The organism is Nitrosospira sp. NRS527, assembly GCF_018406445.1.
In the GTDB taxonomy this organism is placed as follows: domain Bacteria; phylum Pseudomonadota; class Gammaproteobacteria; order Burkholderiales; family Nitrosomonadaceae; genus Nitrosospira; species Nitrosospira briensis.
In genome coordinates, this window is sequence record NZ_AP024515.1 from 1 (window position 1) to 57671 (window position 57671).

At 52.8% G+C, this 57671-nt stretch carries 55 protein-coding genes, 1 tRNA gene and 1 pseudogene (1 of these 57 running past the window's edge); 36 read left to right on the forward strand and 21 right to left on the reverse strand.

Features of this window, described 5'->3' with window-relative positions; translation table 11 throughout:
• From dnaA to ribD, 6 genes are all read left to right on the forward strand, one after another.
• A complete protein-coding gene (gene dnaA / locus KJS40_RS00005; RefSeq protein ID WP_213538557.1) occupies positions 1 to 1428 on the forward strand; it encodes a chromosomal replication initiator protein DnaA in 1428 nt (475 codons plus the stop codon).
• Between the two features lie 202 nt (positions 1429 to 1630).
• The gene (gene dnaN / locus KJS40_RS00010) at positions 1631 to 2740 is read left to right on the forward strand and encodes a DNA polymerase III subunit beta (protein WP_213538558.1); all 1110 of its coding nucleotides are present in this window, start codon (positions 1631 to 1633) and stop codon (positions 2738 to 2740) included.
• A 134-nt stretch (positions 2741 to 2874) separates the two neighbouring features.
• Positions 2875 to 5301 carry a DNA topoisomerase (ATP-hydrolyzing) subunit B gene (gene gyrB, locus KJS40_RS00015; protein ID WP_213538559.1) on the forward strand — a complete coding sequence of 809 codons (2427 nt, stop codon included), beginning with the start codon at positions 2875 to 2877 and terminating at the stop codon, positions 5299 to 5301.
• Between the two features lie 78 nt (positions 5302 to 5379).
• A complete protein-coding gene (glyA, locus tag KJS40_RS00020) occupies positions 5380 to 6636 on the forward strand; it encodes a serine hydroxymethyltransferase (RefSeq protein WP_213538560.1) in 1257 nt (418 codons plus the stop codon).
• 89 nt (positions 6637 to 6725) lie between these two features.
• Positions 6726 to 7205: a transcriptional regulator NrdR gene (nrdR, locus tag KJS40_RS00025; RefSeq protein WP_213538561.1), complete on the forward strand. Its 480-nt coding sequence runs from the start codon at positions 6726 to 6728 to the stop codon at positions 7203 to 7205.
• Between the two features lie 113 nt (positions 7206 to 7318).
• Entirely contained in the window at positions 7319 to 8407 is a 1089-nt protein-coding gene (gene ribD / locus KJS40_RS00030; protein ID WP_213538562.1) for a bifunctional diaminohydroxyphosphoribosylaminopyrimidine deaminase/5-amino-6-(5-phosphoribosylamino)uracil reductase RibD, read from the forward strand.
• Positions 8408 to 8436: 29 nt separating this feature from the next.
• Here ribD and KJS40_RS00035 read toward each other — a convergent pair whose 3' ends face one another.
• Positions 8437 to 8997 carry a response regulator transcription factor gene (locus KJS40_RS00035; protein ID WP_213538563.1) on the reverse strand — a complete coding sequence of 187 codons (561 nt, stop codon included), beginning with the start codon at positions 8995 to 8997 and terminating at the stop codon, positions 8437 to 8439.
• Positions 8994 to 10259, reverse strand: coding sequence for an ATP-binding protein (locus tag KJS40_RS00040; protein ID WP_213538564.1), 1266 nt, complete (start codon positions 10257 to 10259; stop codon positions 8994 to 8996). The genes KJS40_RS00035 and KJS40_RS00040 overlap by 4 nt, the downstream gene beginning before the upstream one ends.
• A 294-nt stretch (positions 10260 to 10553) precedes the next feature.
• Here KJS40_RS00040 and KJS40_RS00045 point away from each other — a divergent pair, with 294 nt between their 5' ends.
• The 7 genes from KJS40_RS00045 (at position 10554) to KJS40_RS00075 (ending at position 15606) form a co-directional block, all read left to right on the forward strand.
• The gene (locus tag KJS40_RS00045) at positions 10554 to 11144 is read left to right on the forward strand and encodes a riboflavin synthase (protein ID WP_213538565.1); all 591 of its coding nucleotides are present in this window, start codon (positions 10554 to 10556) and stop codon (positions 11142 to 11144) included.
• A gap of 18 nt (positions 11145 to 11162) precedes the next feature.
• Entirely contained in the window at positions 11163 to 12293 is a 1131-nt protein-coding gene (gene ribBA / locus KJS40_RS00050) for a bifunctional 3,4-dihydroxy-2-butanone-4-phosphate synthase/GTP cyclohydrolase II (protein ID WP_213538566.1), read from the forward strand.
• Positions 12294 to 12443: 150 nt separating this feature from the next.
• Complete coding sequence (gene ribH, locus KJS40_RS00055) at positions 12444 to 12926, forward strand: 6,7-dimethyl-8-ribityllumazine synthase (RefSeq protein ID WP_025041494.1); 483 nt, start codon at positions 12444 to 12446, stop codon at positions 12924 to 12926.
• A gap of 10 nt (positions 12927 to 12936) precedes the next feature.
• On the forward strand, positions 12937 to 13455 hold the full coding sequence (gene nusB, locus KJS40_RS00060) for a transcription antitermination factor NusB (RefSeq protein ID WP_213538567.1): 519 nt from the start codon (positions 12937 to 12939) through the stop codon (positions 13453 to 13455).
• Between the two features lie 11 nt (positions 13456 to 13466).
• Positions 13467 to 14447 carry a thiamine-phosphate kinase gene (gene thiL / locus KJS40_RS00065; RefSeq protein ID WP_213538568.1) on the forward strand — a complete coding sequence of 327 codons (981 nt, stop codon included), beginning with the start codon at positions 13467 to 13469 and terminating at the stop codon, positions 14445 to 14447.
• Complete coding sequence (locus KJS40_RS00070; protein ID WP_348529536.1) at positions 14416 to 15045, forward strand: phosphatidylglycerophosphatase A; 630 nt, start codon at positions 14416 to 14418, stop codon at positions 15043 to 15045. Before thiL ends, KJS40_RS00070 begins: the two co-directional genes overlap by 32 nt.
• A 51-nt stretch (positions 15046 to 15096) precedes the next feature.
• Complete coding sequence (locus KJS40_RS00075; RefSeq protein WP_213538569.1) at positions 15097 to 15606, forward strand: nicotinamide-nucleotide amidohydrolase family protein; 510 nt, start codon at positions 15097 to 15099, stop codon at positions 15604 to 15606.
• A 210-nt stretch (positions 15607 to 15816) separates the two neighbouring features.
• Here KJS40_RS00075 and KJS40_RS00080 read toward each other — a convergent pair whose 3' ends face one another.
• Positions 15817 to 15999, reverse strand: a complete 183-nt coding sequence (locus tag KJS40_RS00080) for a hypothetical protein (protein WP_213538570.1) — start codon at positions 15997 to 15999, stop codon at positions 15817 to 15819.
• Between the two features lie 170 nt (positions 16000 to 16169).
• Between KJS40_RS00080 and KJS40_RS00085 the strand changes: the two genes are divergently transcribed.
• From KJS40_RS00085 to KJS40_RS00115, 7 genes are all read left to right on the forward strand, one after another.
• Positions 16170 to 17507, forward strand: coding sequence for a tetratricopeptide repeat-containing serine protease family protein (locus tag KJS40_RS00085; protein ID WP_213538571.1), 1338 nt, complete (start codon positions 16170 to 16172; stop codon positions 17505 to 17507).
• A 174-nt stretch (positions 17508 to 17681) separates the two neighbouring features.
• The gene (gene recA / locus KJS40_RS00090; RefSeq protein ID WP_213538572.1) at positions 17682 to 18704 is read left to right on the forward strand and encodes a recombinase RecA; all 1023 of its coding nucleotides are present in this window, start codon (positions 17682 to 17684) and stop codon (positions 18702 to 18704) included.
• A 34-nt stretch (positions 18705 to 18738) separates the two neighbouring features.
• On the forward strand, positions 18739 to 19191 hold the full coding sequence (gene recX, locus KJS40_RS00095) for a recombination regulator RecX (RefSeq protein WP_213538573.1): 453 nt from the start codon (positions 18739 to 18741) through the stop codon (positions 19189 to 19191).
• Entirely contained in the window at positions 19188 to 19550 is a 363-nt protein-coding gene (locus KJS40_RS00100; protein WP_244859628.1) for a hypothetical protein, read from the forward strand. Before recX ends, KJS40_RS00100 begins: the two co-directional genes overlap by 4 nt.
• Positions 19551 to 19622: 72 nt before the next feature.
• Positions 19623 to 22211, forward strand: coding sequence for an alanine--tRNA ligase (gene alaS / locus KJS40_RS00105; RefSeq protein ID WP_213538574.1), 2589 nt, complete (start codon positions 19623 to 19625; stop codon positions 22209 to 22211).
• A gap of 100 nt (positions 22212 to 22311) precedes the next feature.
• Positions 22312 to 23262, forward strand: coding sequence for a thioredoxin-disulfide reductase (trxB, locus tag KJS40_RS00110; protein WP_213538575.1), 951 nt, complete (start codon positions 22312 to 22314; stop codon positions 23260 to 23262).
• Between the two features lie 45 nt (positions 23263 to 23307).
• Positions 23308 to 23934 carry a Smr/MutS family protein gene (locus tag KJS40_RS00115; RefSeq protein WP_213538576.1) on the forward strand — a complete coding sequence of 209 codons (627 nt, stop codon included), beginning with the start codon at positions 23308 to 23310 and terminating at the stop codon, positions 23932 to 23934.
• Here KJS40_RS00115 and KJS40_RS00120 read toward each other — a convergent pair.
• From KJS40_RS00120 to KJS40_RS00135, 4 genes are all read right to left on the reverse strand, one after another.
• Entirely contained in the window at positions 23931 to 24326 is a 396-nt protein-coding gene (locus KJS40_RS00120) for a TraR/DksA family transcriptional regulator (protein ID WP_213538577.1), read from the reverse strand. The two genes, KJS40_RS00115 and KJS40_RS00120, sit on opposite strands and share 4 nt — an antisense overlap.
• 118 nt (positions 24327 to 24444) lie before the next feature.
• The gene (locus tag KJS40_RS00125; protein ID WP_213538578.1) at positions 24445 to 24990 is read right to left on the reverse strand and encodes a peroxiredoxin; all 546 of its coding nucleotides are present in this window, start codon (positions 24988 to 24990) and stop codon (positions 24445 to 24447) included.
• A gap of 59 nt (positions 24991 to 25049) precedes the next feature.
• Positions 25050 to 25532 carry a transposase gene (locus tag KJS40_RS00130; protein ID WP_213538579.1) on the reverse strand — a complete coding sequence of 161 codons (483 nt, stop codon included), beginning with the start codon at positions 25530 to 25532 and terminating at the stop codon, positions 25050 to 25052.
• Positions 25533 to 25794: 262 nt separating this feature from the next.
• A complete protein-coding gene (locus KJS40_RS00135; protein WP_213538580.1) occupies positions 25795 to 27030 on the reverse strand; it encodes an MFS transporter in 1236 nt (411 codons plus the stop codon).
• Between the two features lie 29 nt (positions 27031 to 27059).
• On the opposite strand from KJS40_RS00135, the gene KJS40_RS00140 reads away from it, so the two are divergent.
• Positions 27060 to 27135 (forward strand) — tRNA-Arg (locus KJS40_RS00140).
• A gap of 840 nt (positions 27136 to 27975) precedes the next feature.
• Here the strand turns inward: KJS40_RS00140 and KJS40_RS15180 are convergent.
• A pseudogene (locus KJS40_RS15180) lies at positions 27976 to 28860 on the reverse strand (IS3 family transposase); the annotation flags it as partial.
• A gap of 85 nt (positions 28861 to 28945) precedes the next feature.
• Here KJS40_RS15180 and KJS40_RS00155 point away from each other — a divergent pair.
• On the forward strand, positions 28946 to 31555 hold the full coding sequence (locus KJS40_RS00155; protein ID WP_213538583.1) for an SIR2 family protein: 2610 nt from the start codon (positions 28946 to 28948) through the stop codon (positions 31553 to 31555).
• Positions 31556 to 31871: 316 nt separating this feature from the next.
• On the opposite strand, the gene KJS40_RS00160 is transcribed toward KJS40_RS00155, so the two are convergent.
• The 3 genes from KJS40_RS00160 to KJS40_RS00170 all read right to left on the reverse strand — a co-directional run bounded on the left by KJS40_RS00160 (position 31872) and on the right by KJS40_RS00170 (position 33498).
• Positions 31872 to 32441 (reverse strand): hypothetical protein, encoded by a 570-nt coding sequence (locus KJS40_RS00160; protein ID WP_213538584.1) that lies wholly within the window; start codon positions 32439 to 32441, stop codon positions 31872 to 31874.
• Between the two features lie 354 nt (positions 32442 to 32795).
• Positions 32796 to 32975 carry a hypothetical protein gene (locus KJS40_RS00165; protein ID WP_213538585.1) on the reverse strand — a complete coding sequence of 60 codons (180 nt, stop codon included), beginning with the start codon at positions 32973 to 32975 and terminating at the stop codon, positions 32796 to 32798.
• A gap of 139 nt (positions 32976 to 33114) precedes the next feature.
• The gene (locus tag KJS40_RS00170; protein ID WP_213538586.1) at positions 33115 to 33498 is read right to left on the reverse strand and encodes a VOC family protein; all 384 of its coding nucleotides are present in this window, start codon (positions 33496 to 33498) and stop codon (positions 33115 to 33117) included.
• A 599-nt stretch (positions 33499 to 34097) separates the two neighbouring features.
• Between KJS40_RS00170 and KJS40_RS00175 the strand changes: the two genes are divergently transcribed.
• From KJS40_RS00175 to chaB, 4 genes are all read left to right on the forward strand, one after another.
• Entirely contained in the window at positions 34098 to 34946 is an 849-nt protein-coding gene (locus KJS40_RS00175; protein WP_213538587.1) for a hypothetical protein, read from the forward strand.
• 107 nt (positions 34947 to 35053) lie between these two features.
• Positions 35054 to 35116, forward strand: a complete 63-nt coding sequence (locus KJS40_RS15520) for a hypothetical protein (RefSeq protein WP_348529560.1) — start codon at positions 35054 to 35056, stop codon at positions 35114 to 35116.
• Positions 35117 to 35168: 52 nt separating this feature from the next.
• Entirely contained in the window at positions 35169 to 35765 is a 597-nt protein-coding gene (locus KJS40_RS00185; RefSeq protein ID WP_213538589.1) for a hypothetical protein, read from the forward strand.
• Between the two features lie 432 nt (positions 35766 to 36197).
• Positions 36198 to 36425, forward strand: a complete 228-nt coding sequence (chaB, locus tag KJS40_RS00190) for a putative cation transport regulator ChaB (RefSeq protein ID WP_213538590.1) — start codon at positions 36198 to 36200, stop codon at positions 36423 to 36425.
• A 113-nt stretch (positions 36426 to 36538) separates the two neighbouring features.
• Here chaB and KJS40_RS00195 read toward each other — a convergent pair whose 3' ends face one another.
• Positions 36539 to 37015: a hypothetical protein gene (locus tag KJS40_RS00195; RefSeq protein ID WP_213538591.1), complete on the reverse strand. Its 477-nt coding sequence runs from the start codon at positions 37013 to 37015 to the stop codon at positions 36539 to 36541.
• Positions 37016 to 37235: 220 nt separating this feature from the next.
• On the opposite strand from KJS40_RS00195, the gene KJS40_RS00200 reads away from it, so the two are divergent.
• A complete protein-coding gene (locus KJS40_RS00200) occupies positions 37236 to 37415 on the forward strand; it encodes a hypothetical protein (RefSeq protein ID WP_213538592.1) in 180 nt (59 codons plus the stop codon).
• Between the two features lie 160 nt (positions 37416 to 37575).
• On the opposite strand, the gene KJS40_RS00205 is transcribed toward KJS40_RS00200, so the two are convergent.
• Entirely contained in the window at positions 37576 to 39048 is a 1473-nt protein-coding gene (locus tag KJS40_RS00205; protein ID WP_244859629.1) for an SEL1-like repeat protein, read from the reverse strand.
• A gap of 304 nt (positions 39049 to 39352) precedes the next feature.
• On the reverse strand, positions 39353 to 39844 hold the full coding sequence (locus KJS40_RS00210) for a hypothetical protein (protein WP_213538593.1): 492 nt from the start codon (positions 39842 to 39844) through the stop codon (positions 39353 to 39355).
• 185 nt (positions 39845 to 40029) lie between these two features.
• On the opposite strand from KJS40_RS00210, the gene KJS40_RS00215 reads away from it, so the two are divergent.
• Together KJS40_RS00215 and KJS40_RS00220 are read left to right on the forward strand one after the other, a co-directional pair.
• Entirely contained in the window at positions 40030 to 40818 is a 789-nt protein-coding gene (locus tag KJS40_RS00215; protein WP_213538594.1) for a polyamine aminopropyltransferase, read from the forward strand.
• 287 nt (positions 40819 to 41105) lie between these two features.
• The gene (locus tag KJS40_RS00220; protein ID WP_025041464.1) at positions 41106 to 41291 is read left to right on the forward strand and encodes a DUF3460 family protein; all 186 of its coding nucleotides are present in this window, start codon (positions 41106 to 41108) and stop codon (positions 41289 to 41291) included.
• 105 nt (positions 41292 to 41396) lie between these two features.
• Here the strand turns inward: KJS40_RS00220 and KJS40_RS00225 are convergent, their stop codons facing one another.
• Entirely contained in the window at positions 41397 to 42596 is a 1200-nt protein-coding gene (locus tag KJS40_RS00225; protein ID WP_025041463.1) for an acetyl-CoA C-acyltransferase, read from the reverse strand.
• Positions 42597 to 42612: 16 nt separating this feature from the next.
• Positions 42613 to 45102, reverse strand: coding sequence for a 3-hydroxyacyl-CoA dehydrogenase/enoyl-CoA hydratase family protein (locus tag KJS40_RS00230; protein ID WP_244859789.1), 2490 nt, complete (start codon positions 45100 to 45102; stop codon positions 42613 to 42615).
• A gap of 34 nt (positions 45103 to 45136) precedes the next feature.
• Here KJS40_RS00230 and KJS40_RS00235 point away from each other — a divergent pair, with 34 nt between their 5' ends.
• The gene (locus KJS40_RS00235; protein ID WP_213538596.1) at positions 45137 to 45361 is read left to right on the forward strand and encodes a hypothetical protein; all 225 of its coding nucleotides are present in this window, start codon (positions 45137 to 45139) and stop codon (positions 45359 to 45361) included.
• A 7-nt stretch (positions 45362 to 45368) separates the two neighbouring features.
• Here the strand turns inward: KJS40_RS00235 and KJS40_RS00240 are convergent, their stop codons facing one another.
• The 5 genes from KJS40_RS00240 to miaA all read right to left on the reverse strand — a co-directional run bounded on the left by KJS40_RS00240 (position 45369) and on the right by miaA (position 51629).
• On the reverse strand, positions 45369 to 45785 hold the full coding sequence (locus KJS40_RS00240; RefSeq protein WP_213538597.1) for an acyl-CoA thioesterase: 417 nt from the start codon (positions 45783 to 45785) through the stop codon (positions 45369 to 45371).
• 147 nt (positions 45786 to 45932) lie between these two features.
• Positions 45933 to 47774 carry a long-chain fatty acid--CoA ligase gene (locus tag KJS40_RS00245; protein ID WP_213539647.1) on the reverse strand — a complete coding sequence of 614 codons (1842 nt, stop codon included), beginning with the start codon at positions 47772 to 47774 and terminating at the stop codon, positions 45933 to 45935.
• 64 nt (positions 47775 to 47838) lie between these two features.
• The gene (locus KJS40_RS00250; protein ID WP_213538598.1) at positions 47839 to 50211 is read right to left on the reverse strand and encodes an acyl-CoA dehydrogenase; all 2373 of its coding nucleotides are present in this window, start codon (positions 50209 to 50211) and stop codon (positions 47839 to 47841) included.
• 64 nt (positions 50212 to 50275) lie between these two features.
• The gene (locus KJS40_RS00255) at positions 50276 to 50644 is read right to left on the reverse strand and encodes a BON domain-containing protein (RefSeq protein WP_213538599.1); all 369 of its coding nucleotides are present in this window, start codon (positions 50642 to 50644) and stop codon (positions 50276 to 50278) included.
• Positions 50645 to 50705: 61 nt separating this feature from the next.
• The gene (gene miaA / locus KJS40_RS00260) at positions 50706 to 51629 is read right to left on the reverse strand and encodes a tRNA (adenosine(37)-N6)-dimethylallyltransferase MiaA (protein WP_213539648.1); all 924 of its coding nucleotides are present in this window, start codon (positions 51627 to 51629) and stop codon (positions 50706 to 50708) included.
• Positions 51630 to 51944: 315 nt separating this feature from the next.
• On the opposite strand from miaA, the gene KJS40_RS00265 reads away from it, so the two are divergent.
• The 6 genes from KJS40_RS00265 to lptA all read left to right on the forward strand — a co-directional run.
• On the forward strand, positions 51945 to 53066 hold the full coding sequence (locus KJS40_RS00265) for a 3-deoxy-7-phosphoheptulonate synthase (RefSeq protein WP_213538600.1): 1122 nt from the start codon (positions 51945 to 51947) through the stop codon (positions 53064 to 53066).
• A gap of 87 nt (positions 53067 to 53153) precedes the next feature.
• Entirely contained in the window at positions 53154 to 54158 is a 1005-nt protein-coding gene (locus KJS40_RS00270; RefSeq protein ID WP_244859630.1) for a cobalamin-binding protein, read from the forward strand.
• Between the two features lie 573 nt (positions 54159 to 54731).
• Positions 54732 to 55676 (forward strand): 4-hydroxy-3-methylbut-2-enyl diphosphate reductase, encoded by a 945-nt coding sequence (gene ispH / locus KJS40_RS00275; protein ID WP_025041454.1) that lies wholly within the window; start codon positions 54732 to 54734, stop codon positions 55674 to 55676.
• Between the two features lie 539 nt (positions 55677 to 56215).
• Complete coding sequence (locus tag KJS40_RS00280) at positions 56216 to 56740, forward strand: HAD-IIIA family hydrolase (protein ID WP_025041453.1); 525 nt, start codon at positions 56216 to 56218, stop codon at positions 56738 to 56740.
• Positions 56737 to 57309: an LPS export ABC transporter periplasmic protein LptC gene (lptC, locus tag KJS40_RS00285; RefSeq protein ID WP_213538601.1), complete on the forward strand. Its 573-nt coding sequence runs from the start codon at positions 56737 to 56739 to the stop codon at positions 57307 to 57309. Before KJS40_RS00280 ends, lptC begins: the two co-directional genes overlap by 4 nt.
• On the forward strand, positions 57293 to 57671 hold the 5' portion of the coding sequence (gene lptA / locus KJS40_RS00290; protein WP_244859631.1) for a lipopolysaccharide transport periplasmic protein LptA. The gene runs 236 nt beyond the window's last position; 379 of the gene's 615 nt are visible here — the first part of the coding sequence; its start codon is at positions 57293 to 57295; the stop codon falls past the right edge of the window. The genes lptC and lptA overlap by 17 nt, the downstream gene beginning before the upstream one ends.

The following is a 57671-nucleotide window of genomic DNA, read 5'->3' on the forward strand; positions in this document are numbered from 1 at the left end:
ATGCCTGCAATGGATACCTTTTGGCTTTCCTGTCTTGAACATTTTGAGAAAGAGCTGAGTGCCCAGCAATTCAATACCTGGATCAAGCCGTTGCGCCTGGAGGTATCGCATAATACTCACGAGTCAACCGCCGTCGTCATCGCTCCCAACCGCTTCGTCATGCAATGGGTCAAGGACAATTTCCTGTCCCGCATCGAACAAATGGCGGGACTGCATTTTCCTCAAGCTATTCGTTTTCAATTGAAGCTTGCTGACCCGATTTCGGTAAAAACAACTGTTCGGGCTGTTGAAAATACTGATGCGGCGTTGCCGTCTGCAACGCCATCTTCAAATTCTGCCGCGTTTGGCGTACCTGTGGTGTCGGTGCAAAAATTTGCCATGGATGCAAGAGAAAAACGTGAAAAAAATCCGAGCCGTTTGAATCCATCATTCACCTTCAATAATTTCGTTACCGGAAAAGCAAATCAACTGGCGCGCGCGGGTGCCATTCAGGTTGCAGAACGTCCAGGCACCGCTTACAACCCATTTTTTATCTACGGTGGCGTCGGGCTGGGAAAAACGCACCTGATCCAGGCTATCGGTAATTTTGTACTGGAACACAACAGCACGGCCAAGGTCAGGTACATTCATTCAGAACAGTATGTTTCCGATGTAGTAAGGGCTTACCAACATAAAGCCTTTGATGATTTCAAACGATACTACCATTCCCTTGATGTACTGCTAATAGACGACATCCAGTTTTTCGGTGGCAAGAACCGTACGCAAGAAGAATTTTTCTATGCGTTCAATGCGCTGATCGAAGCACATAGACAGGTAATCATCACCTGCGACTCATACCCAAAAGAAATTTCGGGTATGGAGGAACGATTGATTTCCCGTTTTGGATGGGGCTTGACAGTGGCGGTCGAGCCGCCGGAGCTGGAGATGCGTGTCGCCATCCTGCTAAAAAAAGCGTTGATGGAAAACATCGTTCTGGATGAAAACGTCGCTTTTTTCATAGCCAAGCATATCCGTTCCAATGTGCGTGAACTCGAAGGCGCATTGAAACGAGTCCTGGCTTACTCCCGTTTTACCGGCCATTCGTTATCGCTGGACTTGGCGAGAGAAGCATTGAAAGATCTGCTAGCGGTACAGAATCGTCAAATTTCCATTGAAAATATACAGAAGACGGTTGCGGACTACTATAAAATCAAAGTGGCTGAAATGTATTCAAAAAAACGTTCACGCATCGTTGCGAGACCACGACAAATGGCCATGGCCATGGCCAAGGAACTGACCCCGCTGAGCCTGCCTGATATAGGTGAAGCCTTTGGTGGCAGGGATCACACCACCGTACTGCACGGATATCGGAAAATTGCCGAATTACGCGCATCGGACCCAGCGATCAATCGAGACTTTAATGCGTTGCTGCACATTCTGCGCGGTTGATAACAGCGAGGGCAATAAAAGGATGATTTGGGGATAACTCGTTTTTTTTGCGAGCTTGCAATTCTATCCACAAACTACCCACAGACCATACCGGCTTGATACCGGAAAAAAATAAAGGGTAACCGGTTGATGCAATTTCATTTTTTTTATTAATACCGGACTTACCCCGCTTTTATTAACTATTATTTAGGTTTTTAATACAATGAAACTAATAGAAACAGATCGGGATACTTTGCTTAAACCGTTGCAAACGGTTACTGGTATTGTCGAGCGTCGCCATACGTTGCCGATACTTTCCAACGTGCTGATAGAGCGAAAACAGGAGAAAATTTCGTTTATTGCAACTGATCTGGAAATTCAGATAACCACCTCTGTAGAAGACGTTAATCCGGCAGGTGAAGAACGCTCGGTTACGGTACCGGCGAAAAAACTTCAGGACATATTGCGTGCCCTTCCAGATAAGGTTCAAGTAACGCTGGAAACCGGTGAGAACAGGCTTCATGCCAAAGCGGGGAAAAGCCGTTTTAATTTACAAACCCTGCCTGTCGAGGATTTCCCTAAATTTCCAGAAAGTACGGAACCTCAGGCAAAAATAACAATTCAGCAGAAAGAGCTGAAACATATCCTGTCCATGGTTCAATATGCGATGGCGCAGCAGGACATCCGTTACTATTTGAACGGCCTCCTTTTACTGATGGAGGACAATTATCTGAAGGTTGTCGCTACCGATGGTCACCGCCTGGCATTTGCCTTGATGTTGCTGGCAGCGCCTCAGGAAAAAAAAGAAGTCATCCTGCCGCGCAAGGTGGTGCTGGAGCTTTCCAGGCTGTTGAATGACGTTGATGAGCCTGTCACAGTGGAATTCCTGCAAAATCAGGTCCGTTTCACCTTTTCAAATGTGATGCTGGTATCCAAAGTTGTGGATGGCAAATTTCCCGACTACAACCGTGTTATCCCGGAAGGCTACGAGAAACAGTTTGATATAAATCGACTGTTGCTCCTGCAGACGCTGCAGCGTGCATCGATTTTATCCAATGAAAAATTTCGCGGCGTCCGCCTGATATTGACATCGGGTAATCTTCGTATTGTGTGTAATAACAGTGAACAGGAAGAAGCGCAGGAAGAGCTGGAGCTTCAGTATGAAGGCGAAGCGCTGGATATAGGCTTCAATATCACCTATCTTCTCGATGTATTGAACCATCTGAATTGCGAGACGGTACGATGCGCATTTGGCGACGCCAACAGTAGTGCGCTTATTTCCATCCCCGGCAACAATGATTTCAAGTATGTCGTGATGCCGATGCGGATATGAACGACAGAGCAACCCCTCAATTGCGCCGACCCGCTATTTAAAACCAGTTTTGCGGAGGTATTCTTGCCGGACCGGTGGAATGGAAGCCGGCCCACGTTTCACGTGAAACTGAAGACAACTGAAGGAACAGGAAAATGAACGACAAAAACCGCACTCGACAGCAAAAAAATGAAAGTTCGACCGCCTATGGTTCGGACAGCATCAAAATCCTGAAGGGGCTTGATGCCGTGCGCAAGCGGCCAGGCATGTACATAGGCGATACGAGTGACGGCACCGGCTTGCATCATATGGTCTTCGAAGTGCTGGATAACGCCATTGACGAAGCGCTAGCGGGTCATTGTGACGAAATCTCCGTGATTATTCATCCCGATAATTCACTGACCGTACAGGACAATGGCCGGGGTATTCCTACCGGTATCAAGCACGATGACGAATTGAAACGCTCAGCCGCCGAAATCGTCATGACTGAACTGCATGCCGGCGGCAAGTTCGACGACAATTCGTATAAAGTATCAGGGGGACTGCATGGCGTTGGCGTTTCCGTGGTCAATGCCTTATCGGAATGGTTGCGCCTCACTATCCGCCGAAACGGGCAGGTTCATCAGATCGAGTTTCGCATGGGTGTTCCCGTGGGGCCGCTGGTGGTCACCGGCAAGACGGAACGCCGGGGTACGGAAGTACACTTCCTGGCAAGCAAGGAAATCTTCGGTGATATTGAATATCACTATGATATATTTGCAAAGCGTCTGCGCGAACTTTCCTTCCTCAACAACGGCGTTAAAATTCATCTGGTCGATCAGCGCAACGCCAAGGAAGAAATTTTCGCTTTCGTTGGAGGCGTAAGAAGTTTCGTCGAGTATGTCAACCGCACCAAGTCGGTTCTTCATCCGAATATTTTTTACGCTTCAGGCGAAAAAGACAACATCATGGTTGAAGTCTCGATGCAGTGGAACGATAGCTATACCGAACAGGTATTATGCTTTACCAATAATATTCCCCAAAAGGATGGAGGCACTCACCTCACCGGGTTACGTGCCGCCATGACACGCACGCTCAATAGCTATATCGAAAAAAACGAGGTGGCAAAAAAAGCCAAAATTGAAACTTCCGGCGACGATATGCGCGAGGGACTGTCCTGCGTTTTGTCCGTGAAGTTATTCGAGCCCAAATTTTCCTCGCAAACCAAGGAAAAACTCGTCTCCTCGGAAGTGCGCCCCGCGGTGGAGGAAATCGTATCGCAAAAATTGGCGGAGTTCCTTTTGGAGCAACCGCTGGATGCCAAGACGATCTGCGGCAAAATCATCGATGCGGCGCGGGCGCGCGAAGCAGCGCGAAAAGCGCGTGAATTGACTCGGCGTAAAGGCGTACTGGACGGCATGGGGTTGCCCGGAAAGCTTGCCGACTGCCAGGAAAAAAACCCCGCGCTCTCTGAGCTGTATCTGGTCGAAGGGGATTCCGCAGGCGGCTCGGCGAAGCAGGGGCGCGACCGCAAATTTCAGGCGATCCTGCCGTTGAAGGGAAAAATCCTGAATGTCGAAAGAGCCCGTTTCGACAAGTTGATTTCGTCGCAGGAAATCGCATCTCTCATTACTGCGCTTGGCACCGGAATCGGCAAGGACGAATACAATCCCGACAAATTGCGTTACCACCGCATCATTATCATGACCGATGCGGACGTGGATGGGTCGCACATCCGCACCCTGCTGCTTACTTTTTTTTATCGGCAAATGCCGGAATTGATCGAGCGTGGCCATATATTCATTGCCCAGCCGCCGTTGTACAAGATCAAGCACGGCAAGCAGGAACGCTACGTCAAGGACGACCACGAACTCAAACAATACCTGTTGGGTCTGGCGCTAGACGGAGCCGAATTGCATAACCAGGAAGATCAACCGCCTCTCACCGGAGAGACGCTGGAAAAGATCGCCAATGAATATCTGCTGGCCGAAGCCGTGATCGAGCGCATGAGCCGCCTTATCGACAGCGAAGTAATGCATACGTTGTTCCTGCATCCCGATATCGACTTAAGCAGCGAGCGCCTCGCTGCTGAAAGCGCGGCCAGGCTCGCAGCGCATGTTTCCAGGGTAAAAATTACACCGGAATACGATGCAGCCACCGAAGAGTTTCGGTTGCAAATTTCCCGCATGCATCACGGCAATGTTCGCACCACCTACCTCGATCAGGAATTTCTGCAGAGCGGCGACTATGCTCAAATCAAGCAAACCGCTGAAGCGCTCGATGGATTGATGGGACCAACGGCCTACGTCAGACGCGGTGAACAAAAACGAGCGGTAAGTAATTTCAAACAAGCGCTTGACTGGCTGCTGCAGGAGGTAAAAAAGGGCATTGGCACCCAGCGCTACAAGGGCTTGGGTGAAATGAACCCGGCACAGCTATGGGAAACCACCATGGATCCCGCAAGTCGCCGGTTGTTGCGTGCCCAGATCGAGGATAGCATCGCTGCCGACGAAATTTTCACCACCCTGATGGGTGACGTGGTCGAGCCGCGGCGTGCATTCATCGAAAACAATGCATTGGGAGTAAGAAATCTCGACGTATAGTCGTAATAACGATGGAAAATTTGGCAAGATAATTATCTATCTATCTTTTATTAAAATAATATCAAGGACTTAATTGACATGCTGTCCCCGAAACTGACCCTGGAAAAGGTCGACCCCGATCTCTGGCAAGCAATAAAAGGTGAAGTACAACGCCAGGAAGAATATATCGAGTTGATCGCCTCGGAAAATTATGCCAGCCCTGCAGTGATGCAAGCGCAGGGATCGGTGCTGACGAATAAATATGCTGAAGGTTATCCCGGCAAGCGGTACTACGGCGGCTGTGAATATGTAGATGTTGTGGAGCAGCTTGCGATAGACCGGCTGAAAGCATTGTTTGGTGCGGAGTACGTCAACGTTCAGCCGCATTCCGGTTCACAAGCCAATGCCGCGGTATATTTAACGGCATTGAAGCCCGGGGATACGCTGCTCGGCATGTCGCTCGCCCATGGCGGTCATTTGACGCATGGCGCCTCAGTCAACCTCAGCGGAAAAATATTCAACGCTGTTTCATACGGACTCGATCCTAAAACCGAAGAGCTCGATTACGACGAGGTGGCCCGCCTGGCGCACGAACACAAGCCCAAAATGATTGTAGCGGGGGCTTCCGCCTATGCGCTGGTTATAGATTGGAAACGCTTTCGTAAAATTGCTGATGAAGTAGGCGCTTACCTGTTCGTAGACATGGCTCACTACGCCGGGTTGGTGGCGGCAGGGTTTTATCCTAATCCCGTCGGTATTGCCGATTTTGTCACCAGCACTACGCACAAGACGTTACGCGGGCCGCGCGGCGGCGTGATCCTGGCTAGGCCAGAGCACGAGAAAGCGCTGAATTCCGCAATTTTTCCCCAGACCCAAGGGGGGCCGTTAATGCACGTGATTGCGGCCAAGGCGGTAGCGTTTAAAGAAGCCGCGAGTAAAGAGTTCAAGGATTACCAGGAACAGGTGATCGACAACGCGCGCGTAATGGCCAAGGTGTTGCAGGAGCGCGGACTGCGCATTGTATCGGGACGCACTGACTGCCACATGTTTCTGGTGGACCTTCGTGCCAAGTATATTACAGGCAAGCTGGCGGCGGAATCTTTGGAGCGGGCGCACATTACCGTCAACAAGAATGCCATTCCCAACGATCCGCAGAAACCTTTTGTCACCAGCGGAATCCGTATTGGTTCGCCTGCGATCACCACGCGCGGTTTTACGGAAATAGAAGCGGAACAATTGGCAAACCTGATCGCCGATGTGCTGGACGCGCCTACGGATGTCGCGGTGATTTCGCAAGTGGCGGAACAGGCAAAAGCACTCTGTGCAAAATTCCCGGTATACGGAACAAACTGCTGATTGCGTTACATGCACGCATTATATCGACCCATGTCCGCTGAGCACCTTCGGTCGGTGGGTCGTATCTATTCACTCTCTGAATTTGTGTCATGAAATGCCCGTTTTGCAACGCAGATGACACAAGCGTGATAGATTCCCGCGTCAGCGAGGAAGGCGACAGGATACGTCGTCGTCGCCGTTGTCTCACCTGCGACAAACGTTTTACCACTTACGAAACGGTGGAATTGCGTTTACCTCAAGTGGTAAAACAGGACGGTAATCGCGCTGAGTTCGATCGCAAAAAATTGCTGACGAGCTTCGTGCGAGCTTTACACAAGCGCCCGGTCCCGACCGCGGATGTGGACGGAGCGATGGATCGCATTGTGCAAAAACTTTTAAACCTGGGCGAACGCGAGATCCCCACGCGCAGGATTGGCGAGATGGTGATGGAGGAACTCTACAAGCTGGACAAAGTCGCTTATATCCGCTTTGCATCGGTTTACAGAAGTTTCCAGGATGCAGATGATTTTCACAATGCGATCAAAGAGCTGCAAAAACCGCAGAAGAAGAGAGAAGAGAAAAAATCCTGATGGTAACTTCGCGAATCCATCATTTCTTCGTATCTTCCCGGAACAAAGCAATAATCGCACCGAAGCCGTAAACCTATTCCGCAATTTCGATCAATTGAAATGATGGGCCTCCTATGTTTTCGTCAACCGATTACAGCTTTATGGCCCAGGCTTTGCGGCTTGCCGAAAAAGGACTCTATAGCACAAGCCCTAATCCCCGCGTGGGTTGTGTGCTGGTGCGCGACGGCCAGGTCATTGGCAGCGGCTGGCATGAACGTGCAGGCGGGCATCACGCCGAGATAAATGCGCTCGCCGCTGCCGCTACCGGTGCAGCACAAGGCGCGATCGCTTATCTCACGCTGGAGCCCTGCAGTCATCACGGACGAACTCCCCCTTGCACCGAAGCATTGATCAAGGCGGGCATTGCAAAACTGATAATAGCCATGGAAGATCCGAATCCCCTGGTATCAGGCAGAGGCTGTGCATCCCTGCAAGCGGCAGGGATAGAGGTGCAATCCGGGCTGATGGAAGCGGAAGCAAGGGCGCTCAATATCGGTTTTATCTCGCGCATGGCGCGCAAGCGTCCCTGGATCAGGATGAAAATTGCTGCGAGCCTCGACGGCAAAACCGCGCTCAACAATGGTACTAGTCAATGGATAACCGGCGAAGCGGCGCGTCGCGACGGGCATCGTCTTCGTGCCCGCTCTTGCGCGGTTCTCACCGGCATTGGCACGGTCCTGGCGGACGATCCGCAGCTCACCGTACGTCACGTAAACACATCCAGGCAGCCGTTGGGAGTGGTAGTCGATAGCCGACTCGATATTCCGGTAGATGCCGGGCTGTTGCGCGGCGGCGGAGAACTGATTTTTACCGCGACCGCCAGCGAGGGAAAAATCCTGGCGTTGCGTGAGGTGGGGGCTCGTGTCATCGTATTGCCGGGAGAAAATGGCGGTGTTGATCTCGCTGGTATGATGCAGCAGCTTGCCGACTTTGAAATAAACGAAGTGCTGATCGAGGCGGGTTTCAAACTGAATGGCTCTCTCATCAACGCGGGGCTGGTGGATGAGCTGATAATTTATCTCGCGCCGTGTCTGATAGGTGATGCGGCGCGCGGCATGATGAAATTACCCGAACTGGCAAATCTTGCGGATAAGCGCGCACTCAAGATAAATGATGTGCGGATGGTGGGGACGGACATACGGCTCACCTGCGGTTTTTCATAAATCGCTTGAGAACCCATTCGTACCATGCCTTATGCTTTAGCGGGGTTCTTGGTGAGCTTCCGTTGCAAGGTGCGCCGATGCATATTCAGTGCTCTTGCTGTTACGGAAACATTACCTTTATTCTCATTTAACACACGCTGAATATACTCCCACTCCAGGCGGCCGACGGATAACGGATGCGCACTGATCTGCACATCCGCGTCGCCTGTAGTGCGCTCGAACGCCATCATGATTTCATTGACGTCGACCGGTTTGGCAAGATAATGCATTGCCCCGAGTTTGATTGCTTCCACTGCGGTGGCAATGCTGGCATAACCGGTCAACATGACAATTCGGGTACCCGGATCGAGCGCATTCAATTTTTCAACCAAAGTCAATCCTGAAGTGCCGGGCAGCCTTAGATCAATAACGGCATACTCAGGGGTACATGCTTCGACGCACTCCAGGGCCTGCTCGACGGTATGCGCACACGTAACGTTGAATCCGCGTTTAGTCATTGCGTTCGCAAGTACCGTACAAAAAGTCAAGTCGTCGTCGACAATGAGTAACGCCGGGCGATCATCCACTTCCGCTGTTGATAACGTTGTCATATCGATTGCCGTATCAGGGGTAATGTAACTTGAGTACAGGCGCCGCCTACCCGATTGGTCAGGCGTACCCTGCCGCCAAACCGCTCGATATTCGCATTTGCCAGAAATAAACCTATCCCGAAACCCTGCCCCGAGGCTTTGCTCGTAAAGAAAGGCTGGCCTGCGCGCTGTACGGCTTCCCCGGTTAATCCGTCACCATAATCGAGAATCTGAAGATGCAGTTCCTGGTAATTCCAGCTGACTTCGATCTCGATATGCTTCAGGGACGCATCCGCCGCGTTGTTCAACAGATTTAAAATCGACTGGCTCAGCAATTGCGTATTGAGTATCTGTGGAGCAGGCTGTACGCCACTGTCATGATAAGTAAATTGGACGGAAGGTCGCATCAATTGCCATTTGTCCAGCACTTGTCGCAAAAAGGAATCGACAGCCTGGCCGCTGCCCTCCTCGGCCCGTGCTTGTCCGGCATCGGCCAATAATTGTGTCAGCGTATGTTTACACTGGGTGATCTGATCGCGCAGTATCCTGATATTGTCTTGAAATTCACGGTTCTCTTTATATTCGTCCTGCAGTTCCCCGGTGACAACCGCCATCGTCGCCAGCGGCGTACCGAGCTCATGTGCGGCGCCGGCCGCCAGCGTGCCCAATGCAATGATCTGTTCGTTACGCAGCGCCTGTTCGCGTGCCAGTGCCAGATCCTTGTCGCGCTCGCGAATGGATATGCCCATCTTGACAACAAACCAGGCGATCAACATGGTACTTAACACGAAGGCCAACCACATGCCCGACACATGCAGATTAAATTCGCTGTTGTGTTCCTCATGATCATGCGGCAGCGGCAGGTAATAAAATAGCATCAGCGTATAGCAGCTTATTGTAACGGCAGCCATCACCCACGTGTAGGCCCAAGGCAGCGCGGCGGCGGCTATCGTCAGCGGCAGGAGATACAGCGATATAAACGGGTTGGTCGACCCGCCGCTGAAATACAGCAGTGCGCTCAATGCAAAAACGTCAACCAGCAGCTGAGCGAAAAATTCGATGCTCGAGACCGGCCATTTGCGGCGCAGGCGTATCCATGTCGCCAGATTCAATACGGCCAGCATCACCGTTACCGCCACCATTTCCGCCCAGGGCAACTGCATGTTCAGCACCCAGTACGCCAGGGCAAAAGTCGTGCACTGCGCGGCAATCACGATATTCCTGAGCAGGAACAAGCGCTGCAAATTCTTGCTTAAGGGCGACTGGCTGAGATCACTGAACATTTCTGTTGCTGGTCTGTGTGCGGTGTCTTTGTGTATGATGTAGTTTCACAGGAACAACAGGGGAACTCCCGGTTTGCACCGTAGGTCAGGCTACGGCTACGCGCATAGCCGTGTGTCTGTTCATGCTTATTTTATCAGCTGGGTTGCCAACCGGGCGCTTCAGGCATGATTTGTTCTGGATACCCCGAACATTAGCGTATATTGCCACCCACGACCATGCGGCAAATTGCCGCACACCTCATATGAGCAGATGCAGGCAATGAGATTATTGTATTCAAGAGCGGAGAGCGCTTGATGTTCACCGGAATTGTCGAAGCCGTCGGCGAGATAAAGCAAGTCCGTTCCCTGCAGGGGGGCATAAGCTTGAGTATTGCGCCAGGCATGCTGAACCTGGAAGATGTGGAAACGGGGGATAGCATTGCAGTAAATGGTGTATGCCTTACCGTTACCAGTGTAGCAAACGACATGTTTTCTGTAGATGTCTCACGCGAGACATTGGATTGTACCGAAGGCCTGGATAAGCCTGGCGAGCAAGTCAACCTCGAAAGGGCGCTATTATTGTCCGACAGGCTTGACGGCCATCTGGTGAGCGGCCACGTGGACGCAAGCGGCGAAGTCATCAAGCTGGAGCCCGCAGGCGAAAGTTATACCCTGGTGATCAAGGCGCCGGATGCATTATTAAAGTATATTGCCAGAAAGGGTTCAATCTGTGTGAACGGCGTCAGCCTGACGGTGAACCGGATAGCGGGAAACGAGCTGGAGATCAATCTCATCCCTCACACCCTGGCCGTTACGACATTGAAGAATCTGAAGATGGGCGCGAAAGTAAACCTGGAAGTGGATATGTTGGCGCGATACGTAGAGCGATTGATGGGAATTGCATAAGAATGACTGAAATTTGACATGATAATCAGCTCGATTCAGGAAATAATTGCCGACATCAAGGCCGGCAAGATGGTAATCCTCGTGGATGAGGAAAACCGGGAAAATGAAGGAGACCTGATCCTGGCCGCCGATTTCGTCACCCCGGCAGCGATCAATTTCATGGCGACGCATGGGCGGGGCCTGATCTGCCTGACGCTGACCGAGGAGCGCTGCCGCAAACTGAATCTACCGCTGATGGTGGTGGCCAATCGCTCGCCGCTGGGTACGAATTTCACGGTTTCCATCGAGGCGGCCAGCGGCGTTACCACCGGTATTTCAGCGGGCGATCGCGCACGTACTGTGCAGGCGGCGGTAAATCCGGATGCGAAGCCCGATGATATTGTCCAGCCAGGGCATATTTTTCCGTTGATGGCGCAAACCGGGGGAGTGCTCGTGCGTGCCGGCCACACCGAGGCCGGCTGTGACCTGGCAAATTTGGCGGGGTTGAGTTCCGCCTCCGTAATCTGCGAAATCCTGAAGGACGATGGCAGTATGGCGCGTCTGCCGGATCTGGTCGAATTTGCCGCAAAGCATCAGCTCAAAATTGGCGCGATCGCAGACCTCATTCATTACCGCAGTCGTACCGAAAGTCTTGTCAAGCGCGTGGCCGAGCGCCCCATCCGGACGGTTCACGGTGAATTCCGCCTCGTTGCCTATCTCGATAAAACGGTTAACGCCACCCATCTGGCGTTAGTGAAAGGCACGATCGATCCCGTTACTGAAACGCTGGTGCGAGTGCATGAGCCGCTTTCCGTCATGGATCTGCTCGATATCAGTGACGAGACACATTCCTGGAACGTAAATGATACGCTTCAGGTAATCGCGGGCGCGAGTAGCGGCGTGATCGTCCTGCTGCATTGCAGGGAAAGCGCGGCTGAGCTGATGGAACGCGTGATGCCGGCAAAATCCACACATTGCGTTGCCGCCAGGACAGACTTGCGCGATTATGGTATTGGCGCACAGATACTCAAGGATCTTGGTGTGGGCAAGATGCGGTTGCTGGCCGTCCCGCGAAAAATGCCGAGCATGGCGGGTTTTGGACTCGAAGTAACCGGATATCTGGAGCCGGAGGAAAAAAAGCCGGTTACCAAGCCGCTAAAGTCGAACTAGCGCAATGCATCGGCACGGGTCGGGAAATATTGTCAAAGGATATCGGGAGCAGCTGGGAAAATTCGGGTGAATGCGCTTGGTGGCCGATTGTTTAATGACCGGTTGGCACGTTTTATCTGTTGCCGTCAGATTTGTTTAAAGGAGTAAAACATGGCACGTTACGAAAACATTCTTGAACTTGAGCCCGATCTTAACGGCGGAGAGTTACGTATCGGCATCGTTATGAGTCGTTTTAACATCGATGTGAGCGACGGATTGCTTAGTGCTTGCACTGCGGAGCTGGTGAAGCGAGGCGTGGAGGAATCGGGCATGCTGCTGGTGACGGTTCCCGGCGCGCTGGAAATTCCTATGGCGCTGCAAAAGATGGCTTTGACCGACCAGTTTGATGCGCTGATAGCATTGGGCGCGGTGATACGCGGCGATACCTATCATTTCGAGGTCGTATCCAATCAATCCACCAGCGGCGTGGCCGCGGTGCAATTGGACACCGGCATCCCTATCGCCAACGGCATCCTCACCACCGATACCGATGACCAGGCATTGGCGCGCATGAGCCATAAAGGAACCGAGGCAGCCTTGGTCGCGATAGAGATGGCTAATCTAATGCGAGACCTCGACGAAGTGACCCAATAAGCATTATCCAATGACACAGACAAAACCGGTCGCCAAACAGACAACCCCGTCGTCAGAACAGTCTGCGGGAGATTCGGGAGCAACCACAATCAGGCCGGGTCGGAAAACCCGGCGCCGGCTAGCCCGTGAACTGGCTTTGCAAGGACTTTATCAATGGTGCGTGGCGGGTGGAACCCTTGAGGCCATCGAAACACAACTGCGCGAGACCAAGGAATTTCCAAGGACAGATGGGAAATATTTTTCAGGTTTGCTGCGAGGCGTTCTGGCGAATGCCGCGGAACTGGAGAAGCATATTCAGCCTTATCTCGACCGGCCTTTCAAGGAACTCAGTCCAGTGGAGATTGCCATACTGCTCCTCGGTACCCACGAACTGGAAAGTCATCCTGAAATACCCTATCGAGCAGTCATCAATGAAGCGGTGGAGCTCGCGAAAAGCTACGGCGGCACCGATGGACATAGATATGTGAACGGTGTATTGGATAAATTGGCAGCCAAGCTCCGTGCGGCCGAGGTCAATGCAAGGGCCTGATCTCCTTGAAAGTGCATTCCGAATTCGAAATCATCCAGCGGTACTTTTCCCGTCCGGCACCCAGCGCGGTGTTGGGGATAGGCGACGACGCGGCACTCATCAAGCCGGCGGCAGAGATGGAGCTGGCGGTTTCCACCGATATGCTGGTATCTGGCCAGCATTTTTTTGCGAATGCCGATCCATGCAAGTTGGGCCACAAATCGTTGGCAGTGAATCTTTCAGACATGGCAGCGATGGGGGCAATGCCGCGCTGGGCCACCCTTTCACTGGCACTTCCCGAAAAAACAGCGGAGGATGAGGAATGGCTGCAAGCATTCTCCAGTGGATTTTTCAGGCTTGCCCGCACGCATCAGGTAGAGCTTATCGGTGGCGATACCACAAAGGGACCGCTCAATATCTGCGTTACCATCATGGGTGAAGTGGCCAAAGGAAAAGCATTGCGTCGCAGCGGTGCCAGGCCGGACGACGATATCTGGGTATCGGGCCATCTGGGAGATGCCGCGCTGGGGCTCGCTCACCAGCAACAACGCATCACGCTTGAAGCCGGCGAACTCAACGGGTGTCTTTCCGCGCTGCACAGCCCCACGCCCCGTGTCGCCCTGGGGCAGCGACTGATCGGTCTTGCCCACAGCGCCATCGATATTTCCGACGGGTTGTTGGCTGATCTGGGGCATATTCTGCAAAATTCAAACGTCGCGGCTATCATTCACATGGATGAGATAAATTGCTCGGCATCAATCAAAAAACGCCTCCCTCATCCATTGGCCAAGAAGTGTTTGCTGGCTGGCGGCGATGATTACGAACTCTGTTTTACCGCCCCCCGGACTGCGCGTGCAAAAATCGAAATGCTTTCCCGCGAAGAGGGGGTTCAACTCACCCGCATCGGCAGAATCGGCGAAGGCGCGGGCCTAGTCGTGCTGGATGCGGCAGGCGGGGCAGTCAAGGTCGAGGTGAAAGGGTATGACCACTTCCATGTCGAGCAGTCACTCTGACAACGGCGATGATAAGCGGATAGGTGGCCAAATCGATGGTCGGCCAGCGCCTGAGCCGGAGATCGAACCAACCTCGAAATCTGAAGCCGAGCTTTTAGCGCAATCCGAACCTACCCTGCCGCGTCCCAATAAGGATTTTGTGCGGCGCCATACTGCGCATTTCATCGCATTTGGCGGCGGCGCCGGCTTGAGCCCGGTTGCGCCCGGCACGGTGGGAACGCTGGTTGCATTCCCCTTGTTCTGGATTTTGGCTCTCTTCCTCGATCCAGTTGAATTTCTCCTGCTGATCGTTGCCTTATTTATCATTGGCATCTGGGCGTGCAGCGTTACCGGAAAGGCACTCGGTAATCACGATCATGGGGGCATGGTCTGGGACGAGATAACCGCTTTTCTGCTGATACTGCTTTTTACGCCCCATGACCTGCGATGGCAGGCATCCGCATTTCTGCTTTTTCGTTTGTTCGATATAATCAAGCCGCCGCCGATCCGATATTACGATAGAACATTGCGCGGCGGCTTCGGCGTGATGTTCGATGACTTGCTGGCTGCGTTCCTGACACTGCTTTGCCTCGCCGCATGGAAAGCGTTTGTCATATAGGCCATCTGATACGGATCATTGCAAGGAGTAAATTCGGAAGGGGTTGATGACATGGATGACATGGTACTTCAGGATCTCGTCAGACAAGCAGGGATAGCGCTAGCCCAGGAGGAGTTACTGCTGGCGACAGCCGAATCGTGTACCGGAGGATGGCTGGGCCAGGTCATCACATCGATAGCCGGAAGTTCAGCCTGGTATGAGCGCGGCTTTATCACCTATGCTGTCCGCTCAAAACATGAAATGCTGGGTGTGAGTGATTTGACTCTCGAGCAATATGGCGAGGTATCGGAGCAGGCCGCATCCGAAATGGCGGCGGGTGCGATTGCGCGAAGCCACGCCCAGGTCGCGGTGTCCATTACCGGCATTGCCGGTCCCGAGGGTGGCACACCGGAAAAACCGGTAGGAACGGTATGTTTTGCCTGGATAATGAAAGAAGGGATGGCACTCACCGAAACTCGATATTTCAGCGGCAACCGCGAGGAGATAAGACGCCAATCGGTCGCGGGAGCGCTGCAGGGTGTAATAGACCTGTTACATAGCATCCCACCGAAAGTCGCGTAAACAGGTTATCGTTCAATGGCAATTCCAGGCTTCTCTTTGCTGTGGCGCAGCCTGGTTACCCACATCATAAACCCCCTGGGATGTCGCATCCGACCGGCTTGCGTAAGCGGCCGATGCTGGTTGGCGAAATCCCCATAAGCTTCGATCCAGTTGACTCATCCAGCGTATCGAAGCGTACCTTATAGTGCGGTAACCACGGCGGCATTGCAGCTACCAGGGCTTGCGGCACATCAAATCGGTTGCAAGCCATAGCCCGAAAACATTGTAGACAAAAGTAGTGGGAAGGCCGCTGGACGGCGTACTTGCGCCGAAACGCAAACCGAGCGGAACGCGTCCAGTATCATTTACTTGCCAGCGGGCCCAGCCGACGATAGCGGCTGCGTATCGATTCAAGATAAATCCGTTTCTCACGTTTGCCCATGTCGATAACCTTCTCTGGTTCGGTTATCAATTTGGGGCAACGTATTTTCCCGAGATACTTCTTCGGTTGTTTTTTATTGAGAAAATTTGCATTGAGCATACTGCGATATACCATGGTGGATCTGAATTAAAATAAAAGAGTCATGATATTCATCTATCCCGTCGTGCTTGGAGCCTTCCTGTCCGGCATGATTTTGCCCCCTGCCGTGGCTAATGCCCCCGCCAAGGCGCCCCATGCCTCAGAGACCCCTGATCAGATCTTCTTGCGGGTGTGGCCCTCCGTCGTTGCCGTGGACATGGTTGATGCCGGCGGTAATCGCATTGGCCCGGGCAGCGGCGTGTTGATCGGGGAGGACGAGGTGATAACCACTTGCCAGGTAGTCAAGGAAGGGAAGCAAGGAGAGGTGCGAAAACCCGGCAGCACCTTCAAGGCCGTGCTGCAATACGCCCGGCCAGACCTTGATGTTTGCCAGTTGAGAGTGTCCCGGATGCAAGCTGTGCCCATCGTCTTGGGTACAGCTAAAAAGCTCAGAACCGGCCAGCGCGTCTATGCGATCGGTACGCAAGGAGCACGGGAGGGACGGGAACCGATCCTGAGCGAAGGGGTGATATCCAGTTTGAGACCGTATCAGGGCTCGCAATACATCGAGATATCTGTCCTCGTTTCCCCGGCGTCCAGTGGCGGCGGGTTGTTCGACGATCAGGGGCGATTGATTGGGATCCTCTCGCGCCAGTTTGTAGAAGGTCAGCATCTCACTTTCGCACTACCAGTGGATTGGATAAGCGAATTGGCAAAGGAGGAGCCGACCAGCTCGGCACCAGCAAAAAATAATGGAATAAACTGGCTTAGCCATGCCTTGGCACTGGAAAAGAAAGCTGACTGGCACGGTCTCCTGAAACTCTCCCGACAGGAGGTCAAGCGCAATCCCGCAAATGCAGCGGCGTGGTTCAGCGTAGGGACTGCTTTTGCTAACCTCAAGCAATATAACCAGGCGATTCAAGCCTATCGAGAAGCCATACACAACGAGACCGAATATGGCGACGCCTGGCATAGCCTGGGTGTTGCCTATGCCAATCTCAAAGAATACGATAACGCGATCCAGGCTTATGAGGATGCGCTACGCATGCAGCCGGACAATGCCGGGATCTGGTACGACCTGGGCAATACCTACTACGACATCAAACAGTACGCATATGCGGTACACGCCTATCGGGATGCGCTAAGCATACAGCCGGCGAATCCCGACGCCTGGTACAGTCTGGGTAATACCTACGACGCCATGAAACTCTATGGCGAGACGATCGAGGCCTATCGGGAAACGGTGCGCATTCAGCCCGAGAATGCCGAGGCCTGGTATAGCCTGGGCGTAGCCTATGCGCGCCTGGATGAGCGAGACAAGATGCGGGAGGTTTATCAGACCCTACGCAAGCTGGACCCGACGAGAGCGGAGCGGTATTTCAACACTTATATCCTGCCTTGAATAATGCCGAAGCGAAATAACCTGCTCCAATCAACCCATCGGCGCATACTCCAGCTTGATCGCGTTGAATAAATGTAGAAATCAGGCAGGCCAAACACGTTGTCATTCCCCTCCCGCTTCCCGGCCGAGGTCACCTATGCGATAATTCACCCTACCCTACAAAGGAAAAACCTCATGGATGAAAACAGAAGCAAGGCGCTGGCGGCGGCCCTTTCCCAGATCGAGAAGCAGTTTGGCAAAGGTTCGATCATGCGCCTGGGCGCCAACGAGGTTGCCAGAGACATCCAGGTAATTTCCACGGGTTCGCTCGGTCTCGATATCGCGCTGGGCGTGGGCGGGCTGCCCCGCGGCCGGGTAATCGAAATCTACGGCCCGGAGTCCTCCGGCAAAACCACCCTCACCCTGCAAGTCATCGCGCAAATGCAAAAGATGGGGGGTACTGCTGCATTCATCGATGCGGAGCACGCGCTCGATCCCCAGTATGCGCAAAAAATCGGTGTCAACGTACAGGAATTATTGATTTCCCAGCCCGACAATGGCGAACAGGCGCTGGAAATCGCCGATATGCTGGTGCGCTCGGGCTCGGTTGATGTAGTGGTGGTGGACTCGGTCGCCGCCTTGACGCCGCGAGCGGAGATAGAGGGGGAAATGGGCGAACCGCAGATGGGCCTGCAAGCGAGATTGATGTCCCAGGCCTTGCGCAAACTTACCGCCAACATCAAGCGCAGCAATACCATGGTAATTTTCATCAACCAGATACGCATGAAAATCGGCGTCATGTTCGGCAGTCCCGAAACCACAACCGGCGGCAATGCATTGAAATTCTACGCGTCGGTGCGCCTCGATATACGCCGCACCGGCTCCATCAAGAAGGGCGACGAGGTAATCGGCAGCGAAACGCGCGTGAAGGTGGTAAAGAATAAGGTTGCGCCGCCATTCAAGCAGGCGGAATTCGATATTCTTTACGGAGAGGGCATTTCGCGTGAAGGCGAAATCGTCGAGTTGGGCGTACAGCATAAACTGATCGAAAAGGCCGGGGCCTGGTATTCCTACAAGGGCGAAAAAATAGGCCAGGGCAAGGATAATGCGCGCGAGTTCCTGAAAGAACACCGCGACATTGCCATGGAAATAGAAGCGAGGGTCCGCGAGGCCGTAGGCGTCGCCAACCCGGCTGTCGAAACCGCGAACGCAGAGTAGTCGCAGCGTATTTTATTGCATCGTCGAGGCCGTCATGACGCGTGCGCCGAGCCTGAAAACCCGCGCGCTGGGTTATCTGGCCCGTCGCGAGCATTCTCGGTTGGAGCTGGAAAGAAAGCTCGCTCGCCATGCCCAAACTCCCGAAGAACTTTCCTCCATGCTGGACACGCTTGAGCAGCGAGGCTTTCTATCTGCGGCTCGCATGGTCGAGCACGTGGTACACATTCGCAGAGGTAGATTCGGCAGTCAGCGGATAGTGCATGAATTGCGTGAAAAAGGTATTGCAGAGAATTTAATCGCCGCGGTGTTGCCCAACATCAAGGAAGCTGAGCAGGATAACGCACGCGAGGTATGGCGGAAAAAGTTTGGTGTGATGCCTGCCGACACAAAAGAACTCGGCAGGCAGATGCGTTTCCTGGCGGGACGCGGTTTTACAACGGAAGTGATACGCCAGGTATTGCGTAATCCTGATAAGGAAGAAGCTTGACAGACCGCTTGGCTCACCGGTTGGTTCGAATCATTCTGGCAATTGCGACTGCGGGGGTTGTGCTGGGTGGTTGCAATCCCATGAATACCACGCCCATCAGCGAAATAAACGCCTCCCCTGCAAATTTTGACGGCAAGGAGGTCGTGCTTCGCGGCGTGGTAAAAGCGCCTACGCGGCTTCCGTTATTAAATCTGAAGTCGTATGTATTGAAAGATGACAGCGGAGAAATCGATATTTTGACCGAAGGCGATCTGCCGAAAGTCGATGAAAAAATCAGCGTGAGAGTAAAGGTTGCAAATATTGCAATTATCAATGGCGAACCGCTGGGAACGACGGTAACGGAAATAGCGCGGCACTAGCCGAGTCAGTAGGCGTGCCATAGGCGTGATTGAAGCCCGTCCATCATTCATTATCGTTCAAATGAAGTCGAGATGAAAAGCAGCGAAATCAGGCAACAATTTCTTGAATTTTTCGAATCGCACGGCCATACGGTCGTGGCGTCGAGCCCCCTCGTTCCCGGCAACGATCCTACGCTATTGTTCACCAATGCGGGCATGGTGCAATTCAAGGATGTATTTCTCGGCCAGGATAAGCGGCCTTATGTGCGCGCGGCGAGTTCGCAGCGCTGCGTGCGCGCGGGCGGCAAGCACAATGATCTCGAAAATGTAGGCTACACCGCACGGCATCACACGTTTTTCGAAATGCTGGGCAATTTCAGCTTCGGCGATTACTTCAAACGCCAGGCCATCAAATTCGCGTGGGAATTTCTTACCGTTGTCCTGAAGATTCCCGAAGGGAAACTGTGGATCACGGTCTATGCCGAGGACGACGAAGCCGCCGATATCTGGCTCAACGAGGTGGGCATTGACGCCTCGCGCTTCACGCGCATCGCCACCATGGACAACTTCTGGCAGATGGGCGATATCGGCCCTTGCGGCCCTTGTTCCGAAATTTTCTACGACCATGGTCCGGAGATCGCGGGCGGCCCGCCGGGCACGCCCGAGGCGGAGGGCGACCGCTATGTCGAAATATGGAATCTGGTATTCATGCAATACAACCGGGATAGCGCGGGCGTGCTGCATCCGCTGCCCCGGCCGTCGGTAGATACGGGCATGGGATTGGAGCGCATTTCCGCGGTCATGCAGCAGGTCCACAGCAATTATGAGATCGACTTGTTTCAGGATCTGATCAGGGTGGCGGCGCAAGTAACGGACACCGTCGATTTATCCAGCAGTTCCCTCAAGGTGATTGCCGATCATATTCGTGCCTGCGCCTTTCTCATCGCCGATGGCGTGATACCCGGCAATGAGGGCCGCGGCTACGTACTCCGGCGCATCATCCGCCGCGCCATTCGTCACGGCTATAAGCTTGGGCAAAAACAACCTTTCCTTTATTTGCTGGTGGAAGAACTGGCACGTGTGATGGGGCAGGCCTATCCGGAATTGGTCGACGCCAGGGTTCGTATCGAGGCGGTACTGAAGCAGGAGGAAGAACGTTTCGCCGAAACGCTGGAAAACGGCATGCAGTTGCTTGAAGCAGCGCTTTGCCAGGAAAGCCGGCTATTGGATGGCGAAGCCTTGTTCCGACTCTATGATACCTTCGGTTTTCCGCTGGATCTCACCGCGGATATTGCGCGTGAACGCGGCATCGAAATAGACCGGGCCGGGTTTGAGCAGGCCATGGAGCGCCAGCGCGAGCGTGCCAGGGCAACGAGCAAATTCACCATGCAGGATGGGATAACGTACAGCGGGCCCTCAACGGCATTCCATGGCTACGAAAACCTGCAGCATGAAGGGCAAATACTTGCTCTCTATAAGGAAGGCAGCCGGGTCGACTTCATCGAGGCCGGGGATGAGGCGGTGGTTGTACTCGACAGTACTCCTTTTTATGCCGAATCCGGCGGGCAAGTAGGGGACAGTGGCGAACTGCACCCAGCCAATGGCACCTTTGCCGTATCGGATACGCAAAAAATCCAGGCGGATGTATTTGGTCATAAAGGGTTGATGCGCAGCGGGCGGCTGGTCACCGGCGATAGGGTGCTGGCGAAGGTCGATCGCGACGCACGGGCACGCACGGAGCGCAACCATTCCGTCACGCACTTGATGCACAAGGCGCTGCGGCAGGTATTGGGCGCCCATGTGCAGCAAAAAGGCTCGCTGGTCGATGCCAGCAAGACGCGTTTCGACTTCGTGCACAACCAGCCTGTGACGGATGCGGAAATTCGCCAGGTGGAAGTTTTGGTGAATGCCGAAATCCTGGCCAATGCAGCGACCACGGCGCGCCTGATGACAATAGAGGACGCCAGGAAAACAGGCGCGATGATGTTGTTCGGCGAGAAGTATGGCGACGAAGTGCGCGTGCTGGATATCGGCACTTCACGTGAACTGTGCGGCGGTACGCACGTCAAGCGTACCGGCGATATCGGGCTCTTCAAGATCGTGGCCGAATCGGGCGTGGCTGCGGGTATCCGTCGTCTGGAAGCAGTGACGGGCGAGAATGCACTGGCTTACATCCAGGAACGGGAATCGCAATTGCAGCAGGTAGCGGACGCGGTGAAGGTGCAACCGCAGGAAGCAGCCGCGCGCATAGCGCAAATTCTCGATAACGTGAAACATCTGGAAAGAGAGCTCGGGCGACTGAAGTCGAAGCTCGCCAGTTCGCAAGGCGACGACCTTGCCGGGCAGGCCCGCGAGATTAAAGGCGCTAAAGTGCTCGCAATTTGCCTGGACGATGCGGATTCCAGGACCTTGCGCGAAGCGCTGGACAAGTTCAAGAATAAATTACAGTCCTGTGTCGTAGTGTTGAGCGCGATAGAAGATGGAAGAGTCAAGCTCATCGCAGGCGTTACTTCCGATCTGGCGACGAAGGTGAAGGCAGGCGAACTGGTCAATTTCGTGGCACAGCAAGTGGGTGGCAAGGGCGGCGGGCGCGCCGACATGGCTCAGGCAGGTGGAACCCAGCCTGATAATCTGCCCGCTGCCTTGGAAAGCGTTGCCGGCTGGGTTGAACAACGGCTGTAAGAAGCGACAGGAATTTTTTGGAAAAACGCTTCGCGGTATTGCGTTGCTTCCTCAGCAATTGAACCTGTTTTTTTTGAATAATAATCCCCATATATAAAACATGACCAGCAAGCATTCCCGCCTTCTCATCCTCGGTTCCGGTCCTGCCGGCTATAGCGCGGCGGTTTACGCCGCGCGCGCTAATCTCAACCCCGTGCTCATCACCGGCATGGCCCAGGGCGGCCAGCTCATGACCACTACCGACGTCGATAATTGGCCAGCCGATGCAATGGGCGTGCAGGGTCCGGAACTGATGGAACGTTTTCAGAAACATGCTGAACGCTTTAACACCGAAATCCTTTTCGACCATATCCATACGGCCAGGCTGACAGATAGGCCGATCACCCTGATCGGCGATCAAGGCACCTATACCTGCGATGCACTGATCATCGCCACGGGCGCTTCCGCCCAATACCTGGGGTTGCCCTCCGAGGAAGCATTCATGGGCAGGGGCGTATCCGGCTGCGCGACTTGCGACGGATTTTTCTACAAGGGCCAGGATGTGGCCGTCATAGGCGGTGGCAATACGGCGGTGGAAGAGGCGTTATATCTTTCCAATATCGCGCGCAACGTCACGGTGGTGCACCGGCGCGACAAATTCCGTTCCGAAAAAATCCTGATAGACAAATTGATGGATAAGGTAAAAAACAGCAACGTCAAGCTGGAGCTTGACCATGTATTGGATGAAGTGCTGGGCGATAAATCCGGCGTCACCGGCATGCGCATTAAAAATGTCCAGGACAGCTCAACCAAGAAACTGGATTTGCAAGGCGTATTCATCGCCATTGGCCACAAGCCCAACACGGATATCTTTCAGGGCCAACTGGAAATGAAAAACGGCTATATCATCACGCGCAACGGAAACGAGGGTAACGCAACTGCAACCAGCATTCCCGGCGTGTTCGCAGCGGGCGACGTGCAAGATCACATCTATCGCCAGGCGGTGACCAGTGCGGGAACCGGTTGCATGGCGGCCCTGGATGCGGAAAAATACCTGGATGCATTGGCGTAGCCACAATTGATCAGCAATTGAGCAACTGAAGATTGAAGATTACGTATGAAACGGCGGGGAAAGAAGGCGGCAATCAAGCTCGCAATCGAGCCTGCAAAGGCTCGAGGAGTCGAATCGACCCTTGATGATGCCGATACCGCCCTGTTTCGCGATGCGGTTCGCGGCGTAGCACCGCTGGCCCCCTCCGATAAAATACCCCTGATTGTCGAGCATCCCCAGCCTATACCACGCCAGACTCTGGACGACGGTCAAACCGCGCCGGTCGATTCGCTCTCCGACTATATCTCGCTCGAGATGGAACCAGGCGACGAATGGGCATTTCTTCGTCCCGGCATGCCGCGTCAGACTTTGCGGCGGCTGCGGCGCGGTTATTGGAAGATTGAAGCACAGCTGGATTTGCACGGCCTCACCCGTGACGAAGCTCGTCCGCAACTGGCAGCGTTTCTGGATGCTAGTCGCATACGTGGCGCGCGTTGCGTGCGAGTAATACACGGCAAGGGTCTTAGCTCAAGGAATCACGAGCCGGTTTTAAAAGCCAGGGTTGGAAGCTGGCTCGCGCAGCGCAGCGATGTGCTGGCTTTCAGCCAGGCCAGGCCGGAAGATGGCGGCAGCGGCGCCGTGCTGGTGCTGCTTAAGGCACCGGCGCATGGGGCTTATTCGCAGGTGCCTTAAAGGGTAGGATTGTTCTCGTGTGAATACGTCTTTTCGTGCAATCCCTGGCAACGCACACATCGCTGCGCGGTGGGATAAGCCATCAGCCGCTCAAACCCGATTTCACCCCCACACTCGACGCAGTCGCCAAAATCCAGCCCAGCCAGGCGTTTTAGCGCTGCTTCCACCTCGCGTATCTCGTTTACCTGACGGTCCACGAGGTTGGCGTTCAAATCTACCAGCAAATCGGCAACCGACGCATCGCCGGGATCAGCCACGCTACCGGCCAGATCCGCGTAATGCTGGTTGCCGGAACGCTCCAGTTCGCTGCGAATTTCTTCGCGCAATTCCAGATAACGCTGTTGCAGCGCTGCTTTCAGCTGCGCCAGTTGATCGTCGGTCAGGTTTGCCATGATGTCTTCCCCTTATAGTGGATTCGGCATTCCCCGCCAGTGCACGTAAATAGTGCACTTAAGCAGAGCCATGCCATTAACCCTTTCTACACCCAAAGCCGGAGTCGCGCGGAACGTTTCATGAACCGGCTGGACCTTTCAGTTTCTTCAAATCCTCGATTATCTCGGCAGAATTGCGCGAAGTACTGGCCGACAAATAAACCTTGGCAATCCTGCCTTGCGGGTCGATCAAAAAACTATTGCGTTTCGCCAAACCTCCGTCGCCCCGAAGTGAATCGTAACGCGCGGCAATCTCACCCTTGCTATCCGCCAGAAGCGGGAATGGCAGATTATACTTTTTGGCAAAATTGGCATGACTGGCGGTATCGTCCACGCTCACGCCGACGACTTGTGCACCCAGTTCCGTAAGCTCATGGATGTCATCGCGAAACCTACACGCCTGCTCGGTACAGCCGGGTGTGTCATCCTTTACATAGAAATACAATGCCAGCCACTTCCCACGAAAATCCGTAAGCGTACGCGTTTTGCCATTCTGGTCGGGAAGACTGAAATCCGGCGCGGGTTGACCAACTTTAAGCGGTTCAGCCGCTTCAGCACGTACCGCATGACCCGAAAAGAGCAGAACCATTGCCATCAACGTCGCCAACATTGCCACTGATTTCATCACGTCCTCCCATAATAGTAGGATGGGTGAAGCAAAGCGCAACCCATCACCCGAATATTTCACACCTCACCAAATCCCCCGTCACCCACCTTACCACTTCCAGCCCAGTCCCTGGAATATACACCGGCTTCGACATAACGATGAAACGTGGAAAACGGCCAATCGACAACCCATTCAACATGCCGATGCTTGACCGGATTGTAATGAATATAATCAATATGACGTTGCCAATCCGTCTCATCGCGCAACGTGTGCTCCCAATAGCGGCGCTGCCAGATGCCGCGTTCGCCCTTCAATATCTTGCTGGGAGAGCGAGATATTGAATCCGTCAAACTGCGCGAGAACATTGCCTTGATGCGCCGCCACCGCTCGGGATAATTGGCATCACCCTCCGGCAAAGTCCAGATGCAGTGCAAATGCTCTGGCAGAATAACAATAACATCAATGGTAAAAGGATATAAAGTCTTAACTCGGCGAAAGGCTTCACGTAGAGCGTCAATGTGATCAACCAGAAGTCGTTGTCTGCGGTCCGCCAGCGCCACCGTAAAAAAGTAGCTGCCACCCCTTGATGAAATTGCGTCGGTATTCGGTCATGATGCAACCGATACTCGATCACAATGCGATGTGCTACGCATGTGGATTTGATGGGTTACGCTACGCTTCACCCATCCTACCAAGGAACGTAATATTGCCATTGCAAATATCTGCAATCGCCAAACTCGTAGTTTGTAGGATGGGTGAAGCGCAGCGCAACCCATCATCGGTCAATCCAATTAAAAAAAACCGCCACAAACCCCCTCCTTTTTACCCCTCACTCCCTCTCAATTTCCTGACCGGCCAAGCCCAAACTCGCAACAGCAGCGCCGCAAAAGCTGCCAGTCCGCCAGCAAAAAAGAAAGCCATCGTCGCACTTTGAAACTGCCAGATCGAACCAAACAGCAATCCTGCTGGAATCGCAGCAATGCCCACCATCAAGTGATACCAGCCGAAAGCCGTTCCGCGCTCGCGAGGCGCGGCATAATCGCTGATCATGGCTCGCTCCGCACCTTCGCTCATGCCCGTACATAGACCGTAAAAAATGCTCACCGCCCATAATCCGAAGCTCTGCTCCACTAACCCAAGCATCAAAAACGAAATTGAAAAAGTGGTCCAGCCGATCAGCATCAACGTCCCGTGCCCCAGCTTGTCGGCTAGTTGCCCACCCCAGGTGGAGGTGGCGGCTTTGCAAAGATACAGCGTCGACCACAGCAACAATAATTCGACTACGCCCACGCCCAATTGGTGCCCCAGAAGCAGGATAAAGGTTTCCGAGGCGCGGGCGAACGTGAACAGCATCAGTACCAGCAGATAACGCCGCATGGGCAGGGATAATACCGACCAGCGCAGAGGCGGCAGCACAACGGGAACCTGAGCCTCGGCATGTTTCTTCTTTTCTTCCTTCACACCAGTACCGAGCAACAGCACCGCAACAAAGCCGGGTACCGCCGACCAGAGAATCACCTCGGTCAAGCTCAAGTCGGACCAGGCAAGCGCCGCCGCTGCCACGAGGCTGCCCGCCACCGCTCCGCCGTTGTCCATTGCCCGATGGTAGCCAAAAGCATAGCCGTGCATGCCGGGCGGCGTCGCATCCGCCACGAGCGCATCGCGCGGGGCGCTACGCACGCCCTTGCCCACCCGGTCGATGCTGCGCAGCACCAGTATCATCGGCCAGGAACCCGCCAGCCCCAGCAATGGACGCGCTATGTTGGATAGCGTATAACCCGCTACAGCAAGGTTTTTGCGCCGGCCGCTCATGACATCAGAATGCCGCCCTGACCACAGCTTGAGCAGGCTCGCCACCGCATCGGCGACCCCCTCGATAAGTCCGAGCGCTACCGGCCCGGCGGCCAGCACCGTCGCCAGCAAGATGGGAATGAGCGGAATAACGATATCGGAAGCGAAATCATTGAAGAAACTGACCAGCCCGAGAACGATTACGGTACGTGGTAGTTTTCTGGAATTGGCTTGAGTTGGGCTAGCGGTTTGGTCAGTTTTATTCATACCGCAATTTTAGCGTAAAATGCAGTCACGCCCTGGTAGCTCAGTGGATAGAGCAACCCCCTCCTAAGGGGTAGGTCACACGTTCGATTCGTGTTCAGGGCGCCATTATTCACCCACTTTTCGGGATGGTGAGCCTTTAGCTCGATCATTCGATGTTCGATAGGTCTGACTCGATTGAATCAATATAAAGGTCAATACATTGATTGTTTTCCGAGAGTTTGAGTACGTAATGGTTTAGGCGGTCGAAACTACTATTATCAATCGAGTCTGACCCTATAGATTCTAAGTCTGACCCTATAGATTCTAGATTCTTTCTAATGCTTGGTAATGTCCGAAACGTCCCGTTGTCCCGTAACAATCTTTTAAATCATCTACCGCTGCATCGTTTCGTTGGCGTGCATTCACTGACGAAAGTCTGATCCTTAGTAGTGGCTGGTGTAATGCGGTCTAAAGCTGACCTAGCTCAGATCAGCCTTGAGTCATTGACGTACTATCATTTTTTATAATCCGTTAAAAGTGTGTCCTCTATTCATGAAAACACCCTAACCGTTTAGTGCTTATAATCATATCTATTTTACGCCCTGATTTAAGAAGGGATTGGTTATTGCCATAATTGCAGCGAAGTAGTACTTATACCTATCTATAGCCTTATCATGTAGTCTCTATCGTATATTAACTTGTTCTATCATCTCATTATATTATAATATTCTCTGATATATAACGATTGATTCTAATAGTCTATTCTGTTTTATGTGATTAGAGTGTACTGTTAGCATATTCTGATGTCAGTGCTGTGCTGTCATTATACTGATACATGATTATTCAGTGAGTGAACTTAGTACGTTCCGAGCTGTCGGTGTCGATGCGTGACATATACTCTTGCCGCCATTTCGATCATGCCTCGTGTCGCGTTATGAACCATTCGCGAAGGCATCTCGCAGCTTGCCTCCACAAAGGGCTGCCCGGTTTGATGTAAGCCGGTCCAACATTCTGGTCTCGCAGCCATTTCATTACTGCTGTGGCGGTAAATTCCGCTCCATTGTCTGATCGAATAAATGCTGGTTTCGTACAGTCGCATTAACCGCGACAGGGTCAGAATCACATCCTGGCTGCGCAAGGATTTCCCGACCTCGATTGCAAGGCATTCACGCGTATGCTCATCCAACACACATAACAGCTTGAGTGGATTTCCATTAGCCAGACGATCATGCACGAAATCGTACGACCAGACATTATTTGGCCGGGTTGCACCAGGAATGCGTATGTCAGTGCCACAGCGCCGCTTCCTGGGCCGCCGTTTGGGCAAATTCAGTCCCAGTCTATTCCACAGTCGCCATACGCGGCTAGCACTTTGGCACGTCATCACAGCAATGCGCCGATAACCAAACCGCGGATATCGGCTCGATGCCTCAACCAATGAAGCAGTTAGTATTCGATCCTTGTCAGGTTGCTTGAGTTCGTAGCTGCCAACCTGTCGGCTCACCCCGGTCATACGGCAGGCCGCACGCTCCGATAAACCTTTATTCTTCAGCAGGGCCAGCGCTTCGCGCCGCGCTACCGGGGTTACCATTTTTTTGCTGCAATTTCCTTCAAGCCTTCGATTGCCAACACCTGCTCGGCAACAATCTTCTTCAGTTTGGCATTCTCCGACTCCAGATCCTTAAGCTTGCGTGCATCTGACACAGTCATCCCACCATATTTGTTCCGCCAGCGGAAAAACGTCTGTTCCGTAATATTGTGCTTGCGGCAAATGTCGCGGATGACTGCTCCATCTGCTTCGCCTTCACGCAAAATACCAATGATCTGCTCTTCACTAAATCGCTTCTTCATGTTCGCCTCCATGTCAAAATTAACATGAAGGCTCACTCCGTGGGTGGCTACAATATTCTTAGCAGATCAGTACTCCGGAGAGATCGTGAAAATAGAAGAGATTGCAAAACAATTAAAAGGAAAAAGAAAGAGTATTTCAGATCTGGCCCGCTTTATACAGACGCAAACTGATCACAATCCAAATTACACGCTCTTGCTGGGAGCAGGATGTTCCATAACCTCAGATATAAATTCTGCCACTGACCTTACCCGAGAATGGCGCAACGAACTTTGTGGGACGATTACTGATATCGAGGAACAGCGCGCTCACTTAAAACATGAGCATGGCGACTGGTATGACCAGGCTCGTGAATATGCATCACTCTTTGAAAAGAAATATGATTTGCAACGGCAAAGGCGCATGTTCGTAGAAAAAGAGGTATCAGGAAAGACGCCTTCTCTTGGGTATGCCTACTTGACCGCTTTAGTAAATCAAAATTACTTCAACACCGTATTTACCACAAATTTTGATGACCTAATTAATGAGGCGTTTTATTTATATTCAGATCAGCGTCCGATTGTATGCGCGCATGATTCATCAATAAATAGCATAACAGTTACTTCGAAGCGTCCAAAAGTTATTAAGCTCCATGGGGATTATCTATTTGATGATCTGAAAGCGACTACACGCGAGACGGAGTCGCTAGAGCAAAATATGAAAAGAAAGTTCTCTGAGTTTTCGAAGGATTACGGGTTAGTTGTCATCGGGTATTCTGGCAGCGACCGCTCGATAATGGACACTTTGACGTCTTTACTTAAGAGTGACGAGTATTTTAAAAGTGGGATTTATTGGTGCATCAGAAAAGATAGCGAAGTTTCTGAGGAACTAAGAAAATTATTATGGAAGGAAAAAGTTTATTTTGTGGAAATAGAGGGATTCGACGAACTTCTTGCTGAGCTGTATCACACGATTAATAAGGGCGAGGCATTGCCTTTTTCTACAATTTCCGTTTCACGCCGTCCTACAGAAATAGTGCGTCGCCTACTTATTATGCAAGAGAAGTTTACGACAGAATCACCCATACTGAAAAAAGCGCGTGACCAGCTAGTGAAGCAATCCAAAAGAGCCACGCTGATGGAAATGGTGTATCAATCGGAGACGAATGAGTTCAAAGACGATGAAAAATTCTCAGATGATGAGTTAATTACTCAACTTGAGATACAGAATTTGATTGAGTCAGGAAATTATCGAGAGGCTATTTCTAAAGGTCGTTCTGTCCTCCGCGACATTGTTAAACCTGCCCCAAAGCGGCGGATACTAACCTTAATTATTCAAGCCTATCGCTATTTGGGGGAGTTGAATGACACTGTTTCTGTAGCGGAGGAACTAATTTTATTCCAGCCTCATAATCCTGCTAACTATCTTCTAAAGTCCGATTTATTGTCGGATCGATCGCAGAAAATCGACTCCATAGAGAAGGCTATTGAGGTAAATCCCTACTTTGCGAGAAGCTATTGTGAAAAAGCCCTCTTATACATCCGGGAAGCGAGGTCGAGTTATGGAGATGTGCGTAAAAGTGCGCTTGATGTAGCTCACGAAGCTGTGAAAAATGGTCTTTTGAAAGATCCATCAATACATAATCCCTGCTGGACTCTGAAGTTCAACTTAATAAGGGAATTTCAGAGGGATAAGCATGTACGTGATGTTGAATTAAACAAAATAATTCGGCAGTTAAGTGACATGAACCCTAACTCATCTAGAGTGCTGAGAATGAGACAACAAATGCTTTCGGAAGGAGATGAGCCGGGGCTGGAAGCATTGCTTGAGGACATTGATAAGATTAAACAGCGTAGCGATCCTAGTCTGCATCCACAGTTCGACATCATCCGTTTAAGAAGTATCGCCACTTCGAATGACACAGAGCGAATAGGGAGTGCGTTATCTTCAGTTGTATCAGAGCATGATCTCGTGAAGAATATTGCGTTAGCGCTGGCTGTGGTGGAACTGAAACGTAAAAAATTCGGCCTAGACAAGGAAGCTATCATATTAATGGAAAATTGCCTCAAGGCCGGGTTTGATGATGGCGTAGCTGAATTTTTGATTGAAACATTAATTGACCTCGGACGGCAGGCAGAAGCGGAAGAGGCATTCAAAAAATACCGTCATCGTCTACCCCCAAATGTGTCTTTTAAGCTGCATATCGACATCCTTGAAGGACTGAACGACTTCGATAGCATTCTTACCGAGTTAAGAAAGTACGGCGCTCTTTATAAAACTTATCAAAGCCACCGGATGTACGTGCTGCTTAGGAAGGGAGCTAATGAAGAAGCCAAAAACTTCGGCAAAGAGGTACTAACACCTGTCAATTTTTCTGTAGAAGCAGAGGCTGAAATAATAAACTACGAGCTCGCGCGCAAACGATTAGGTTTGAAAGTAAACACTGAACGACTTGAGAAAGTATTGCAGTTTGCTAACGATTTTTCAACGAAGGCGGCTATCTATGCACTTCTAGATAACAATAAAGAGGCGATCGAACACATAAAAAAAGAAATGAAAAAGGATAAAACATTTAGATTTACGGTGGCACGTTGGCCAGTATTTGAGAGGATAAGAAAGAGCCCAGATTTCCTGCAAGCAACAAGTCTGCTTACTCAGGCTCCCTTGAATCCAACCGGGAACGTCGAAAGCATAACTAAAATAAGCGCACATGCTTGATACAAAATTTCTTACCTTCTACTACTTTATCAACAAATAATTTATTCTCTTTAATATTTATTATTTATATTTGTTCTCTCAGCCTAATCTGTTTCTAAAATGTCCTCCTTCACAGCATAAAATCTTTGCCGTCTAGATTCGATTGATAAAAAAACCTAGATATTGATTGCCTTCTGAGAGTTTGAGTAGAATCATCCACGCGACCGGAACGATTCTTATTGATTGAGTCTGACCCAATAGATTCCTCTTTCCAGACACTTCTGAAATATCTTTATAGATAGAAACTCAATCGAAAAATATTAGATGGCGGCAATTATCAACTACATGCCGTTACACGAGTTTTGAAGATGTACTTAATTCTGGCGCCGGCTACTTGCTTGAAAAGATCGGGAGCAATAACGCTGTCGCTTTTTTCATAGTAGCTATTTCCACATAGGCGACTGAAGCTGATTTGACCATTTGGCGTCAATTCCTGACCGTTCCTGTCGAGAAGAATCAGGTTGAATACCACATCTGGTGAAACCACCTTACGGACGCGGGACCGCACATCGAAAGACGTGTGCCAGATCAGGGTGTCACCGCGCTCTGAAACACTCAGCGTAAGATTGTCGATATAGGTTATCCCGGCTGGACTTTGCAGCTCCAGGTTATTGAACTTCCATGTTTTGCTGTTCTTGCGTTCGTCGACTGCCGCCCTGCCGTCCGTCGTCATTGCCGCGGTAGAGCCGGAAGCAGAGGACGCCGTTGAAACAATAATCACTCTATCTGTGGCGCCGGACGTGCCTTGAGGACCTTGCCGGCTAGGTGCGCCTCCCGATCGAACCGATATGCACCCAGATAACGCGACAAGAATTATCAATACCGTAATCGTATACAGATTTTTCATGGTTTTTCTCTCTTGCGATTGTGAAAAATACCATATGTCGTGTTCATGTTTCGATGGATCGGGCTGGATTGAGCCAGCATAAAAAAGTAATATATTAGTTGCTTCCGAGAGTTTGACTGCGAATGGTCTAGGCCGTCCAAACGATCTTTATCCATTGAGTCTGCATCTATATATTCCTCGGCACATCAAAAGCTCTGCGCCAGATCATCGTGTCACCGCACTCTGAAACACTCAGGCACTCAGCGTAAGATTGTCGATATAGGCTATCCCGCCTGGACTTCGAAGCTCCAGATTATTGAACTCCCATGTTTTGCTGCTCTTGCGTTCCGTTGGCTGCTGCCCTGACATTCGTCGTCATTGCCGCGCGCTAGAGGCGGAAGCAGGGGATGCCGCTGAAACAATAATAACGCTATCTGTGGCGCCGGACGTGTCTTGAGGACCTTGCCGGTCGGGTGAACCTCCCGATCGAACCGATACGCACCCGGATAACGCGACAAGAATTATCAATACCGTAATCGTATACAGATTTTTCATGGTTTTCCCTTCTTGCAATTGTGAAAAACACCCTCTGTCGCATTCATGTTTTGTCGGGCTCAATCGAACCAACCACAGTGCGCTATGCTGTTGGAAGGGAGCCGCAAGCATAATACGTCAGGCATTTTCCGATAGGCTGCTAATGCATGGAATGCAGCCCGATCATGTTGCCTTCGGTGTCGAAAACCAGCGCGATGAAGCCATATTTGCCGATCGACATTTTTTCCTTGAAAATACGCCCGCCATGCTCGGCGGCCCGCGCAGCCTCCACCGCGCAGTCTTCGCACATGAAGTAAACCAGCGTGCCGCCGCCACCCGAGGCGCAGCCTTCCATTTTAGCGAGCGCGCCCGCCGCTCCATAGCCTTCCTGCGACATGGGAAAAGTCCACATTTCCAGCTCTGTACCAGCGGTGGGGTTGGGAATCTGCTCGAGTTTTCCTTGCAATACCGCTTCGTAGAAAGTCCTGGCGCGCTTCATGTCCTGCACATAGATTTCAAACCAGCCAACTGGATTGTTTTTCATGGCATTGCTCCTTTGACGTGGGGGAATTCGTGTGTTTTTTCAGCATAGCGTATTTTTTCGCTCTAATCGTCGTGTCGAGGCTTTGATTCGGGGCATTCTTCATTTTCTGATTGTGAAACCTATGAAATCAGACCTGAACGATTTGAAATCGCTCCCCATGAAAGAAGATTTCTGAAGGTAAAGGGTTTGAGTCTGAGGCTGGAAATCCTGAGGGAAAGTGAATAATCCTGCCATTTTTTCTCAGTAGAATCCATTAGATCCATATGATTGCGCATTAGTTAAAAAAAAGAAAACCTTCAAACAATTATAGGATTTGAAAGAAAAATGGCAAATTGTTTCAAACGTCCGAATGGGTTCCGGACCGACAGACTACGTTTCCTCATCCTTATCTACAGAACCAAAGGAGCCTCCATGCTAGGTTTCTGCTGATGTGTCGGTCCGCTTTACACTTGTGGTCCCCATGCATTCGGAAGAAATATATAAGCTTTTGAGTAAAAAGACTTTCCCGAAGTTAGCATAAACTTTACTTCGACTTGACTTACCTCCCGCTATCCCGAGGGGGAACGTCTTTTAACCATCCAAAATGGGAGTTGAACATCATGAGACTCAATGTCATGCTTTCATCAGCAGCAACTGCAGCCTGCATATTATTATCGGGCAGTCCAGCTCATGCTACGCTGAAACTCACAGCTGAGGGTATTGCTGGCGGCTTCACTCTCACGACCTTCGTGAGCGGCTACAGTGCGCAATATGGGCCGCTGGCGCAGGGAATTCTTCCAAATGGCAACATCATTACAGGCAGCGAGTTCGACCGAAAGATATACGTCTTCAAAGACCTGGATAACCAGACTCTGAGCAGCGCGGTAAGCGCAACCCCATACATATGTCAGACCGGCAACTGTAATTACGCAATGGCAACCGCCGGGGGACAGGTTTATGGCGCCCAGGCATTTGGGGGATTTTACGAGCACTTCGCCAGCGACGGCTCCCGTACTCAGATTCCTAACAAAGTAGCCGCCGAGCTCCGTGGTCACCTGGGCATGTGGGCCAATCCGGCCAACGGGCACGTCATCGCTTCCAGCAATGCAGGTCTTGTCGATATCGATCCGATTGCCGGCAGCTACCGGGTAGTCAAAGCCGGCCTTTTCCCGGATGGTGTCTCAGTGTCACCGGATGGCGCGACTGCGTATGTCGAAAACGGAGTCATTCAGGCATACGATCTGGCCACCGGCACGCTTCCTCGTAGCTTCCCCAACTTTGGTCATGCCCCTGATGGCACGGGAGTCATCAGTGGAGGTCCGCTCAATGGCGATATCATCGTTAATAATAATGACGGCATGACGGCACCGTGGGTCTGCTGGATCCAACCAAGCTGGACGGTGACCCGAATCAGTTCGTTCTCATCGCCACCGGAGGCACGCGTGGAGATTTTGTCTCACCCGATCTGAATAACGGCACGCTGTTTCTTTCGCAAAACGAGCTGGTAGCGCGCTTATCCTGTGGGCCAGATTGCTCGATTGGCGCCCCTGTTCCCGAGCCGGAAACCTATGCTCTGATGCTTGCCGGTCTGGCTTTACTGGGGGTAATGGTGAGGAGCAAGAGCTTGAGCACAGCATAAACGATCAACCGCATATGATTGCCAATCCATTGTTTAACCAAGGTGTACTGCAATGAACGAAACGCCAAAAGACATCTCCCCTTCGCCGCAAGGACGAGCCGATAACATACCTGAGGCATTTTTTCCCGGCATTGAGCAGCTTGCGACAACCGTAATTTCGTCGTTTGTAGCGAAGCATGGCCCAGCCGTTGGCGGAGCTATGTATAAGGCTCTGAAGGGCGACGATGTTCTTTTTGTGCAGATTGAAAAAAGCTGGAAGGAGGCAGCTCACTATTACATTGCACTAAAGTTTAGAAACTTGATCGAGCATGGTGTTTATCTCGAAGACATCTATGTATTGGTACCCAATGACGCTCCGCTAGCTCTTCTTAAGAGCGGGAAAAACACCATGGATTTCGGCGCCGAAAATCATGTAATCTGGGTTACCCCAAGCGAGTTGCTGCCCCAGCTACTGCCTGCCGAAGCCGACGCGGCAAAGCAACTCCTGCTGCGCATTCCTGACTTTACACGTGAGGGGTATAGTGAGAAAGCCTTTGCTAAACTCGACTTCATCACATTGGGGTATCGGTTTTCGCGGCTTGATAAGCCGGGGCCCGACATTAAAAAGGATATCGTCATCCGCCTTCGAAAAAGTACGAACCAGCCCTGAGGTCAATATGCTCGTCGAGGTAGTTCAATCGACAAATTGGGCTACCGCGAAGCGCGGCCAGTTCGCTCCGCTTCTTGCCACCCGCCAGCGCCGCGTTAGCGTTAAGTGCCGCTGAGTGCGTCCGCCTCGCTCTGTTTTGCCATCTCCCGCTTTATTATCGAAGTCCTCACGCCGCGCATCGAATGTAGAACATTATCCAGTTGTGGGCTTGCTCAAATTCCCGGAACTGCTTCTAATCGTTTTTCTTGCGCTATCCCGCTCTATCGCCTATCGTTTATTTTACAGACCTGCCTGGAAGCAGCATCGACGAGCGGGATCGAGCGGATGCCAGGCATCAATCTGAACTTTGAATCGAAATCATGGCGGCATGATTGTTAAGCTTGCCGCACCCCAAAAAAACCGCTTCATCCAATCATCGACAGGAGAGACGTCATGCCATACGCAGCCATAGAAGATCTCCCGAAAAACGTCACGAACGTATTGCCAAAGCACGCGCAGGAAATATATCAGGCAGCTTTCAATAATGCCTGGGATGAATATAAGGATCCGGATGATCGCAGAGGCGATGCTTCACGCGAAGAAACCGCTCATAAAGTCGCATGGTCGGCGGTAAAAAAGGAATACGAGAAAAAAGGTGATGAATGGAAGAAGAAGCCATGAGTTTTACGACGAGGTAAACACACAGGTAACGGACTCTCTGATGTGCTGGTTTCCAGGAATCGACCCATGCGAGCACCCGTTTGAGCGCCTGTCCGTTCAAATATCGTCTATCCTCAATCCTTACAGCTATTCACATCCTCAGTAACCGTTTTCCCATCTTTTAGCACGACAGTTTGCCTGATTGTCTTGCATTCCTTATTTTTCTGTGCCGTTACCGGTCCGGATTGAACGACCTCGGCTTTACCCACCAGGCCGGTATCGGGATTGCTGAAGGTCTGAGTCTGGTTTGTCTCGAATGCTTTTTGCGATGCATCGGCCATTTTTTTCCTATCGTCCTTGCCGAGGACGCCTCCAATTTCCGCACCGACATAATAGCCCGCGACGCCACCGGCAATGGCAGCCACAATGCTGCCCGCAATACCGCCACCGAGATAGCTGCCGAGATAGCTCGCCCCGATAGAGCCGGCAATGCTACCGATCAGCCCGCCAGTCCGCCTTGTGTCCGCTGTTTGACAGCCCGGCAGGAGTACGATCAGCGCTATCGCGATGAGCCATCTGGCTCGCGTACTGGAGAGTGAAATGTTGCCCATGATATTCCCCTTCAAAAAAATTCCTGATCTGCAATGGGTTCGCCCCGCAAAATACCCCGAATCGAAGCCGGCTCGATCCGTTCGTTTTATGTACTCCTGTGCCGGGATATCATCAAAAGAAAATAGATGCAACTGATTGACAGCGTAGTGTTCCCTGGGTTAAGTTCGCCACCGTTATTTGCGTTTTCCCTTTATATTAGAAAATATTAGAAAAATTTCCATGAAAACGAAGAGAACAATTCTAATAGTCGCGCTCCTGGCTGTCATTCCAGCGCTCTCGGGTTGCTGGTACGTTGTCGCTGGCGGCGCAGGCGCCTATGGCGGATACAAAATGAAACAGAAAGGTTATACGCTACAGAACCCTATTACCAAGGAAAAGAGCAGCCAGCCCTCCAAATAGCTCAGCCGGCGCCGTGGATGCGCCCTGTCACTTTTCGACACCCTTATCGTTGCTGGAAAAGCCGTTTTTACCATTACCAGGTTCAGCGCGCCCATCGGGTAGTCACAATAGGAAGGGGGCAAGCAGGTGCGCTGGAGCCCCGCGAATCGGGTATAGACCCTTACTCCCTGCGTGTTTTTATCCACTCTTCCGCTTGCCGTTGCGCTTCGGCAACTTGTACCGGCGTCATGAGCTTCTCCATAAGCTCCTGGTTTTCTTTCGCGTCCTCATAATCTCCCGCGCTGGCGATACTGAACCACTTATCAGCCTCAACATAATCCTGCTTGACGCCGGTGCCGTTGTAGTAAAGTACGCCCAGATTTGTTTGCGCCCCGTGATGACCCTGCTCCGCCGCCTTTTGATACCAGGATAAGGCTTGTGCATAATCCTGCGGCACGCCCTGGCCGTTGTTATACTTGACACCCAGGCTGTATTGCGCCCTTGCATAACCCTGTTCCGCCGACTTGCGATACCAGGATAAAGCCTCCAGCGCATCCCTTGCAACGCCCCGGCCGCTGTCGTATCGCACGCCCAGGTTGTATTGGGCATCCTCATCCCCCTGCTCCGCGGCTTTGCGATACCAGGCCACGGCCTGCTGATCATCCCGCAAGACCCCTTTCCCCGTGGCGTACATTACGCCGAGATTGAATTGGGCGGGGACGTAACCCTGCTCCGCCGCCTTGCGATACCAGGCAGCTGCCTCATAATCGTCGTGCGTAATCCCCCGGCCTTTGGCATAAACGACTCCAAGCTTGAATTGCGCCCTTGCATATCCCAGTTCGGCGGCTTTGCGGTACCAGGAGGCAGCTTGTTGATCATCCTTGATAATACCCTCGCCCGCCGCATACATGACGCCGAGATTGAATTCAGCATCCGGATTTCCCTGTTCAGCCGCTTTACGAAACCAGGACACCGCTTTCTGATCGCTCTGTTCCACGCCTCGACCCTTGGCATACAGCACGCCTATCGCATATTGCGCATCCGCATATCCCACTTCCGCAGCTCTAAGATACCAGGATGCCGCTTGCTGATCATTCTGCTCCACGCCCTGGCCTTTGAGGTACATGAAACCCAGAATGCCCTGCGCGGGAGCATGCCCTTGCTCAGCGGCTTTGAGATACCAGGACAAGGCCTGCTGATAGTCCTGCGTAACTCCCTGGCCTTTAGCGTACATCACGCCAAGATTGTACTGGGCCACAGCATATCCTTTATCCGCCGCCCTGAAGTACCAGAGCATGGCCTGCTGATAGTCCTGCTCGACCCCCTGACCTTTAAGATACATGAAACCCAACATGGATTGCGCCGGCGCGTCGCCCTGCTCCGCCGCTTTGCGATACCAGTTCGCGGCCTGCGCGTCATTCTGAGGCACACCCCGGCCTTTTGAGTACATGACGCCCAGATTGAACTGGGCATCCGCGTTTCCTTTTTCCGCTGCCCGCCTGAAAGAAGCTACCGCTTTAACATAGTCCTTGCTGAGGGCGAACCGCATTCCATCCTCAAAGTCTCCGGCGAATGCCGGAAGAGTCAGCAACATCAGTACCAGTCCGGCTATCGCTGGCCCTGCCACCGCCATTGTTATCGATAAACGCATCATTTATTCACCGTAATTCCACCGATTCCTGTATTAGAGCTAAAAATTCCGAGCTCGTTGCCGTTTTTTTACCCATCGATATTTTTTGTGCTGTTTCCTGAAGTTTGAAAATAGCCCGAGAAATACGATAGCTATACCAGGAATATCAAGAGCGCTATTCTAGCGCGGCGGGCATTTAAAAATGGCCCATGCGCGATCATGTTCAGGATTTTTTCGTTTGCGGGATTTGATAAAAGGAAATCCGGGTTTTTTTAGCCGAAGTAACGTAGCCGGCCGACGAGGTGAAACGAAAGAAGTCCTGCTCAACTTAGCGGGGTGAACACGCTTTCAGCTTGTCCCATGCTATATCGCTCTCGTATTTCTTCCCGTTCAGCCTGGCGACCACCGTTTCGCTATCGGTCCTTTGTATCGTCATGATGAAGGAATAACCGGGGCTGGCTTCGCCGCTCATATCAGCATCTGATTTATGCGCATAGATCTTGGGAATCAATGGCTGGATCACGGCATCAGGGTTGTTGGTTGCATTGCGCGCGTAGGTTCCCGGTAGCGCGCCGTACGGATAGGCATAAATTTCTGTTGCTTCGATATCCTGATAGCTTCGTACTTCATATTGCAGACCGCGGATTAACCACCGGCTATCGGTTTGCAGTTCATTGATGACGCAGCGTGCGAGCGAAGCGCGAGTTCCCGTAAATTTGGCGGCGTAAGTCTGCGATTTTTCCTTGAGGCCAATGCCCGAGCATGCCGATAACAGGCACGCTGACAAAAGTGGAGCTAAAATTGTAATGCGTTTTTTCATGATAACGTTCGGGTATAGCCTCCGCGTTTTAATGAGATCAAGCGCACTTCGCGAATTTGTTTTCATGGTAGCAGGACATGTTCGGCGGCGCTTTACCCCAGCCCGAGCTATCATGCAATGTAAACGTAGGCCAAAAGTATTCATTTGTAAAGCATCGCTTATTTTCGGATCAACCCAGGAAACCAATGCGTGCATTTTCCAGGCGCCGTTTTCACGGCATAGGCCGCGGTGCGGGCGACAATACCGACGCCGACTCCGCCGTTCATATGAGCGAGGAGTATGGCGTGCGCTCACTCCATATTGGCAGCAGCATGGTGCAAAGCGCGATGAGGTTGGCAACACCCAACCATCTGGAGCTGATCTATACCCAATGCATGATGGGTTTTACCCTGTTTCATCCACGGCCGGAAAATATGCTGATGATCGGTCTGGGAGGAGGCTCGCTGGCGAAATTCGTATACCACCGTTTGCCGCAGGTTCAAACGACCGTGATTGAAATCAATCCGCAAATCGTTGCGATCGCGCGAGATCATTTTTTTGTACCGGCGGATGATGATCGCCTGCAAGTCGTGATTGCGGAAGGCGGCGAATTTGTTGCCGGCCACCCTCGCAGTGCTGACATACTGATGGTTGACGGTTTTGACGATGGGCGCCAGGTACCCTCGCTTTGCAGCCAGGATTTTTATGATCGTGCCCGTGAAGCATTGAAAAAAAACGGCGTGTTGGTGGTCAACTTGCTCAGCAGAGACAGGGCAGTCCATGACTACATCCATCGCATCGAGGATAGTTTCGCTGGTCGAGTCGCTACACTACTGGCTGAGCCTTTCGGTAATCTGATCGTCTTCGCTTTCAAGCACAGTCCCGGCAGACCCGCGTGGGAAAATTTGCAGGAGCGTGCAAAGCAACTCGAACAGGAACTTGCGTTGCCTTTCACCAAGTTCGTCAATAAATTACAGCAGCGCAAGCCTTTCTGAGTCATGCGCATGCCGCTGAGGCTTGATGGTTGCGCTACGCTCCAGACATACGTTGATAAATTGTAGGTCGGGCTCCGCCCGACATCGTTTTTGATCGTCGGGCGGAGCCCGACCTACATTGCATTGGAGCGGTGAAGATATTCAGCCGTAACCCATCAAAACACGACCGGATTATGGATTACGCTACGATCCAGGTCACAGACCCAAGCTCAGTCGATGCGAGCACCTTCCGGTTATGGTAAAGTTTCAGGTTGCCACAGAAAAGTGAAGAGAGGAGAAACCAGACCATGAAACTGTACGAATCCGACCACACCAAATTCATGCGCGAGCTGTTCGAAAAAAATCCGAAACTGGCGGAGGATCAGAAAGAGGCGCGCGCCATCTGGTGGGATAAAAAGCTGGACCTGGAAGAGCGCAAGCGCTTCAAGGAATCAAGCGTACCGCAGAAGGCCTACGTCTATTTCGGAAAATAGAGTGGGTATCCGGGTAGGTCTGCGAGTTTGCTGCGCCACATGATCAACAGGATAGCAACCCGGTTGATCTCCAGATTTTCATGAGAATTTATTCGCCGGTTCTCGTCATAGCGCTTCAAACACCCCCGCCGCGCCCATGCCTGTCCCCACGCACATGGTTACCATGCCGTATTTCCGATGATGCCGACGCAGGCCGTGCAGTAACGTGGCGACACGGATGGCGCCGGTCGCGCCCAACGGATGACCTAGCGCGATCGCGCCGCCCAGCGGGTTGACTTTGGCGCGGTCCAACCCCAGGTCATGGATGACTGCGAGGCTCTGGGCTGCGAAAGCTTCGTTCAATTCGATCCAGTCGAGATCATCCAGCTTCAAGCCAACCTGCTTCAGCACCTTCGGTATCGCCTTGATCGGGCCTATGCCCATGATTTCCGGTGGCACACCCGCGACAGAATAGCCGAGGAAGCGGCCAATAGGGGTAAGATCGAAGCGTTTCAACGCAGCTTCACTTGCTACGATCACGGCGCCCGCACCGTCGGACATCTGCGAACTGTTGCCCGCCGTTACGGAGCCATTTGCCGCGAATACCGGTTTCAATGTGGCAAGCGTCGCCGCGTTGGTGCCGGGCCGCGGCCCTTCATCGGTATTTCTTGTGCTGGAAACATCCCGGACCTCATGCGAGACGAGATCGGGGCGTTTTTCGACCACCGTATAGGGCGCGATTTCCTGTTCGAATTCCCCCGTCTCGATGGCCTTGAGTGCCCTTGCATGGCTTGTCACTGCAAATTCATCCTGGGCCTCACGGCTGACTTGCCATCGCTGTGCGACTTTTTCTCCCGTTATGCCCATGCCGTAGGCGATGGCGACATTCTCGTCGCGCAGGAATATAGCCGGGTCCAGCGACATCTTGTTGCCCGTCATCGGGACCATGCTCATGCTCTCCGTACCCGCCGCGACGATTACGTCCGCATTGCCCAGGCGAATGCGGTCGGCAGCAAGCGCTACCGCTTGCAACCCGGAGGCGCAAAAACGATTGACCGTCATTCCCGGCACGCTATCAGGCAGCCCTGCCAGCAAGAGCGCAATGCGTGCGACATTCATTCCCTGCTCCGCCTCAGGCATGGCGCAACCGGCGATTACGTCGTCGATGGCTGCCGGATCGAGTCCCTCGCACTGTGCCAGCGCAGCTTTCAACACGTGGGCCAGCATGTCATCAGGACGAACGGTTTTGAACATTCCTCGTGGTGCCTTGCCGACCGGCGTACGGACGGCAGCAACGATGTAAGCGTCTTGTATCTGTTTGGTCATGACAGTTCTCCTTCGCTTAATTCCTGAGAGGTTTCCCGGTCTTCAGCATATGCTCCACGCGTGCCTGCGTCTTTTCGGTTGCCAGCAGCTCTATGAATGCGGCACGCTCCAGCTCCAGGAACCAGTCCTCATCGACCACGCTGCCGGGAGTCAGTTCACCTCCACACATGACGTGGGCGATCCTGGTACCGATCAGGTAATCATGGTCCGAGATGAAATTGCCTTCGCGCATGTTTACGAGCATGCCTTTGATATTGGCAATGCCGGTAGAACCGGCCACCGAAATATTACGGGCTTTCAGCGGCGGGCGATACCCTGCTTCAGCCAGGGCTACCGCTTGCGCCTTGGCAACGTAAAGTAATTCATACCGGTTCATCACTACCGGGTCGGCAGCGCGCAAATAGCCCAGTTCTTTTGCCTGCTCGGCACTTTTTGATAGTTGTGCGGTTGCGACGCTCTGAAAATAATTTTTCAGTAAAGGGAAAGGATCGCCGTCTTTCGTATCTCGCGATGCTCTCAATGCAAGCTCCTTGCAACCGCCACCCGCGGGTAATAATCCCACGCCAGCCTCTACCAGGCCGATGTAGCTTTCCATGGTCGCTACCGCACGGTCGCAATGCATTACAAATTCGCAGCCGCCTCCCAGCGCGAGGCCATCTACGGCCGCTACAGTGGGAATCATCGAGTATCTGAGGTCCTGCGAAGTTTGCTGGAATTGGGCAACCATTGCTTCGATTTCAGCCAATTTGCCCGCCATCAGTGCATCGGCGAGATTGAGGCTGCGCGCCGCCTTGAGTACCGCAGACTGCGCCGTTTTCCTGATTTTTTTGGCCAGGACGCTGAAGGCGGAAGGAGGTTCGTCACTTTTCAGGCGCTCAGTGGCTTTTTGAAGATTGGCGCCGGCAGAAAATGGCGGTTCAGTCTGCCAGATCACCAAAGCACGCCAGTTCCGTTCAGCTTCATCGATGGCCTGTTGCACTCCATCCAGCACATCGCTTCCGATAGTGTGCATTTTGCTCTTGAAGCTGAGAATGGCTATGTGGTCATCGACCGAGCCATTGCCGCCGGACTCGCCCGTATGCCACATCCGTACCGCATCAGTCTCGAATATTGTTGTGCCATATTGCGCCCGCTCGTTCAGCAGCCTATCCGGAAACAACTGCCGTCGGTACACAGGCAACGTCGAACGTGGCCGGAAGGTATTGTTGGACGGCGCATAGGATCCCTGTGTTCTATGTACGCCCTGTATGCCGATGTTGACGGCTTGGCTGGCGCTTTGCCCCAGTTCCTGCACCCATTCCGGCAGTGATACCGTACTCATGCTCTTGCCGGCCGCGATATCCTCGTTTATCCACCCGGCAATATCGCTCCATCCCGCCGCTTGCCAGGTTTCGAGCGGCCCCTGATTCCAGCCGAAACCCCAGCGCATCGATAAATCAAGGTCGCGCGCATTGTCGGCGATTGCGCCGAGATGAACAGCGCAATAATGAAACAGATCGCGGAATATGGACCACAGGAATTGTGCTTGCGGATGTGGATTCGCGCGCAACGCGCCAAGCTGGCCCGCGAGATTTTTACGTTTGAGCAGTTCCTTTATGTCGTCCTCGGCCGTACCCGCCGAGAGAATATATTCGCCCTTCGCAAGGTCCAGGACATGGATTTCCTTGCCCATCTTCTGATATATGCCGCGCCTGGTTTTCTGCCCGAGCGCCCCTTTGTCTACCAGGGCTTGCAGCCAATCGGGCACGGCATAGTATCTGTGCCATGGATCTTCCGGCAGCGTATCGCGCATGGTAGCGATCACGTGTGCAAGGACATCGAGCCCCACCACATCCGCGGTGCGGAAAGTCGCGCTCTTGGGACGACCGATGAGCGTGCCGGTCAAAGCATCCACGACGTCGAATCCGAGGCCGAATTCATGTGCATGATGCATGGTGGCGAGCATCGAAAACACGCCTATCCGGTTGGCAATAAAATTCGGCGTGTCCTTTGCACGAATTACGCCTTTACCCAGGCACGTGACCAGGAATGCTTCCAGATCATCGAGCATCGCGGCATCGCTCTCCTTGCAGGGGATCAACTCTGCGAGGTGCATGTAGCGGGGCGGGTTAAAAAAATGGATGCCGCAAAACCGGTGGCGCAAGTTCTCGGGGAACGACTTTGCCAGTTCATTGATGGAGAGGCCCGATGTGTTGCTGGCAAAAATGGCGTCTTCGCCGAGATGTGGCGCGACCTTTTTATACAACTCGCTTTTCCAGTCAATGCGCTCGGCGATGGCTTCGATCACGATGTCGCAATCCCGGAGCAACTCAAGGTTCTGGTCGTAGTTGGCCGGTTGAATGGAGGCGGCCTTGGCCGCAATCGACAGCGGTGCGGGATCCTGTTTTTTTAAATTCTCCACCGCCTTGATCACGTTGGCATTGGGGCCCCCCTGCTCGGCGGGCAACTCGAATAACAGCGTCTCGATGTTGGCATTGACCAGATGCGCTGCGATCTGCGCTCCCATTACGCCGGCGCCGAGGACGGCTGCTTTGCGCACGATGAATTTACGATTATTCAATGTCGCCTCCAGTTCGATCCGTTTTTTTCATCAGGAAAAAGCCCACTTCGTGAGCGTGTGGCATTTTTATCCGCTTACCCTTTCCATTCCATTACGTCAAAGTATCGTATTACCGGTTGCCCGGCGAGAACAATTTTTTGAATATTATCCCGCTGAGTTTGTGGCCGGAAATCCGGGTCGGCAAATGAGCTACAAGAGTTTTTGAATGTGCATTATTCCTGTGGAACGACGCGCGGTTTGCGATTTTCATCCACGGCGACATACGTCAGGACCGCATCGGTTACCCGGCAGCATATTTCATCAATTCCGTGGCGAAGACCCCGCTGTGCATAGACGGCAACCTCCACCGTTATGGAAGTTCGGCCTACCTTGACGATCTCGGCATAAAAACTCACGATATCCCCGACAAATACGGGCTGTTTGAATACGAAGGAATTCACCGCTACCGTGGCAACGCGCCCACGAGCCCGGCGCATTGCCGGGAGGCTTCCGGCAATGTCCACCTGAGCCATGATCCAGCCGCCGAAAACATCTCCGGCATAATTCGTGTCCGTCGGCATCGGCACCAGGCGCAGTATCGGATCGAGCCCCTCGGGCAGTGAGGTGTGAGTTTCTGCGTTCGTATTCATTTTCCATTCCAAGGTTTAAATTGCCAGCTTTGATCGGTCAGTGGGGCTATGCCCGACATCATTTTTCGGTCGTCGGGCATAGCCCGACCTACTTTGGTGTCAATCTTCGCACCCCGGGTGACTTACGGATACGCTACCCATCGCTCCCTAATGCCCCGCATATAACCTGCTCACTTCGGCCTGGTAACGATTCAACACCTGCGTGCGACGCAGCTTCAACGTTGGTGTGAGCATATCGTTCTCGACAGTCCATGGTTCCTGCGCCAGTGCCACGCGATATATTTTGGCATAGCCGGGAAATCCTTTTATTTGGCGGGTGATTCGTTCCACAAGGATTTCTTCGAGCTTCTGGTCTTGCGACAAGCGGCGTAAATCGCTACCAAGATTATATTGCGCCGAAATGCTTTCCCAGTTGCGGGCGTTCAGAACCACCAGTGCGCTTAAATACGGACGACCTTCTCCAATCAGCATTATCTGTTCGAATAACGAATCATGCAGAATCGCTGCTTCCATGGGCGCAGGCGGAATTTTCTGGCCGGTGGACATGACGATGATTTCCTTCAGGCGGCCAGTGATAGTCACCCGGCCTTGCTCATCAATGCGCGCGATATCGCCGGAATTGAGCCACCCGTCGGGCATCATTATTGCCTCGGTGGCTACCGGATCGTCCCAGTAACCGAGCATGACGTTGGGGCCGCGAATCAGCAAGGCATCGTCCGGGCCGAGTTTCACCTCTACCCCCGGGATGGGGCGCCCCACGCTCGACGGAAGATTGTCCTCCATGGTGTTGCAGCATACGACCGGACTGGTCTCCGTCATGCCGTAGCCTTGCAGGATGGGCAGGCCCAAACCGATGAATACCCGTGAAACTTCTGTCGGTAACGCCGCGCCGCCGCTCATCGCTTCGCGTAGGCGCCCACCCAGCTTGCTCATTACCTTCTTCGCCACCAGGGCCTCCAGCAGTGGCCATAATAGGTGGGAAAAAAGCCGGGGGGCCCGTCGCTGCTGATACTCAAAGCGGCTGTAGCCAATATCAACCGCCAGATTGAACAGTTTTCTGCTCAAAGCCGAACCTTCCGCCAGCTTGGCATGAATGCCGGCATAGACCCGCTCATAAATTCTCGGGACGGAAATAAGAATAGTGGGCCGAATGATCAGAAGATCCTCTTGCAGCTGGTGAACCGAGCGGGCATATGCCACCGTTGCACCGCGCATCATCGGAGCATAATAGCCGGCAGTGCGCTCAAACGTATGCGACAGCGGCAAAAATGAAAGCAGCAGATCGTCCTGTCCGATGGGCACCACTTGCAGGCAGCTATGCGCATTCGTAAGTATATTGTAATGGCTCAGCATCACCCCCTTGGATCGGCCGGAGGTGCCGGAGGTGTATATGATGGTGGCGAGTTGATGCTGATCGCGGCTTGCATCCTCCGCTTCCTCGGCTTTTCCCTGCGAATCGTCCAACGGCCAGTCTGGCAGCCAGTCATGCAGGGCAAGCACGAGGCCGTCGTCTTTTTCTCCAGGACTTCCCTGAACCGTAATGACGCGCAGCAGATGAGGAATCTGACCCCGTACTTCATGAAATGCTTGCCATTGGGCCAGTTCTTCGAGCAATAATACTTTAACACCCGCGTCGCGCAAGATGTAGGCAGCGTTCTCGGGGCGGTCGGCTGTATAAAGTGGCACGACGACGAGCCCCAGCCTTAGCGCGGCTTGTTCGAATATCACCCATTCCGGGCAGTTTCGCAACATCACCGCAACCCGGTCGCCAGGCAGAAGTTTTTCTCGCGTGAGCGCAGATTGCCAGTGCGCGATGCGTTCATCCATCTGTTTCCAGGTGAGGTCGCGCCACTTACCGCTGGAGCGGTCGTAATCCCGATAGGCTACCGCCTCAGGCGAGCGACGTGTTCGCTCGCGGAACAACCCGTCGAGGGTTCGGGCGGCTTCCACCGGGATAACATCCGTAAGATTATGCTGCTTGGTTTGCATCATTGGCTTTCACCCGATGTATTTTCGTTGGACCCGAGAGGGTTAACGGCTTCGTCGTCCCACCTCATGCACCGGTTGAGGCTGAGGTCGACGCCGACGCCGACGCCGACGCCGACGCAGTTTCTGGTGTCCCCCCTGATGCGCGGCCAAAATCCGGTGGGAAATCATCCACCATGATCACGCGTCGGCGCATGGATTTCATCTTTCCCATCAGCTCCAGTTCGGTCGTGGAGATAACTCTCTGCTTGAGCGCCTCCGCGATTTTTTCATCATCCTGAGCGGGAATCCGGCCTGCCTTGACGGCGGCGCGTAACTTCATTTCCACTGCTTCGCACACGACCGCGCACTGAAGCGCCTGTTCCAGCATGCCGAGCGGCTCGTCGGCAGAGGTAGGCATATATATACCCGCGGTCAGGCGGTCTCGCGCTTCTCCCGGTGTCAGCATCAGCGTGGCGATTTGATGCCCTAGCTCATCTGGGGGCGGCGAGAATGGCTTGCCCAGTGGAAACACCACAAACCGCAGGAGGCGCGCCGTGAGAATACGACCAGGAAAATTATCCAGCACGCCGTCAAATGCTTCCTGCATACGGTAAAGCGCATCCTGAACAGACCAGTGTACCAGCGGTAAATCAGCTGCGGGCCTGCCGTCATCCTTGAAGCGTTTGAGTACCGCCGAGCATAGATAAAGCATGCTGAGAATATCGCCAAGCCGGGCAGAGAGCCTTTCTTTGCGTTTCAGCGCTCCACCTAAAACCAGAAGGGAGATATCGGCGAGAAAAGCGAATGCGGCGGAGAAACGCGTCAATTGACTGTAATAACGCTGCATTTCAGTGCCTACGCTACCCGGCGCACTGGCGAGAGATGCGCCGGTGAGTCCATGCAGCAAGGAACGCAAACCGTTCCCGACCGTAAAGATAATGTGTCCCCACAATGCCTTGTCGAATTGCACTGAAGAACGCACGGTATCGCCATTACTGGCTGCGCGAATTTCTTCCAGCAGGTAGGGGTGGCAGCGTACTGCCCCCTGACCGAAAATAATCATATTGCGCGTAAGGATATTGGCGCCCTCTACCGTAATGCTGACGGGGATATGCTGATAGTTGCGCCCCAGATAATTGCTGGGTCCCAGGCAAATGCCTTTGCCGCCGTGCACGTCCATCGCGTCGTTTATCGCCTGGCGCCCGCGCTCGGTAAGATGATATTTGACGATCGCCGAGATGACCGAGGGCTTTTCGCCCAAATCGACTGCCCCCGCCGTCATCATCCGTGCCGCATCCATCATGTATGTATTGCCACCGATGCGGGACAGGGCTTCTTCAACGCCTTCGAAGCGTCCAATCGGCGTCTTGAATTGCACCCGTACTCTGCCGTAAGCTCCGCTGGTGCGTGCGGCCAGCTTGGCCGCGCCGGTGCTGGTCGCGGGCAGGGAGATCGAACGCCCCACCGCAAGACAGTTCATCAGCATACGCCAGCCGCTACCCACTCCTTCGCGTCCGCCGATTACCCATTCCATCGGGATGAAGACGTCTTTTCCCGAGTTGGGGCCGTTCTGAAAAGCTGCATCGAGCGGAAAATGGCGCCGGCCGATATTGACGCCCAGCGTATTGGTAGGGATCAACGCCAGCGTAATCCCGAGGTCTTTCTGGTCGCCTAATAATCCATCCGGGTCCTGCAGTTTGAATGCAAGTCCGAGGAGCGTCGCTACTGGGCCGAGTGTGATGTAGCGTTTTTCCCAGGTGACCCTCATGCCGAGCACATCTGCGTCGCCGTTGAATTCGCCATGGCAGACAATGCCGAAATCGGGTATCGCCCCCGCATCCGACCCCGCATCAGGCCCGGTAAGTGCAAAACACGGCACCTCCAGCCCCTTTGCCAGGCGCGGAAGATAATGGTTCTTTTGCGCCTCGGTGCCATACTGCAACAGCAACTCGGACGGCCCCAGCGAATTCGGCACCATTACCGACACCGCCGCCGTGCCGCTCCGCGAGCTGATCTTCATGACCACTTCGGAATGCGCCAGTGCTGAAAAACCAAGGCCGCCATAGTCCTTGGGAATGATCATGCCGAAAAAGCGGTTGTCCTTGATAAATTGCCAGACGTGCGGTGGCAGATCATACAGCTCGCGCGTAATATGCCATTCGTCCAGCATGGCGCACAACTGCTCGACCGGACCGGCAAGGAAGGCTTTTTCCTCCGCGTTGAGCCTGGGCTTGGGATAAGCCAGCAACTTGTTCCAGTTTGGCTTGCCGCTGAACAGCTCGCCATCCCACCACACGGTTCCGGCGTCCAGCGCTTCCTGTTCGGTTTGGGAAACCTTCGGCAGGATTTTTCGAAAAACTTTAAGCAGCCGGTCCGAAATAAGTACGCGGCGAACGGGTGGGACGAAAAAAATAACGCCGATAAGCAGAACCAGCGTCGTAAGCAGGGCAGCGCTCAAGATAATTTTCCTGCGTAGGTCTGCAATAGCTGTACCCGAGTATTTTTATGGGTGCCGGATGAGATCAATCAGCTGCAGCCGCAGTCTCGCTCCCACCGTTTCGCAAGCTCATCTTATTATCCACCTTCTTGATGCCGTCCACCATCCAGGTGAGCATATTGACACGATCCATCTGCGTCTGATTATCCACGATACCGCTCAGCATGACCTCGCCATTATGCGCCTCTACCCTGACATCCAGATGCCTGACATCGGGATCGGCCAATAGCGCCGCCTTTATTGTACTGTTGAGAGTGCTGTCGTCCACTCCCTCCGCGGTTGGAGGCGCCACCCAGGACTCATGCACCCTTTCCTCCGATTTTCCGCATCCCGCGGTGGACAAGGCGCCGATGAGGATCAATGCCCAGATAACCAGCTTATGCCTATCGTTCATTTTGTTTTCCTTATCAGAATGGATCCAAAAAAATTAAAATGAGATGTAACGAACCCCGTGATTATGAAACCGACGCAGCTTTTAAGCCAGTGTCTGCGAGGTAACCGCGCACCTGTTCCGGCAAATTTTCCGCCAGGCAATCGAATTCCCGCACCCCTTTCATGGAACGCAGCCAGGTGAGCTGCCGTTTTGCGAGTTGCCGCGTAGCGGCCAACGCCATTTCGCGCATCGTCGCCGCATTGATTTCCTTTTCCAGATACATCCATGCTTGCCGATACCCAACGCAACGCATCGAAGGGTTTGCATCGTTCAGGCAGAATTTATCACGGATTGCCCGAACTTCATCGATTAATCCCAGCTTGAGCATCGCCTCGAAACGTTGCGCAATGCGCTGATGCAGTGCGCTCCGGTCGCCGGGAATCAGGGCAATCTTGATCGCGCGATAGGGAAGGCAGGCATTTCTGGGTTTCTTCAGAATCTCCGACATAGGTTTGCCGGCTAAATAACACACTTCCAGCGCACGCTGAATGCGCTGGCTATCTGTAGGCTTGATTCGCGCCGCGCTGGCTGGGTCAAGCTGTAACAGCTCATTGTGCATTTCGTGCCAACCGTTCTGTTCCGCTTTGGCTTTGATCCGCCGGCGCAGGCTGCTGTTCGCGGAAGGGAGCGCGGAAAGGCCTTCCAGCAACATTCTGAAATAAAGCATCGTGCCACCCGCCAGCAATGGAATATTGCCTCGTTCCGTAATTTCGCGCATTGCGACAAGCGCGTCATCGACAAATTGAGCAACGGAATAACACTCATGCGGCTCGATCAGGTCGATGAGATGGTGTGGCAGGGATGCCATGGATTCGGCATTGGGTTTAGCAGTGCCGATATTCATGTACCGGAAGACCTGGGCGGAGTCCACGCTAACGATCTCCACGGGGAAGTGCCGGGCGATTTCCAACGCTATACCGCTTTTGCCGCTTGCGGTAGGACCCATCAGAAAAATCACGGGGGGAAAGGTGGCGACTTCAGGCCTTTCAAGTTTTACGCTTTGTTCTGTCACGGGTAAACGAGGCGAGGACGGCTCATATTCTTGATCGCACGGCGACCGCAGGCCATTTTTGTGCCTTTTGTTGTGAATTTCTGGATTTAAGGGGAGGTTGGTGATGCCACGAAAAAATCATTAAACGCCATATTCGATTGAATGGCAAGGGTGGGTTTTTTCGGTTAGAATTCCACTTTTCCCACACGCCACGCCTTTAGCGCTACCCCTTTTCGCGCCCGCCGGTTTGTCGACACCCGATACTATTCCATGATTCTTGTCCTGACCCCGGATACTCGGCCTGATACTCCCGAATTCAAACAGTTGCTGGGGCATCTTGCCAATCTGCCCGGTATTTCCACGCGCGTGCACACTGAAGTGGGGATCGAGCAGGCGCTTACCGAAGTTTATCTGATCGGAAACACCAAGGCCCTGCTGATCGAGGACATGCAAAATCTGCCTTGTGTCGAGCAGGTAGTCCGAATCTCGGAGGAGTATCGCGTTCTCGGCCGGCACAAGGACGATCACAGGCCTACCCATTTCGACTATAACGGCGTGCGCTTCGGACAGGATACGCTGAACGTTTTCGCCGGACTATGCGCCGTGGATACGCTGGAGCATGTCGAGCTGATGATGCAGGCGTTACGGGATAATGGTCAGGTATGCACGCGCATGGGCGCTTATAAGCCGCGCACCAGCCCATATTCATTTCAGGGCCATGGCAAGGCCTGTTTGCCTTATGTCTTCGAACTGGCGGGGAAATATGGCATCAAAGTGATAGCCATGGAGATTACTCATGAGTCTCACGTGGAAGAGATTTGCGAGGCCCTTTACCGGACGGGCAACTCCACCGGCGTCATGTTGCAGATAGGAACACGCAACACCCAGAATTTCGAATTGCTGAAAATCGTCGGGCGCCAGCAGGATTTTCCGGTATTGCTCAAACGCGGCTTTGGCATTACGCTGGATGAATCATTGAACGCTGCGGAATACCTGGCTTCCGAGGGTAATCGCAAAGTCGTCTTTGGCTTGCGGGGCATGAAAACCAACATGGCGGATCCGCATCGTAACTTCGTGGATTTTGCGCATGTACCGGTAGTCAAGCGTCTCACGCGCATGCCGGTCTGCATCGACCCCTCGCATTCCGTCGGTCTTCGCGCGTCTTCGCCCGATGGCATACTTGATATCATGCACGTGACAGCACAGGGGGTGATCGCGGGCGCCAATATGGTGCTGGTGGATTTTCATCCTGTGCCGGGAAAAGCGCTGGTGGATGGGCCGCAGGCAATGCTGATCAGGGAACTGCCTTTTTTTCTGGAAGACGTTCGGATAGCGCGCGAAGCGTATGAACAGCGTGTGGCCCTGGCTGGACGTTATCGGGAGGACGAATAGCCTCCCCTCGTCTTCTTTCCAGGGAATTGTCTAAAAATCCCGGACTGTGAGCACCCGCTTCGGAAGCCTGCTCACTTTTACCTTCCCATGTCCCGTAAATCCCGTAAACAAATACGGCGCCATGTTTTAATACTGCTGCTTGTGTTTTCAGGATGGATGCCGGCTTCCATCGGTATCGCCGGCGTTGTTCAAACTGCAGAGAAAACCTCGTCGTTTTCCGCGTCCTCCACTTTTCCAATCAGCCTGGTCGATGATCGGGGGCATGATATTCGCCTGGATCGATTCGCCAGCCGTCTCGTCTCGCTTTCCCCGAATATTACCGAACTGGTATTCTCAGCCGGGGCCGGCGATAAACTCGTGGGCGTCAGCCGCTACAGCGATTTTCCCGACGCGGCCAAGTCTGTTCCTGACGTTGGCGATTCTTCCAGTCTCGATTTGGAGAGAATCATTGCACTCAAGCCAGATCTCGTGATTGCATGGCGTAGCGGTAATGGGCGGTCTGATATCGAGAAACTGGAGAAATTAGGCCTGACCGTTTTTGCCGTTGAAGCAACCCGACTGGAAGACATTCCACGGTTGTTGCGGACGATCGGTAAGCTGACGGGAACGGCAGCGCAAGCGGAACCTGGGGCAAGCGCTTATGAAGAGGAATTGCAGCAAATCAAGCGTAATTATGGCGACCGGCGTAAAATCAGCGTATTTCAGTTAATCTGGCATCAACCGCTGATGACGGTGAACGGTGAACATGTCATCAGCGATATTATCAACATTTGTGGCGGCATCAATATTTTCGAGTCCGCGTCTTCTATAACGCCTGTGATATCTGCGGAAAATCTGCTGGAAGCCGACCCCCATGCCATCATCAGCAGTGTACCGTTGGGGCCGGCTGAAACGGGGGTAGAGGCGCTGTTTCGCCGATTCCCGCAAATCCGGGCGGTCCGGGGCAACCATTTGTTTTTCGTGCACCCGGATCTCTTGCATCGCCAGACGGTGCGTATATTGCAGGCTGCGAGAACCGTATGCGCACAGTTGGAGAGCGTCCGGTCAAGCCAGGAAAAAAGAGGGTGCGGTGAGGTAATGATCGGTCAATGATACGCGCAGGTTTTCAAACGCTTAATACAAAAACGGAACCGGATTTCATTGACAGAAAGTTATCTTGAGGAATTATATGAATGCTCTAGCAGCCTGTCGGACTTGAAGAATCGCAGCGAAAAAGCGGCGAAATATGAACCAGCCAGACGCTTTTGCAGCCGATTTCCTTCAAGTCCGACAGGCTGCTAAAATAACGATCCGGCTTTTTGTATGGATTACCGATTTCCCTGTCCGCGCATGCGTCTGCGTATGTGCCATAAACCTAAATCCGGTAGTTGACCGCTCATTTAATAGATCAGTGTTATGATTAATAACAATATCTCATGTTATTTGACCCTCACCTTTTGGGTGAGGGCGCTACGAGGTGAATTGCACAGTTTTTGCGGTACATGGCTGCGTTGCAACTCCTTGGAATGGAATGACCATTCCGCGTCGTTGCGCCTTGCCCTGCACCGCAAAAACTGTACACTTCCCCCCGTCCAACTACCGGATTTAGGTTAAATGAATGCTGAACAACAAACGATACCGCCGACAGCGGCTGGTTGATGGAATCGTTTTTATGGAGAATGAACAATGATCAAGGTATTACTTGCTAACCCCCGTGGTTTCTGCGCTGGCGTCGATCGCGCGATTGAAATCGTCGAACGTGCGTTGACCATGCATGGCGCGCCCATTTACGTGCGCCACGAGGTGGTGCACAACCGTTTCGTGGTGGAGAACCTGGAAAAAAAGGGCGCTGTATTTGTCGAGAATCTCGACGAAGTACCCATTGGCAGTATTCTGATTTTTAGCGCGCACGGCGTCTCCCATGAGGTGCGGCGAGAAGCCGAAGCGCAACAGTTCAAGGTGTTCGACGCCACTTGCCCGCTGGTGACCAAAGTTCATATTGAAGTGGCAAAGATGCGGGAACAGGGGAGAGAAATTATCATGATCGGTCATGCGGGCCATCCGGAGGTTGAAGGCACGATGGGTCAGGCCGAAGGAGACGGTCCCTGCATGTACCTGGTGGAAACAGAAGAGGATGTCGAGAATCTGGTGGTCAAAGACCCGACTCATCTGGCGTATGTTACCCAGACGACCTTGTCGGTGGATGATGCGACGCGAGTGATCAAGGCTTTGAAAAAGCGCTTTCCAAAAATTACCGGACCGAAAAAAGACGATATTTGCTATGCGACGCAAAATCGCCAGGATGCGGTAAAAATGATGGTCAAGCAGTGTGATCTCGTCATTGTTGTCGGCTCACCCAATAGCTCTAACTCCAACCGTTTGTGTGAAGTCGCGAGAAATGCCGGCGTGGACGCTTATATGATAGATCGTGCCGAGCAATTGCAGGAGAAATGGCTGGAAGGAAAAGACCAGATCGGCATCACTGCTGGCGCTTCAGCGCCCGAAGTGCTGGTGCAGGAGGTAATTTCACGGCTAAGACAGATAGGAGCAGGACAAGCGGGAAGAGACGTGGTCGTAGAGGAATTGAGCGGCGTGGTTGAGTCGGTAGTGTTTCCGCTCCCTAAAAATTAATCGCGGCCAGGAACCGTAAAATCTTTTTTACACGAGCAAACGCCTTGCGCGCAGCAGTGCAGCGCCGACGCAATACGGCGAACCGTCCCGCTTCCTTGTTGTCATATTCATAGTGTTTCACTTTCGCAGGAGTGAAGGATAAAGCGCTCAGCCGGTTTATTGGGGCCGGTTCTTATCGGGTATAATTTTATTCTCCAGCGGGAGATGCTTATCCCTCTTTGGAATATGGCGAGCCGTCGCTGAGATGACTGCCGGATCGCCACGTTTATGCGCCTGCGGCATTCATTCGATTCCGGAATATCTATAGGCAGAATTATCTGGAGCGAGAAGTCTTCATCCAGATCTTCTTCGCGCGCACCATCTATCCCAACAGGATGGTTTGGACAAATGCTATATGCCGCGTCAAGAGGGGGAGGCAGGGAGAACGCATTGCAAGATACGGGACTATATGATCTTGACGGCGGTACGCTGCTTGTTTCACATCAAGAAAAACCAATTATTTATTCAGGCCGGCCGCGCAATCGGCCGTTGTAATATTGATGGAACACATACAAGAAAGGGCCAGGAAGATACGCATGGTTATCTTCGATGTGGACGGAGTCCTTACCGACGGCACTCTCTATCTCACAGATGGCGGCGAGGAGATCAAGGCATTCAATAGTCATGATGGTCATGGTCTGAAAATGCTCAAGGCAAGCGGCGTCAAAATCGCGCTGATCACTGGCAGAAAATCGCGCTGCGTCGAACTGAAGGCAAAAGATTGGGGTGTGACCGTCGTTCATCAGGGGGCAAAAACCAAATTGCCTGTATTCGAGACGCTGCTGGAGGAACAGGACCTGGATGCTTCGGCGTGTGCGTATATGGGGGATGACCTGATAGATTTACCGGTGATGTTACGTTGCGGTCTTGCGCTCACCGTACCTGCTGCGCCTTCTCTGGTGAAGAAGCATGCGCATTACGTTACGCGTCTTGAGGGCGGGCGCGGCGCGGTACGCGAAGTATGCGAAATGGTCATGCAGGCTCAGGATACCCTCAACGCGCAATTGGCGATGTACCTTAAATGATCGCTCGCCTGTTTCCCGGGCTTCCCCTCATTCTACTCGCCCTGCTCGCAGCGCTGTCATTCTGGCTGAGCCAGTCGGCACGAACACCTTCTCCGGCACAAGACAACGAAATTGGCCGTACCCCCGATTACAGGATGGAAAACTTCTCGGTCACTCGCATGGATCAGGATGGTCTTGCGCGCCACACGCTCGTCGCGAAGGAAATGGTGCATTACCCGGACGACGATACCACTGATCTGGAGCAACCCCTTTTTATCAACACCGAACCCGGTAAACCGGCGCTGCAAATAAAAGCGGACAAAGCGAAGATGTCCAGCAATAACGAAGACATTTATCTTACGGGTAACGTTATGGTATTGAGGAACGCTGCCAAAGGCAGGAGCGAGACAACCATGACGACCAGCTTGTTGCACTTGATTCCGGATGATGACATCGCCAGAACCGATAAACCCGTGGTTATTACCGAAAAAAAATCTGTTATCAACGCAGTCGGCATGGAAATGAACGGCCGCACCAATATCACTCAGTTGTTCTCACGCGTAAGAGTTATTCATGACAATGCCCGCTAGGGAATCCCTGAGCAGGTGCCATGCGAATTCCACGGCAACCGCTGCGAACATCACTCGGGGCGGGATATTTTTTACTGTATTTTTTGCTTCCCTGCTGTTTACAGGACCCGTGCTGGCGGAACGGGCCGATAGCGATAAACCGGTTCATCTGGAGTCTGACCGGGCCACTGTCCAGGATGCCAACAAGCTTGCTACATTCATTGGTAACGTAGTCCTCACGCAGGGCACGCTGATTATCCGTGCCGACAAGATGACCGTGAAAGAAGATGCCAGCGGTTTCCAGCACGCCACGGCTTTCGGTAATCTTGCCAGTTTCCGTCAAAAGCGCGATGGCAAGGACGAGTACGTCGAGGGTTGGAGCG

Coding starts and splice junctions, on each gene's coding strand:
- dnaA (WP_213538557.1), top strand. CDS start 1: ATGCCTGCAATGGATACCTTTTGGCTTTCCTGTCTTGAACATTTTGAG.
- dnaN (WP_213538558.1), top strand. CDS start 1,631: ATGAAACTAATAGAAACAGATCGGGATACTTTGCTTAAACCGTTGCAA.
- gyrB (WP_213538559.1), top strand. CDS start 2,875: ATGAACGACAAAAACCGCACTCGACAGCAAAAAAATGAAAGTTCGACC.
- glyA (WP_213538560.1), top strand. CDS start 5,380: ATGCTGTCCCCGAAACTGACCCTGGAAAAGGTCGACCCCGATCTCTGG.
- nrdR (WP_213538561.1), top strand. CDS start 6,726: ATGAAATGCCCGTTTTGCAACGCAGATGACACAAGCGTGATAGATTCC.
- ribD (WP_213538562.1), top strand. CDS start 7,319: ATGTTTTCGTCAACCGATTACAGCTTTATGGCCCAGGCTTTGCGGCTT.
- KJS40_RS00035 (WP_213538563.1), bottom strand. CDS start 8,997: ATGACAACGTTATCAACAGCGGAAGTGGATGATCGCCCGGCGTTACTC.
- KJS40_RS00040 (WP_213538564.1), bottom strand. CDS start 10,259: ATGTTCAGTGATCTCAGCCAGTCGCCCTTAAGCAAGAATTTGCAGCGC.
- KJS40_RS00045 (WP_213538565.1), top strand. CDS start 10,554: ATGTTCACCGGAATTGTCGAAGCCGTCGGCGAGATAAAGCAAGTCCGT.
- ribBA (WP_213538566.1), top strand. CDS start 11,163: ATGATAATCAGCTCGATTCAGGAAATAATTGCCGACATCAAGGCCGGC.
- ribH (WP_025041494.1), top strand. CDS start 12,444: ATGGCACGTTACGAAAACATTCTTGAACTTGAGCCCGATCTTAACGGC.
- nusB (WP_213538567.1), top strand. CDS start 12,937: ATGACACAGACAAAACCGGTCGCCAAACAGACAACCCCGTCGTCAGAA.
- KJS40_RS00070 (WP_348529536.1), top strand. CDS start 14,416: ATGACCACTTCCATGTCGAGCAGTCACTCTGACAACGGCGATGATAAG.
- KJS40_RS00075 (WP_213538569.1), top strand. CDS start 15,097: ATGGATGACATGGTACTTCAGGATCTCGTCAGACAAGCAGGGATAGCG.
- KJS40_RS00085 (WP_213538571.1), top strand. CDS start 16,170: ATGATATTCATCTATCCCGTCGTGCTTGGAGCCTTCCTGTCCGGCATG.
- recA (WP_213538572.1), top strand. CDS start 17,682: ATGGATGAAAACAGAAGCAAGGCGCTGGCGGCGGCCCTTTCCCAGATC.
- recX (WP_213538573.1), top strand. CDS start 18,739: ATGACGCGTGCGCCGAGCCTGAAAACCCGCGCGCTGGGTTATCTGGCC.
- alaS (WP_213538574.1), top strand. CDS start 19,623: ATGAAAAGCAGCGAAATCAGGCAACAATTTCTTGAATTTTTCGAATCG.
- trxB (WP_213538575.1), top strand. CDS start 22,312: ATGACCAGCAAGCATTCCCGCCTTCTCATCCTCGGTTCCGGTCCTGCC.
- KJS40_RS00115 (WP_213538576.1), top strand. CDS start 23,308: ATGAAACGGCGGGGAAAGAAGGCGGCAATCAAGCTCGCAATCGAGCCT.
- KJS40_RS00120 (WP_213538577.1), bottom strand. CDS start 24,326: ATGGCAAACCTGACCGACGATCAACTGGCGCAGCTGAAAGCAGCGCTG.
- KJS40_RS00125 (WP_213538578.1), bottom strand. CDS start 24,990: ATGAAATCAGTGGCAATGTTGGCGACGTTGATGGCAATGGTTCTGCTC.
- KJS40_RS00135 (WP_213538580.1), bottom strand. CDS start 27,030: ATGAATAAAACTGACCAAACCGCTAGCCCAACTCAAGCCAATTCCAGA.
- KJS40_RS00160 (WP_213538584.1), bottom strand. CDS start 32,441: ATGAAAAATCTGTATACGATTACGGTATTGATAATTCTTGTCGCGTTA.
- KJS40_RS00165 (WP_213538585.1), bottom strand. CDS start 32,975: ATGAAAAATCTGTATACGATTACGGTATTGATAATTCTTGTCGCGTTA.
- KJS40_RS00170 (WP_213538586.1), bottom strand. CDS start 33,498: ATGAAAAACAATCCAGTTGGCTGGTTTGAAATCTATGTGCAGGACATG.
- KJS40_RS00175 (WP_213538587.1), top strand. CDS start 34,098: ATGAGACTCAATGTCATGCTTTCATCAGCAGCAACTGCAGCCTGCATA.
- KJS40_RS00185 (WP_213538589.1), top strand. CDS start 35,169: ATGAACGAAACGCCAAAAGACATCTCCCCTTCGCCGCAAGGACGAGCC.
- chaB (WP_213538590.1), top strand. CDS start 36,198: ATGCCATACGCAGCCATAGAAGATCTCCCGAAAAACGTCACGAACGTA.
- KJS40_RS00195 (WP_213538591.1), bottom strand. CDS start 37,015: ATGGGCAACATTTCACTCTCCAGTACGCGAGCCAGATGGCTCATCGCG.
- KJS40_RS00200 (WP_213538592.1), top strand. CDS start 37,236: ATGAAAACGAAGAGAACAATTCTAATAGTCGCGCTCCTGGCTGTCATT.
- KJS40_RS00205 (WP_244859629.1), bottom strand. CDS start 39,048: ATGATGCGTTTATCGATAACAATGGCGGTGGCAGGGCCAGCGATAGCC.
- KJS40_RS00210 (WP_213538593.1), bottom strand. CDS start 39,844: ATGAAAAAACGCATTACAATTTTAGCTCCACTTTTGTCAGCGTGCCTG.
- KJS40_RS00215 (WP_213538594.1), top strand. CDS start 40,030: ATGCGTGCATTTTCCAGGCGCCGTTTTCACGGCATAGGCCGCGGTGCG.
- KJS40_RS00220 (WP_025041464.1), top strand. CDS start 41,106: ATGAAACTGTACGAATCCGACCACACCAAATTCATGCGCGAGCTGTTC.
- KJS40_RS00225 (WP_025041463.1), bottom strand. CDS start 42,596: ATGACCAAACAGATACAAGACGCTTACATCGTTGCTGCCGTCCGTACG.
- KJS40_RS00230 (WP_244859789.1), bottom strand. CDS start 45,102: ATGGGAGCGCAGATCGCAGCGCATCTGGTCAATGCCAACATCGAGACG.
- KJS40_RS00235 (WP_213538596.1), top strand. CDS start 45,137: ATGAATTTACGATTATTCAATGTCGCCTCCAGTTCGATCCGTTTTTTT.
- KJS40_RS00240 (WP_213538597.1), bottom strand. CDS start 45,785: ATGAATACGAACGCAGAAACTCACACCTCACTGCCCGAGGGGCTCGAT.
- KJS40_RS00245 (WP_213539647.1), bottom strand. CDS start 47,774: ATGCAAACCAAGCAGCATAATCTTACGGATGTTATCCCGGTGGAAGCC.
- KJS40_RS00255 (WP_213538599.1), bottom strand. CDS start 50,644: ATGAACGATAGGCATAAGCTGGTTATCTGGGCATTGATCCTCATCGGC.
- miaA (WP_213539648.1), bottom strand. CDS start 51,629: ATGGGTCCTACCGCAAGCGGCAAAAGCGGTATAGCGTTGGAAATCGCC.
- KJS40_RS00265 (WP_213538600.1), top strand. CDS start 51,945: ATGATTCTTGTCCTGACCCCGGATACTCGGCCTGATACTCCCGAATTC.
- KJS40_RS00270 (WP_244859630.1), top strand. CDS start 53,154: ATGTCCCGTAAATCCCGTAAACAAATACGGCGCCATGTTTTAATACTG.
- ispH (WP_025041454.1), top strand. CDS start 54,732: ATGATCAAGGTATTACTTGCTAACCCCCGTGGTTTCTGCGCTGGCGTC.
- KJS40_RS00280 (WP_025041453.1), top strand. CDS start 56,216: ATGGAACACATACAAGAAAGGGCCAGGAAGATACGCATGGTTATCTTC.
- lptC (WP_213538601.1), top strand. CDS start 56,737: ATGATCGCTCGCCTGTTTCCCGGGCTTCCCCTCATTCTACTCGCCCTG.